This is a genomic window from Zavarzinia compransoris (genome assembly GCF_003173055.1).
In the GTDB taxonomy this organism is placed as follows: Bacteria; Pseudomonadota; Alphaproteobacteria; order Zavarziniales; family Zavarziniaceae; genus Zavarzinia; species Zavarzinia compransoris.
Genome location: NZ_QGLF01000002.1, coordinates 890,381 through 948,051 on the forward strand (window position 1 = coordinate 890,381; position 57,671 = coordinate 948,051).

Annotated in this window: 46 protein-coding genes (2 of these 46 running past the window's edge); 21 read left to right on the forward strand and 25 right to left on the reverse strand. The window is 70.3% G+C overall.

Going from position 1 to position 57,671, the window contains the following annotated elements; all coding sequences use genetic code 11:
• Both pbpC and DKG75_RS23485 read left to right on the forward strand, forming a co-directional pair.
• Nucleotides 1–349 carry the 3' portion of a penicillin-binding protein 1C gene (gene pbpC, locus DKG75_RS10045; RefSeq protein ID WP_243746466.1) on the forward strand. The gene continues 1,781 nt to the left of window position 1, outside the view, so only the last 349 of its 2,130 coding nucleotides appear in the window; its start codon lies off the left edge, out of view; the stop codon is at nt 347–349.
• 77 nt (nt 350–426) lie between these two features.
• A complete protein-coding gene (locus tag DKG75_RS23485; RefSeq protein WP_243746465.1) occupies nt 427–714 on the forward strand; it encodes a lipid-A-disaccharide synthase N-terminal domain-containing protein in 288 nt (95 codons plus the stop codon).
• Here the strand turns inward: DKG75_RS23485 and DKG75_RS10055 are convergent.
• Entirely contained in the window at nt 686–1,906 is a 1,221-nt protein-coding gene (locus DKG75_RS10055; protein WP_109920933.1) for a class I SAM-dependent methyltransferase, read from the reverse strand. The genes DKG75_RS23485 and DKG75_RS10055 overlap by 29 nt on opposite strands.
• A gap of 180 nt (nt 1,907–2,086) precedes the next feature.
• On the opposite strand from DKG75_RS10055, the gene DKG75_RS10060 reads away from it, so the two are divergent.
• The 3 genes from DKG75_RS10060 (at nt 2,087) to DKG75_RS10070 (ending at nt 6,420) form a co-directional block, all read left to right on the forward strand.
• Nucleotides 2,087–3,106, forward strand: coding sequence for an OmpA family protein (locus DKG75_RS10060; RefSeq protein ID WP_166646371.1), 1,020 nt, complete (start codon nt 2,087–2,089; stop codon nt 3,104–3,106).
• A gap of 21 nt (nt 3,107–3,127) precedes the next feature.
• A complete protein-coding gene (locus DKG75_RS10065) occupies nt 3,128–4,933 on the forward strand; it encodes an ABC transporter ATP-binding protein (protein ID WP_109920935.1) in 1,806 nt (601 codons plus the stop codon).
• Between the two features lie 80 nt (nt 4,934–5,013).
• Nucleotides 5,014–6,420: a WS/DGAT/MGAT family O-acyltransferase gene (locus tag DKG75_RS10070; protein ID WP_109920936.1), complete on the forward strand. Its 1,407-nt coding sequence runs from the start codon at nt 5,014–5,016 to the stop codon at nt 6,418–6,420.
• A gap of 8 nt (nt 6,421–6,428) precedes the next feature.
• Here the strand turns inward: DKG75_RS10070 and DKG75_RS10075 are convergent, their stop codons facing one another.
• Entirely contained in the window at nt 6,429–8,204 is a 1,776-nt protein-coding gene (locus DKG75_RS10075; protein WP_109920937.1) for a gamma-glutamyltransferase family protein, read from the reverse strand.
• 574 nt (nt 8,205–8,778) lie between these two features.
• On the opposite strand from DKG75_RS10075, the gene DKG75_RS10080 reads away from it, so the two are divergent.
• Nucleotides 8,779–9,477, forward strand: a complete 699-nt coding sequence (locus tag DKG75_RS10080) for a septal ring lytic transglycosylase RlpA family protein (protein WP_109920938.1) — start codon at nt 8,779–8,781, stop codon at nt 9,475–9,477.
• Between the two features lie 37 nt (nt 9,478–9,514).
• On the forward strand, nt 9,515–10,756 hold the full coding sequence (locus tag DKG75_RS10085; RefSeq protein WP_133636815.1) for an aminotransferase class V-fold PLP-dependent enzyme: 1,242 nt from the start codon (nt 9,515–9,517) through the stop codon (nt 10,754–10,756).
• Here the strand turns inward: DKG75_RS10085 and DKG75_RS10090 are convergent.
• Nucleotides 10,749–12,143 carry a flavin monoamine oxidase family protein gene (locus DKG75_RS10090; RefSeq protein WP_109920940.1) on the reverse strand — a complete coding sequence of 465 codons (1,395 nt, stop codon included), beginning with the start codon at nt 12,141–12,143 and terminating at the stop codon, nt 10,749–10,751. The two genes, DKG75_RS10085 and DKG75_RS10090, sit on opposite strands and share 8 nt — an antisense overlap.
• A 187-nt stretch (nt 12,144–12,330) precedes the next feature.
• Between DKG75_RS10090 and DKG75_RS10095 the strand changes: the two genes are divergently transcribed.
• The 3 genes from DKG75_RS10095 (at nt 12,331) to DKG75_RS10105 (ending at nt 15,012) form a co-directional block, all read left to right on the forward strand.
• The gene (locus DKG75_RS10095) at nt 12,331–13,368 is read left to right on the forward strand and encodes an ABC transporter substrate-binding protein (protein ID WP_109920941.1); all 1,038 of its coding nucleotides are present in this window, start codon (nt 12,331–12,333) and stop codon (nt 13,366–13,368) included.
• A 109-nt stretch (nt 13,369–13,477) separates the two neighbouring features.
• Complete coding sequence (locus DKG75_RS10100; RefSeq protein ID WP_109920942.1) at nt 13,478–14,254, forward strand: ABC transporter permease; 777 nt, start codon at nt 13,478–13,480, stop codon at nt 14,252–14,254.
• Nucleotides 14,242–15,012: an ABC transporter ATP-binding protein gene (locus tag DKG75_RS10105; RefSeq protein ID WP_109920943.1), complete on the forward strand. Its 771-nt coding sequence runs from the start codon at nt 14,242–14,244 to the stop codon at nt 15,010–15,012. The genes DKG75_RS10100 and DKG75_RS10105 overlap by 13 nt, the downstream gene beginning before the upstream one ends.
• Here DKG75_RS10105 and DKG75_RS10110 read toward each other — a convergent pair whose 3' ends face one another.
• The 7 genes from DKG75_RS10110 to DKG75_RS10140 form a co-directional block, all read right to left on the reverse strand.
• On the reverse strand, nt 15,013–16,104 hold the full coding sequence (locus DKG75_RS10110) for a hypothetical protein (protein WP_109920944.1): 1,092 nt from the start codon (nt 16,102–16,104) through the stop codon (nt 15,013–15,015). It lies immediately after the preceding gene.
• Entirely contained in the window at nt 16,101–16,751 is a 651-nt protein-coding gene (locus tag DKG75_RS10115) for a 5-bromo-4-chloroindolyl phosphate hydrolysis family protein (RefSeq protein ID WP_109920945.1), read from the reverse strand. The genes DKG75_RS10110 and DKG75_RS10115 overlap by 4 nt, the downstream gene beginning before the upstream one ends.
• Before the next feature lie 9 nt (nt 16,752–16,760).
• Nucleotides 16,761–18,353 carry a VWA domain-containing protein gene (locus tag DKG75_RS10120; protein WP_109920946.1) on the reverse strand — a complete coding sequence of 531 codons (1,593 nt, stop codon included), beginning with the start codon at nt 18,351–18,353 and terminating at the stop codon, nt 16,761–16,763.
• Nucleotides 18,354–18,449: 96 nt separating this feature from the next.
• Nucleotides 18,450–18,713 carry an usg protein gene (locus DKG75_RS10125; RefSeq protein ID WP_109920947.1) on the reverse strand — a complete coding sequence of 88 codons (264 nt, stop codon included), beginning with the start codon at nt 18,711–18,713 and terminating at the stop codon, nt 18,450–18,452.
• A gap of 345 nt (nt 18,714–19,058) precedes the next feature.
• Nucleotides 19,059–19,382 carry a type II toxin-antitoxin system PemK/MazF family toxin gene (locus tag DKG75_RS10130; RefSeq protein ID WP_109920948.1) on the reverse strand — a complete coding sequence of 108 codons (324 nt, stop codon included), beginning with the start codon at nt 19,380–19,382 and terminating at the stop codon, nt 19,059–19,061.
• Nucleotides 19,379–19,603, reverse strand: coding sequence for an antitoxin MazE family protein (locus tag DKG75_RS10135; RefSeq protein WP_109920949.1), 225 nt, complete (start codon nt 19,601–19,603; stop codon nt 19,379–19,381). The genes DKG75_RS10130 and DKG75_RS10135 overlap by 4 nt, the downstream gene beginning before the upstream one ends.
• A 178-nt stretch (nt 19,604–19,781) precedes the next feature.
• Nucleotides 19,782–20,801: a glycerophosphodiester phosphodiesterase family protein gene (locus tag DKG75_RS10140; protein WP_166646370.1), complete on the reverse strand. Its 1,020-nt coding sequence runs from the start codon at nt 20,799–20,801 to the stop codon at nt 19,782–19,784.
• A 251-nt stretch (nt 20,802–21,052) separates the two neighbouring features.
• On the opposite strand from DKG75_RS10140, the gene DKG75_RS10145 reads away from it, so the two are divergent.
• The 5 genes from DKG75_RS10145 (at nt 21,053) to DKG75_RS10165 (ending at nt 25,103) form a co-directional block, all read left to right on the forward strand.
• Nucleotides 21,053–22,909: an AMP-binding protein gene (locus DKG75_RS10145; protein WP_109920951.1), complete on the forward strand. Its 1,857-nt coding sequence runs from the start codon at nt 21,053–21,055 to the stop codon at nt 22,907–22,909.
• A gap of 20 nt (nt 22,910–22,929) precedes the next feature.
• Nucleotides 22,930–23,559: a LysE family translocator gene (locus DKG75_RS10150; protein ID WP_109920952.1), complete on the forward strand. Its 630-nt coding sequence runs from the start codon at nt 22,930–22,932 to the stop codon at nt 23,557–23,559.
• 28 nt (nt 23,560–23,587) lie between these two features.
• Nucleotides 23,588–24,163 carry a TetR/AcrR family transcriptional regulator gene (locus tag DKG75_RS10155; protein WP_109920953.1) on the forward strand — a complete coding sequence of 192 codons (576 nt, stop codon included), beginning with the start codon at nt 23,588–23,590 and terminating at the stop codon, nt 24,161–24,163.
• Between the two features lie 62 nt (nt 24,164–24,225).
• On the forward strand, nt 24,226–24,684 hold the full coding sequence (locus DKG75_RS10160) for a PaaI family thioesterase (RefSeq protein ID WP_109920954.1): 459 nt from the start codon (nt 24,226–24,228) through the stop codon (nt 24,682–24,684).
• Complete coding sequence (locus DKG75_RS10165; RefSeq protein WP_208111971.1) at nt 24,681–25,103, forward strand: PaaI family thioesterase; 423 nt, start codon at nt 24,681–24,683, stop codon at nt 25,101–25,103. The genes DKG75_RS10160 and DKG75_RS10165 overlap by 4 nt, the downstream gene beginning before the upstream one ends.
• 1 nt (nt 25,104) lies before the next feature.
• Here the strand turns inward: DKG75_RS10165 and cysQ are convergent, their stop codons facing one another.
• Together cysQ and DKG75_RS10175 are read right to left on the reverse strand one after the other, a co-directional pair.
• Nucleotides 25,105–25,893, reverse strand: a complete 789-nt coding sequence (gene cysQ, locus DKG75_RS10170; protein WP_109920955.1) for a 3'(2'),5'-bisphosphate nucleotidase CysQ — start codon at nt 25,891–25,893, stop codon at nt 25,105–25,107.
• A 34-nt stretch (nt 25,894–25,927) separates the two neighbouring features.
• On the reverse strand, nt 25,928–26,131 hold the full coding sequence (locus DKG75_RS10175) for a DUF3553 domain-containing protein (RefSeq protein WP_109920956.1): 204 nt from the start codon (nt 26,129–26,131) through the stop codon (nt 25,928–25,930).
• A gap of 141 nt (nt 26,132–26,272) precedes the next feature.
• On the opposite strand from DKG75_RS10175, the gene DKG75_RS10180 reads away from it, so the two are divergent.
• The 6 genes from DKG75_RS10180 (at nt 26,273) to DKG75_RS10205 (ending at nt 33,124) form a co-directional block, all read left to right on the forward strand.
• Nucleotides 26,273–26,881 carry a histidine phosphotransferase family protein gene (locus tag DKG75_RS10180; RefSeq protein WP_133636813.1) on the forward strand — a complete coding sequence of 203 codons (609 nt, stop codon included), beginning with the start codon at nt 26,273–26,275 and terminating at the stop codon, nt 26,879–26,881.
• A gap of 125 nt (nt 26,882–27,006) precedes the next feature.
• Nucleotides 27,007–29,754 (forward strand): hybrid sensor histidine kinase/response regulator, encoded by a 2,748-nt coding sequence (locus DKG75_RS10185; protein WP_109920958.1) that lies wholly within the window; start codon nt 27,007–27,009, stop codon nt 29,752–29,754.
• Between the two features lie 26 nt (nt 29,755–29,780).
• On the forward strand, nt 29,781–30,152 hold the full coding sequence (locus DKG75_RS10190; protein WP_109920959.1) for a response regulator: 372 nt from the start codon (nt 29,781–29,783) through the stop codon (nt 30,150–30,152).
• Between the two features lies 1 nt (nt 30,153).
• Complete coding sequence (locus tag DKG75_RS10195; RefSeq protein ID WP_243746464.1) at nt 30,154–31,326, forward strand: protein-glutamate methylesterase/protein-glutamine glutaminase; 1,173 nt, start codon at nt 30,154–30,156, stop codon at nt 31,324–31,326.
• Entirely contained in the window at nt 31,326–32,141 is an 816-nt protein-coding gene (locus DKG75_RS10200; RefSeq protein ID WP_109920961.1) for a CheR family methyltransferase, read from the forward strand. Before DKG75_RS10195 ends, DKG75_RS10200 begins: the two co-directional genes overlap by 1 nt.
• 71 nt (nt 32,142–32,212) lie before the next feature.
• Entirely contained in the window at nt 32,213–33,124 is a 912-nt protein-coding gene (locus DKG75_RS10205) for an alpha/beta fold hydrolase (RefSeq protein ID WP_109920962.1), read from the forward strand.
• Here the strand turns inward: DKG75_RS10205 and DKG75_RS10210 are convergent.
• The 13 genes from DKG75_RS10210 to tssC (DKG75_RS10280) form a co-directional block, all read right to left on the reverse strand.
• Nucleotides 33,121–34,458, reverse strand: a complete 1,338-nt coding sequence (locus DKG75_RS10210; protein WP_109920963.1) for an NAD(P)/FAD-dependent oxidoreductase — start codon at nt 34,456–34,458, stop codon at nt 33,121–33,123. The genes DKG75_RS10205 and DKG75_RS10210 overlap by 4 nt on opposite strands.
• A gap of 9 nt (nt 34,459–34,467) precedes the next feature.
• On the reverse strand, nt 34,468–37,473 hold the full coding sequence (locus tag DKG75_RS10215; RefSeq protein ID WP_109920964.1) for a CHAT domain-containing protein: 3,006 nt from the start codon (nt 37,471–37,473) through the stop codon (nt 34,468–34,470).
• Nucleotides 37,470–44,927: a beta strand repeat-containing protein gene (locus tag DKG75_RS10220; protein WP_109920965.1), complete on the reverse strand. Its 7,458-nt coding sequence runs from the start codon at nt 44,925–44,927 to the stop codon at nt 37,470–37,472. Before DKG75_RS10220 ends, DKG75_RS10215 begins: the two co-directional genes overlap by 4 nt.
• Nucleotides 44,928–44,940: 13 nt before the next feature.
• Nucleotides 44,941–46,767, reverse strand: a complete 1,827-nt coding sequence (locus DKG75_RS10225; RefSeq protein WP_133636811.1) for a ShlB/FhaC/HecB family hemolysin secretion/activation protein — start codon at nt 46,765–46,767, stop codon at nt 44,941–44,943.
• Nucleotides 46,768–46,927: 160 nt separating this feature from the next.
• The gene (locus DKG75_RS22720; protein ID WP_133636809.1) at nt 46,928–48,256 is read right to left on the reverse strand and encodes a hypothetical protein; all 1,329 of its coding nucleotides are present in this window, start codon (nt 48,254–48,256) and stop codon (nt 46,928–46,930) included.
• Nucleotide 48,257: 1 nt separating this feature from the next.
• Nucleotides 48,258–50,186 carry a serine/threonine-protein kinase gene (locus tag DKG75_RS22990; protein ID WP_243746463.1) on the reverse strand — a complete coding sequence of 643 codons (1,929 nt, stop codon included), beginning with the start codon at nt 50,184–50,186 and terminating at the stop codon, nt 48,258–48,260.
• 188 nt (nt 50,187–50,374) lie between these two features.
• Nucleotides 50,375–51,892 carry a methyltransferase regulatory domain-containing protein gene (locus DKG75_RS10250; RefSeq protein ID WP_109920968.1) on the reverse strand — a complete coding sequence of 506 codons (1,518 nt, stop codon included), beginning with the start codon at nt 51,890–51,892 and terminating at the stop codon, nt 50,375–50,377.
• A gap of 15 nt (nt 51,893–51,907) precedes the next feature.
• On the reverse strand, nt 51,908–52,969 hold the full coding sequence (gene tssG / locus DKG75_RS10255) for a type VI secretion system baseplate subunit TssG (RefSeq protein WP_109920969.1): 1,062 nt from the start codon (nt 52,967–52,969) through the stop codon (nt 51,908–51,910).
• Nucleotides 52,933–54,759: a type VI secretion system baseplate subunit TssF gene (gene tssF, locus DKG75_RS10260; protein WP_109920970.1), complete on the reverse strand. Its 1,827-nt coding sequence runs from the start codon at nt 54,757–54,759 to the stop codon at nt 52,933–52,935. The genes tssG and tssF overlap by 37 nt, the downstream gene beginning before the upstream one ends.
• A complete protein-coding gene (tssE, locus tag DKG75_RS10265; protein ID WP_166646368.1) occupies nt 54,752–55,243 on the reverse strand; it encodes a type VI secretion system baseplate subunit TssE in 492 nt (163 codons plus the stop codon). The genes tssF and tssE overlap by 8 nt, the downstream gene beginning before the upstream one ends.
• Nucleotides 55,240–56,076, reverse strand: a complete 837-nt coding sequence (locus DKG75_RS10270; protein ID WP_109920972.1) for a type VI secretion system accessory protein TagJ — start codon at nt 56,074–56,076, stop codon at nt 55,240–55,242. Before DKG75_RS10270 ends, tssE begins: the two co-directional genes overlap by 4 nt.
• Before the next feature lie 25 nt (nt 56,077–56,101).
• Nucleotides 56,102–57,640 (reverse strand): type VI secretion system contractile sheath large subunit, encoded by a 1,539-nt coding sequence (gene tssC, locus DKG75_RS10275; protein ID WP_109920973.1) that lies wholly within the window; start codon nt 57,638–57,640, stop codon nt 56,102–56,104.
• A 22-nt stretch (nt 57,641–57,662) separates the two neighbouring features.
• Nucleotides 57,663–57,671: the final stretch of a type VI secretion system contractile sheath large subunit gene (gene tssC / locus DKG75_RS10280; RefSeq protein WP_109920974.1), read on the reverse strand. It continues 1,482 nt past the right edge of the window; only the last 9 of its 1,491 coding nucleotides appear in the window; its start codon lies off the right edge, out of view — the gene reads right to left on this strand; it ends in the stop codon at nt 57,663–57,665.

Sequence of the window (57,671 nt, forward strand, 5' to 3'; positions counted from 1 at the left end):
CCAGAACGAACTGCCCCCCGGCCTGAAGCGGCTGCGCCCGCGCCGCGACGAGGCCGGGCCCGAGATCGCCGCCCTCGAAGGCGGGCCGCGCCTGACGACGCCGCTGGCCGGCGCCACCATCGAGGTCGAACGGGCCGGCGACGGCAGCCTGCCGACCGTGCCCTTGCGCGTGCAGGGCGGCACCATGCCCCTGACCTTCCTGGTCAACGGCCGCCCGATCGCGACCAGCGCCTTCCGCCGCCAGGCCGAATGGCAACCGGACGGGCTCGGCGCCGCCAGCGTCACCGTGGTCGACGCCCGCGGCCGGGCGGTCAGCGCCGATTTCCGCCTGATCGCCGCCGGCGGCTGACAAGCGCGCGAAGCGGGACGACAGGGCACGGATTTCCGTCTATAAGGCGGCCGTCCGAGGCCCGCAGGAAGTCCGCCGTGCAAGACTCTCTCATCTGGATCATCATCGGCTTTGCCGGTCAGGCCCTGTTCACCATGCGCTTCGTGGTGCAGTGGATCGCCAGCGAAAAGGCAAAGCGCAGCCTGGTCCCGGTCGCTTTCTGGTTCTTTTCGGTCGGCGGCGGCGTCGTGCTGCTGGCCTATGCCATCCACCGCGAGGATCCGGTGTTCATCGCCGGCCAGGCCGGCGGCCTGATCATCTATGCCCGCAATCTCTGGCTGATCTACGGCCACAAGGCTAAGGCCGGGCAAGAAACAGCCGGCTGATCCCGTTCAGCACGGCGAAGGTCGCCGGCCAGGCTTTTTCGAAGCCGCCGACCTTGGCCCTGGCGGCGATTTCCCCGACCGTCGCCCGGCCATCGACATGGCGGAGAATCGCCGGTGCCGACTGCGGCAGGGGGAAACGGTAGGACAGGCCGTCCAGCACCAGTTTCAGTACCCGGTCCTGGCCCATGGCGGCGATCATCTGCTCAGGCCCGGTGCGCGACCAGACCGGGACCGCCGCCTCTTCCAGGGGATCGGGCGGCACCGCCTCGTGGTCCGGGTGGACGGCATAGGCGACGTGGCGGGCGATATTGCCGGCGAGGCGTTCCGCCAGCATCGCCCGGCCGCGCGGGTCGAGCGCCGTGGCGAGGCGGCGCAGCTGCGGATCGGCCAGATAGGTTTCGGGCTGGTAGCGCGCCGGCTCGATCAAGGCGGTGACGCCGAGGCCGCCGTCCTCGATCAGGCCGACGAAGCCTTCGATGTCATAGGCCCGGTCGCGGGAATGCAGCAGGAGATCGAAAATCCCCGCATCGCCGCCCACGGCATGGTCGGTCACCGCCTCGTTGCGGCGCAGGCGGTTGGTGGCGGGCAGGCCCGGCAGCAGGCGCTTCGCGACATTCAGCCGGGCGGCCGGGGCGTCTTCCTCGGGCGAGAGCAGGCGCAGCGCCTCCTGCACGTCATAGACGCCGCTGCGGCCGATCCGGCCGTAGACCATCAGCCCCATGCCGCCGCCCCGGGCGAGGACGGAGCGGAGCGCCGCCAGCCCCGCCGCCGGAGCGTCCAGATGGTGCAGCACGCCGCAGCAGTCGATGTAGTCGTAAGGGCCCGGCGCCAGGCGCTCGACGTCGAGCAGCGAACCGGCCACGAACTGGATGTCGAGGCCGCGCACGGCGGCGCGTTCGGCAGCGACCTTCTGCGCCGCCGCCGACATGTCGAGATGGGTGACCGTGGCCGCGATGCCGGCATCCTTCAACTGCTGCGCCAGCATGATGCAGCCGTCGCCGGTGCCGCCCCCGGCGAAGAGCACGCGCAGGCCCGCCGGCAGCGCGCCGCCGAAGATCCAGTGGCGGATTTCCGGCAGGGCGCTGGGACTGCCCTCGATCAGGCGCTTCGCCTCGTCCTTCGGGTTGCGGGCGGGATAGGGCAGGGTCTCGTAGTGCCGGGCGACCAGGCGGTCGGTATCAAGCGTGGACATGGCGGACCCGTGAGGCGGTGGAATCGATCGTCGAGACTAGCTCAACCCGGGTGTGCGATGCACCCACGGGCAAAAGTTAACCATGATCCGGGCGGAAACCGCCGCAGCGAACATTGAGGCGAAATCAAGTCGATGTTAGAAAAGGCAAATCCTGTGCCGGACCATTGCTTTGGGGGCTCCATGACCGTCGTTTCCCGTATCGCCCTTGCGGCGGCTTTCCTGGCGGCCGCGACCGCCGGCGCCCGGGCGGAGTCGAGCGAGGGGCCCTACCTCGGCGGCTACTTCTCCTATTCCTTCCCGGGCTCGGTGGATGCCAAGGGCAATCTCGGCGGCAATGCCGCGATCCCCGACAGCGGCGAACTGGAACTGGACAACGGTTTCGGCGGCGGCGCCCTCTTCGGCTACGACTACGGCGCCTTCAAGGCCGAGGCCGAGGTCGCCTACCGCAACTACGGCAACGACAAATACGGCAAGCTGACGCTGGACGGCTCGCCTTCCGCCGCCATCCGCGCCGAGGGCGACACCGGCCTGCTGGCCGTGCTCGGCAATGTCATCTACGAATACGAGAATTCGTCGACCTTCACCCCCTATGTCGGCCTCGGGCTCGGCGCCGGCTGGGTCTTCGCCGACGGCGGCAATGACGCCGGCTTCGCCTATCAGGGCATCGCGGGTGCCAAGGTCGGGCTCGGCGACGGGCTGGCCGCCTTCGTCGACTACCGCTATCTCGCCACCACCAATGTGAAGGCGGGCAATGTCGACGGCTCGCTGGCGACGCAGAATGTCCAGGCCGGCCTGCTCTATACGTTCAACGCCTATGAACCGCCGCCGCCGCCGGTGCCGACGGTCGCCCCGGTGCCGGCCCCGGCCGCCGCCCGCTCGTTCATGGTGTTCTTCGACTGGAATTCGGCCGCGATCACGCCGGATGCCGCCGCCATCATCCAGGATGCGGCGCAGTCGGCGGTGTCGCTGGGCGTCACCCGGATCGAACTGACCGGCCACGCCGACCGTTCGGGTTCCACCGCCTATAACCAGGGCCTGTCGCTGCGCCGGGCCGAAGCGGTGAAGGCCCAGCTGATCTCGCTCGGCCTGAACGAAGGCGAGATCGTCACCGTCGGCAAGGGCGAGGAAGCGCCCCTGGTGCCGACGCCGGACGGCGTGCGCGAGCCGCAGAACCGCCGCGTCGAGATCGTGCTGCCCTGATTCAATGACCCTTCGCGCTAAGTGATCTTTCGCGATACGCCTGCGCCGCCGCCGCCTGCCGCCACCCTGGTCGGGCTGCGCGGGCGGCCGGGGGCCTTCCTTCTCTATTACTTCCGCCGGCACGGCTGGGGTTTCCTGCTGCTCGGGCTGGCAGTCGTCGGCGCCGTGCTGTGCGGGGTCGGCACCCAATTGGCCATGAAGCACCTGGTCGACCGGCTGGCGGCGGGGCCGGCGGCGGCCGGTGCCGCGGCCTGGGGCGATTTCACCGTGATCGCCGGCTTCATCGTTGCCGACAATGCGCTGTGGCGGGTCGGGGGCTGGGCCTCGGCGCGGATCTTCGTCGCCATCACCGGCGAGGTGCGCCACGATCTCTTCGCCCATCTGGCGGGCCATGCCCCGGGCTTTTTCGCCGACCGCATGCCCGGCACCTTGGCCAGCCGGGTCTCCGCGGTCGCCAATACGGCGGTCAACCTGTCCTCGCTGGTGACCTGGGGCGTGCTGCCGCCGGTGCTCTCGCTGATCGGCTCGATCGCGGCGGTGGTGACCGTCGATCTCGGGATGGCGCTGGGGCTGGGGGCGGTCGCGGTGCTGCTGGCGGTCCTTCTCTATTATCTGGCCGGACGCGGCGCCCACCTGCACCGCGACCATGCGCGGGAGGCGGCGGAACTCGACGGCCAATTGGTCGATGTCGTCTCCAACCTCGGCCTGGTCAGGGCGTTCGGCGCCACCTGGCGCGAACGGGTGCGGATCGGCGGCATGATCGGGCGCGAGATGCGCACGCGCTATCGCAGCACCATGTATCTCGAAAACCTGCGGCTGGTGCATGCCGTCGCCGTCGCCCTCTGCGCGACCGGGCTGCTGGCCTGGGCGCTGGCGCTGTGGCAGGCGGGGGCGGCCACGGTCGGCGACGTGGTGCTGGTCAGCACGCTCGGCTTCGGCATCCTGCACGGCAGTCAGGCGCTGGCCATGTCGCTGGTCGGGCTGGCCCAGCATACCGCCCGCCTGGACGAGGCCCTGGATGCCCTGCTCATCGCCCATGACATCGTCGATGCGCCGGCGGCCGGCACCCTGGCCCCGGCGGGCGGGCGGGTCCAGTTCGAGGGCGTGCGCTTCGCCTATCCGGGGCGGACGGCGGCGCTCGACGGTCTCGACCTGCACATCCGGGCGGGGGAACGGGTCGGGCTGGTCGGGCGTTCGGGCGCAGGCAAAAGCACCGTGGCCGCCCTGCTGCAACGGTTCTGGGAACCGGCGGCCGGCCGCATCCTGATCGATGGCCAGGATATCGCGGCCATGACCCAGGACAGTCTCCGCGCCGCGATCGCCGTGGTCCCGCAGGACGTGGCCCTGTTCCACCGCACGGTGTTCGACAATCTGGCCTATGCCAGGCCCGAGGCTCCGCGCGCAGCCGTGCTGGCCGCCGCCGAGGCGGCGCAATGCACCGGCTTCATCGAGGACCTGCCCGACGGCTTCGACACGCTGGTCGGCGACCGCGGGGTGAAACTCTCCGGCGGCCAGCGCCAGCGCCTGGCGATCGCCCGCGCCCTGCTGAAGGATGCGCCGATCCTAGTGCTGGACGAAGCGACCTCCGCCCTCGACAGCGCTTCGGAGGAAGCGATCAAGGCCGCCCTCGACCGGCTGATGGAGGGGCGCACCGTGATCGCCATCGCCCACCGCCTGTCGACCTTGCGCGATTTCGACCGTATCGTGGTCATGGCCGAGGGCCGCGTGGTCGATGAGGGCAGCCCGGCCGAGCTTGCCGGCCGGCCCGGGCCGTTCCAGGACCTGCTGCGCGCCCAGCTGGCGCCGGGGGACGAAGCGCCGCTTTGACGGCAATTCCCCGCACCGGCCCTTGACGCCATGGCCAAGCCCCTGTGCCATGGCAAAAGAAAATACCGGGGGGAGAGACAATGGCGACTCGGGTGCTGAAGCCGACCGATGCCGCGTGGATCTATATCGAGAAGCGCGAGAAACCGGTTCATGTCGCCTCGCTCGCGACCTTTTCCCTGCCGCCGGGGGCGCCGCCGGGCTTTTTGCAGGATCTGGTCGCCGCCTGGCGGGCGCGGCCCTATTACGCGCCGCCCTTCAACCTGCGCCTCCGGCCCGGGCTGCTGGCCAATGTCCTGCCGGCGTGGCAGGAATTGAAGCCGGAAGAGATCGACCTCGACTATCACCTGCGCCATTCCGCCCTGCCGAAGCCGGGGGGCGAGCGTGAGCTGGGCGTTCTGGTCTCGCGCCTGCATTCCCATGCCCTCGACCGCAGCCGGCCGCTGTGGGAAATCCACATCATCGAGGGGCTGGAGAACAACCGCTTCGCCGTCTACACCAAGGTCCATCATTCGCAGATCGACGGCATGGGCGGCATGCGCCTGCTGTCCCGCTTCCTCGCGACCGATCCGACCCGCCGCGGCCTGCCGCCGCCCTGGGAAGTGGGCCTGTTCGGCGGCGCCAAGAAGCGCGAGACCGACGAGGGGGCCGATCAGGGCAGCCTGATCGAAAAGCTGATCACCCTCGGCCGCGACCAGTTCCGCTCCGGCTTCGATGCCGCCAGGGCGCTGGGCAAGCTGGCGCTGGAGGCGCGGAAGGGCGGCACGGACGGCCCGGCCTTTCCCTATGGCGCCCCGGAAACCATCCTGAACGGCAAGATCCGCGGCAAGCGCCGCTTCGCCACCCAGCACTACGACCTCGCCCGCATCAAGGCGGTGTCCAAGGCGGCGGGGGTCACGGTGAACGACGTCTTCCTCGGGCTGTGCGCGACCTCGCTGCGCCGCTACCTCGACGGTCTCGGCGAATTGCCGCAGAAGCCGCTGACCGCCTCGGTGCCGGTCTCGGTCCGGCCGTCCGACGATGCCACCGTGGGCAACGCCATCTCGACCATCTTCGTCAACCTGCACACGGATATCGCCGATCCGATCGAGCGGCTGAAGGCGATCGCCGCCTCCTCGGCGCCGGCCAAGGAAAAACTGCAATCGATGTCGCGCGGCGCCATCGACAATTACACCCTGGTCCTGATGACGCCCTATATGGTCCAGCTCATGCTCGGCCTCGGCACCATGACCCGGCCGATGAACAACCTGGTGATTTCCAACGTGCCGGGACCGGCGGAAACGCTCTATTTCGACGGGGCGAAGCTCGAACAGATCTATCCGGTTTCCCTGCTGTTCGATGGCCAGGCGCTGAACATCACTGTCCTTTCCTATGCCGGGCAGTTCAACCTCGGCTTCACCGGCGACCGCGACAGCCTGCCCCATATGCAGCGCATCGCCGTCTATACCGGCGAGGCGCTGGCGGAACTGGAGGCGCGCCTCGGCCTCTAAGCCTCTGGCTACTGGCCGGCCACCGCGCCCTCGCGCCGGGGGTCGGCCGCGCCGCTGAGGCCGTCCGGGCCGATGGCGATGGCGGCAAGGCCGGAATTGAGGTCGGTGATCTCGGTCCGGTAGCCAAGGGCCTGAAGCCCGGGGGCGAGATCGCTGGCTGCGGTTCCCGCCTCCAGCTCGAAGGGGCCGAAGCGGTTGAGGAGATGGGGCGCGGCCAGGGCCGTCGCCGGATCCTGGCCCCAGACGAGATGGCCGATCAGGGCCTGGGCGACGAAGCCGATGATCCGGCTGCCCCCCGGGCTGCCGATGGCGAGCACCGGCCGGCCGTCGCGGAAGACGATGGTCGGCGCCATTGAGGAGCGCGGCCGCTTGCCCCCCTCGACCCGGTTGGCCACGGCCAGGCCCGCGGCATCCGCGGCGGCGAAGGAGAAATCGGTCAGTTCATTGTTCAGCAGGAAGCCGCGCACCATGAGGCGCGAGCCGAAACCATTCTCGATCGTACCGGTATAGGAAATGACGTCGCCCGCCGCATCCCGGATCACCACCTGGGTGGTCGAGGGGAAGTCCGGCCCCGCCCCGGCGCCGGGCAGGGGGGCGAGGTGGCCGCTGTCCTGCGCCGGCTGGCCGGCCGGCACCGGACCCGGCATCACCGGACCTTGGGCGGCCGTTCCGTCCAGCAGGCGGGCGCGCAGCGCCAGGTAACCGGGCGCGATCAGGCCGTTGGCGGGCACGCGGAAGAAGGCGGGATCGGCCAGCCAGCGCTCGCGGTCGGCGAAGGCAAGGCGCGAGGCTTCGCCGATCACCCGCCACGCGGCCGCCGAGCCCGGGGCAAGCGCGCCGAGGCCGCCCGCCTCCGCCAGGGACAGGATCTGGATGACCGCGATCCCGCCCGACGACGGCGGCCCCATGCCGCAGATGTCGTAACCGAAGGCGGGCGCGCACACCGGGTTGCGCTCGATAACCTTGTAATTCTCGAGATCGCTTTCGGCCAGCGCGCCCGGATTGAGGGCGTCACCGGTTACGCGGGCGACGATGTCGTCGGCGATCTCGCCGGAATAGAATGCGTCGACGCCGCCCTCCGCGATCCGGCGCAGGGTTTCGGCATAGGCGGGATTGCGCAGGACCGCGCCCGCCGCCAGCGGCCGGCCGTCGGCGGCGAAGAAGTAACGCGCGGCTTCGCCGTCGTGCTTCAGCCGCTCGCCCTCGGCCGCGATCAGGGCGGCCAGCCGGGGCGAGACCGGAAAGCCGGCGTCGGCAAGTGCGATCGCCGGCGCCAGCAGGCGCTCGAAGGGCAGCCGGCCGGCGCGGCGGTGGATTTCTTCGAGAAGGCGCAAGGTCGCCGGCGTGCCCACCGAACGGCCGCCGACGACCGCGGCGAAGAACGGCAAGGGCTTGCCGTCCGCGCCGAGAAAGAGGTCGGGGCCCGCGGCGGCGGGGGCGGTCTCGCGCCCGTCGAGGGTGATCAGGCGCCCCGCTTCCGCCGACCAGTGCAGCAGGAAGCCGCCGCCGCCGAGGCCCGAGGACTGGGGCTCGACCAGGCCAAGCACGAGTTGCACCGCGACCAGGGCATCGGCGGCGCTGCCGCCCTCGGCCAGGATCGCGCGGCCGGCCTCGGCGGCGAGGGGATGGGCGGCCACGACCATGAAGTCGCGCGCCTTTCCGGCCTGGACCGGGGCCGCGCCGCCGGTGCCGGCCTCCGGGGCATGGCGATCGCTGGCCTGCTGGCCATGGCTGCCGGTCGCAACCAGTGCGAGTGTCAGGCCGATGATGCTGGCGAGGCGCATTTCCCCCTCCGGCCATGAAAGAAAATCCGGGGCAGGTGGCTTCCGGACCATGAAATATGGGCTCGAAACACCCGTCCAGGCATGGTTCAGGGCATCTTAACCACGATTTCCAAGTAACTGAAAATAAAGAAAATCGGCATCATTGTGCGGTGCTTTCCGGGCCTTGCGGGCGGTGCTTCGGGACTGCCCGCGGACGGGCAGGGTTGCCAAGGAGGATTTTTTTCGTCAATGTCGCGTCGTGGCAACCCGTGCGGGAGACCGGAAACCTCCGTCCCGCATGTCCAGAAAAGCCCGGCATGGTTGTCGTCGGCCCAGAGGGTAAGGACGTTTGAGTCCTGAATTTTACATCGGGGTTCTTGGCTTCGCCATGGGTCTCGTTGGCTTGCGGTGGCGGCTGAGGGCAGTCGCAACCCGTCGCCCGACTCGTTGAGCCGGGCGTTTTCATAAACATCTGGTGCAGTCCGGGGCAACCGGACGCGTCGCAGTGTGTTGTTGGCCTTGGGATAGGGGTCTGTTCCAGTCCGCGCGCGGCACATCCTCCGTGCCCGCGCGCCGAAGAAGGAGAGGAGGATCGATGGCGGCAACCCGTTTGCTCGCGTTGAATTGGATCGTGGCTGCCGCGACTGCGGCTGCCGTAACCTTGGGCGCCACTTCGGCGGCCCGGGCGACCGACAACGCCGACGACCCGGTCAGTATTCGCGATTCCGCGGTTGCTGTATCGTCTGAAGTTACCACGCCCGAGGCGGCCGCGCCGGCGGGCGCCGCGCGCCCGGGCCCGGTCCGCGACGCCGCCGGCAAGGCGGGGGCGCCCGTCGCCGCCGCGGTCGGCGGCCCGATCAGCGACCGGGAGAAGATCGCCGGTTCGCAGTCCGAACGGGTGGTGCGGGAATTCGCCGGCAATGCCTCCTGGTACGGTCCCGGCTTCCATGGCCGGCGCACCGCCAACGGCGAGCGTTTCGACCAGCACGAGCTGACGGCGGCGCACAAGACCCTGCCCTTCGACACGCGGGTGCGGGTCACCGCCATCGCCACCGGGCGGTCGGTGATCGTCACCATCAACGACCGCGGGCCCTATATCCGGGGCCGCGTGATCGATCTGTCCGCGGCGGCGGCGACGGCCATCGGCCTGCGCGACCGCGGGGTCGGCAAGGTGAAGATCGAGGTGCTGGAAGGCGGTCCGGACGTCGATCGGGCGATCGGTTCGCGCGCCACGGCGGATCGGGAAGGCACGGCGGCGCCGCGCCGCGTGACAACCATCATCCCGACCAATTAAGCTGCACCCCCGGTTGGACCAACCGGGGGATGCTGCTTTGACTTCGGCTAACAGGGGCGGCGTCGATCTCGACGTCGGTTTCGCGCGGGCGCAGTTTCCGCCGCTCGCCAACGGCACGGCGTTTCTCGAGAATGCGGGCGGCACCTATGTGCCGCGCCAGGTGATCGACCGGGTCACCCGCTATATGACCGAACTGCAGGTGCAGCCGGCCTATGGCTTCGCCGCCTCGGCGGAAGCCGCGCGCCTGATCGCCGAGGGGCAGGCGGTCGCCGCCGCCTTCCTGAACGCCGGCACGGACGAGGTGCTGGTCGGTCCCTCGACCACGGTCAACGTCATGGTGCTGGCGGCGGCGCTGCGGCCCCTGCTGGCGCCGGGCGACGAGATCGTCGTCACCAACCAGGACCACGAGGCGAATTCGACCCCCTGGCGCCGGCTGGCGGAAACGGGGGCGAGCGTGCGCGAATGGCCGATCGATCCGGTCACGGCGGAACTCGACCTCGACGTGCTGCGCGGGCTGGTCGGGCCGCGCACCCGGCTCGTGGTCATGCCCCATTGCTCGAATATCGTCGGCACCTTCAACGATGTCGGGGCGGCGGCGGCGATCGCCCGGGCGGCGGGCGCCCTGATCGCGGTCGACGGTGTCGCCTATGCCCCCCACCGCCTGCCGGACGTGAAGGCGCTGGACGTCGATTTCTATTATTTCAGCCTCTACAAGACTTTCGGCCCCCATGTCGGCGCGGCCTATGTCCGGCGTGCGGTGGTGGCGCGGCTGGCCCCGCAGAATCACTTCTTCATCGAAGAGGCGCCGAAGATGCTGAACCCCGGCGGCCCGTCCCATGAATTCACCGCCGCGCTGCCCGGCATCGCCGATTATTTCGAGGCGCTGGACCAGCATCACTTCGCCCTGCCGGTCAACAGCCTGCGCGGGCGGATGGAACGGCTCTACGGCCTGTTCGCCGCCCATGAGGACCGCCTGGGCCAGCGGCTGCTGGCCGGGCTCGCCCTTCTGCCCGCTATCCGGCTGATCGGCCGGCCCACCGTGGACGGGCAGCGGGCGCCCACGGTTTCCTTCACCGTCGCCGGCCGCGACCAGGGCGAGATCGCCCGCATCCTCTGGGACCAGGGCATCGCTGTCGGTCAGGGGGATTTCTACGCCCGACGCGTGGTCACCGCCCTTGGCCTGCATCCGGGCGGGGTGATCCGGGTCAGCCTCGCCCATTACAACGACGAGGGGGATGTGGACCGCCTGCTGGCCGCCCTCGGCCGGGCGATCAGCTGACGGTATTCAGGGCGTCCTGATTCAGGGCGGCCAACACTTCGATGGCCGCCCGTTCGCCCGATTCGAGGGCGCCCTCGACATAGCCGGTGGCCTCGATCGCGGTTTCGGTGCCGGCGAAATGGATGCGGCCGGCCGCTTCACGGATCACCGGGCCGAAGCCGGTCAATGTCGCCGGCGCCATCAGCCCGGCATAGCAGCCGCCGGACCAGTCCTCGGCCAGCCAGTCGTTCTCGGCATAGTCGATCGGGTGGGCGGCCTCGGGCCCGAACAGGCGGGTGAGGGTGGCGATCACCGCCGCGCGTCGCGCCTCGGGCGTTCGGGCGGTGAAGCGGCGTGTCGCCTCGCCCTCCAGGAAGCCGGTCAGGATGCCTTCGCCGGCGCCTTCGGGGGTGCCGTCGAAGATGGGCGAGAACGGCCCCCGGTCCGACACCGCCTCGCCCGAGAGGCCGCGGGCGCGCCAGAACGGCGTGCGATAGGCGACATGGCATTTGATCACGCTGCCCATGGGGCTGCGCTGGGCCAGGCCCTGGCGCAGGCTGGGCCAGGGCGGCGAGACCTGGAGCCGCGGCAGCAGGGCGAGGGGGACGGTGACGATGGCCCGGCGGCAGCGCAGCGGCGCTTCGCCCCCGCCATGGACGGTGACCCCGGCCGCATCCTGTTCGAGCGCGGCGACCGGCCGGCCCAGGCGCAGGCGCTCGCGCCCGACCTCGTCCGCCAGGGCTTCGGACAGGGCGTGGAGGCCGCCGCGGAAGCGGTCCTGCTGCGCCCCGCCCCGGACCGAGATCAGCGGCTCCAGCCCGCCGGAGGCGCGGATATAGGCCAGGAAGAACAGCATGGAGATTTCCGCCGGCTCGGCGCTGAAGACCGCGCGCACCGCGATCGCCATCAGGGCGCGGGCGCCTGCCGTGCGGACATGGCGCGCCAGCCAGGCATCGACCGTGTCGCGGTCGAGATCGGCCGCCCCGGCGGCGGCCCAGGGGGCGCTGGCGCTGAGGGCGGCGGCCATGCGCTCGATCCGCTTCATCACCCGGTCGGTCTCGATCAGGGCCAGCAGGGGGATGGCGGGAATCAGGCCCTCGTAGCGTTTCACCGTGCCACCGAATTCGATCAGCTTGGCCCCGGTCTCGAACTGGGGTTCGGTGGCGATGCCGTGGCGCGCCGCCAGCGCCCGCAGGCGGCGGTGGTCGGGCCCGACCCATTGCCCGCCCAGATCGACCCGGTGGCCGGCGACCATGCCCGGCTTGGTCCGCCCACCCACCCGGTCGCGCGCCTCGATCACCCGCACCGCCCGCCCGGCGGCGACCAGGGCGCGGGCCGCGCTCAGCCCGGCAAAGCCCGCGCCGATGACACAGACGTCGACCGTGGCGTCGCTGATGTCGTGCTGCATGCCTGTCCTCCCCGCTGGCGCCGATGATCGGTGGCGGGGCGGGGAAGGCCAAGTCTATTAATAACTTTATTTTCTTGTAAATATAATATTTATGCGTCTGAAATTGACAAATAAGCGCAACCGTCGTTCACTCCCCGTCCAATCACCGCGCGAACAGCGGGGCAACGGGAAAGAGAAGGGTCGCATCATGGTCGCCATCGATCGTCGTTCGGTACTGGGACTGGGGGCGGGCGCCGCCGCTCTGGCGCTGTCGGGCCTGGGGCGCCGGGCCTCGGCGGCGGAGCCGGTCGAGGTGCGGGTGGGCTTCATTCCGGTGACCGGCGTCGCCCAGCTTTTCGTGCTCGACGGTCTCGGCTGGGCCAAGGAACAGGGCCTGAACCTGAAGCTGACCCAGTTCGCCTCCGGCCCCAACCTGATCCAGGCCGTGGCCTCGGGCGGGATCGACGCCTATTTCGCCGGTGTCGGCCCCCTGATCGTCGCCCGCCAGAAGGGTATCGGTGTCAAGGTCGTGGCCGCGACCGCGGTCGAGGAAGTGGCCGTGCTCGGCGGCAAGAAGGTCGCGGAGGCGGTCGCCAAGGGCGGCACTCTGGCCGAGGCTTTCGCCGCCGTCGCCAAGGACCTGGGCCGGCCGGTGAAGATCGCCACCCAGCCCAAGGGCTCGGTGCCGCAGACCGTGCTGCTCTACTGGATCCGCAAGGTCGCCAAGATCGACGAGGCGACGGTCGAGGTCGTGCCCCTCGGCATCGAGGAAACCCAGCAGGCCCTGCTCGCCGGCGGCGTCGAAGCCGCGACCATCCGCGAGCCGGCGATCACCGTCACCATCGAAAAGAACCCGGAGATCAAGATCCTGGTCGCCGGCGGCCAGATCCTGCCGAATCAGCCCGGCTCGGTCTTCGGCCTGACCGAGGCCTTCATCGAGAAGCAGCCGGCCGCCGCCCAGGCCCTGGTCGATCTCACCGTGCGCGCCACCGAATTCCTGCAGAAGGATCCGAAGGCGGCGGCACCGCTGGTCAATGCGGTGCTGGGCAAGGGCCTGCTCTCGGTCGAGACGATCGAGAAGGCCCTGGTCTCGCCCGGCTCGAAATTCGTCGCCGATCCGGAATCGATCGTCGAATCGACCAAGATCTTCCAGGACTTCCAGCTGGAGATCGGCGCGATCGAGAAGGCCGGCGACCTGAGCCAGCTGTTCGACGCCAGCTTCTACAAGAAGGCCGTCGCGAAGTAAGCGCGCCGCCCCGCCGGGGCGGCCGTTTCACATGGCCGATGATCGGGACGATCGACAAGTCGCCCGATCTCGGCCATTTCTTGCTTTTCACACCTTCGTTCGAGTGGACATGAGCAAAGGACAAAGGGGCGGCAGCCTCGCCGACCGGCCGATCCTGCTGGCCATCGCCGGCCTGCTGGGCTTCCTTGGCCTGTGGGAAGGGGTGACGCGCTTCGGCCTGATGTCGCCGATCTTCCTGCCGCCGCCGTCGAGCCTGCCCCAGGCCTTCTGGCGCGAGGTCAGCAGCGGCATCTGGCTCGACCGCATCGGCCAGAGCCTGGACCACTACCTGATGGGGCTGATTCTCGGCTCCCTGCTCGGCATCGGGCTCGGCATCGTCACCGGCATGTCGCGGACGGTGGAGGGGCTGACCGCCTGGGTCATCCGGGTGCTGCGCCCGATTCCGGGCCTCGCCTGGGTGCCTTTCGCCATCCTGTGGTTCCAGATCTCGCCCGCCGCCGCCACGTTCATCGTCGGCGTCGGCGTCTTCTGGATCAATTATTTCACCACCCTGGCGGCGGTGCAGGGGGTGGACGGCGACCTGATCGAACTGGCCGAATCCTTCGGCTATCGCTCGCGCTTGGTCAAACTGGTGAAAGTGGTGCTGCCGGCCTCGACCCCGGGGATTCTCGCCGGGGTGCGCACCGGCCTCGGCCAGGCCTGGATGTCGGTGGTCGCGGCGGAGCTTTTCGGTGTCGCCGGCCTCGGCCAGCGCATGAACGAGGCGGCGACCTTGCTCGCCTCCGATATCGTCGTCGTCTATATGCTGACCATGGCCTTGCTCTACGGCCTTGTGGATGCGGCTTTCGTCCTTCTCCGGAACTGGTTGTTGCGATGGCGCCCCTGATCGATAGTCCCGTGATCGATATTTCCGACCTTTCGATCGTGCTCGGCGGCAACACGATCCTCGAGGGCTTCAATCTCCGGGTCGAGAAGGGCGAATTCGTCGCCGTGGTCGGGGCCAGCGGCGTCGGCAAGTCGACCTTGCTGCGCATCATCGCCGATCTCATCCCGGCGGCGAAGGGCACGGCCAAGGTGACGACCGCGCCCGCCGCCGACCGCCGCCCCTATGCCATGGTGTTCCAGGATGCGCGGCTGCTGCCCTGGCGCCGGGTCTCGCGCAATGTCGAATTCGGTGCCGAAGGGCTTGCCATCGGCCGGGCCGAGCGCCACGCCCGGGCGGCCCAGGCGCTGGCCCTGGTCGGCCTCGGCGATCATGGCGCGCGCTATCCCCACCAGCTTTCCGGCGGGCAGCGCCAGCGGGTGGCGATCGCCCGCGCCCTGGCCGTCGCCCCGGAAATCCTGCTGATGGACGAACCCTTCGGCGCCCTCGACGCCATCACCAGGGCCGGGTTGCAGGACGAATTGGTGCGCCTGTGGCAGGAGACCGGCAAGACCATCATCTTCGTCACCCACGACATCGACGAAGCGGTCTATCTCGCCGACCGGGTGATCCTGCTGGGCGGCAAGCCCGGGCGCATCCAGTCCGAGCACCGGGTGCTGACGCCGCGCCCGCGCGCCCGCGACCATGTCGAGGCGCAGAGCCTGGCGGCGGAAATCCGCGACAACCTCCAGAACGCCGTCTACGACGGCGCCGGCATCTGATCAGGCCAGCCGGTCGAGCAGGGCGAGCATCACCCTGGCGTCCGGCATGGGCAGGATGGCGTCCACCCGGTCCGGGATCAGGCGGGCGAGATCGGCGAGCACCGCCGCCTCGCCGCGGGCGCCCAGGGGGCCGCGGAAGCCGTGGTCTTCCCAGGCGATCGCCTGAAGCGCCGGGCCGTTCAGGGCATCGATCAGCCCGTCCGCCTGAGGCTTCAGGCTGAGCAGCGGATGGGCGGAATAGACCGTGGGCACGGGGTAGAGCGGCACCGGCCGGTAGCGCCCGCCGGCGATCCGCGCCCAGCGCTCCCGGTCCGCCAGGATCCATTCGATCAACTGGTTCTCGTAGCCGACGATCATGGGGTGCACGCCCGGGCCCCCGGCCAGGTAATCGTCGAACAGGCTGCCGGACGAATTGGACTTGTAGCCCATGCGGCGGAAAATCGTCTCGACCTCGCCGCCGACCCGGTCGAGGGCGGCGCCGGTGGCGACGTCGCCGGCCAGCAGGTTGGCGGCCAGACCGGCGAACATGAAGCCCGAATTCGAAAGGTTGGGGTCGGTGGTGACCAGCCGCGCCTTGCCGAACAATTCCGGCACCGCGAGGTCGGCCCAGGCTTTCTCTGCCAGGATCGCCTTCAGGAAGGCGGCGAGGTCGAAGGCGAGATGGCCGTCGGCCTCTGTCCGGGCGAGGCCGGCGGCGGTCAGGCCGTCGACCACGTTGGACCAGGAATAGACCACGATCGGCGAATTCAGGACGACCTGGGACCGGCGCACCGGGATCTGGTTGTCCTTGGCGATCTCGACCATCACCGAGGACGAGGGCCAGAGGAAATCCGGCCCCTGGGCCCGCAGTTCGGGGGCGCGCACCATCTCGACCGAGCCGGCCTGCCGCGCCTCCAGCGCGAAGCCGGCACCGGCGAGCGCGGCCCGGGTGCGGGGATTGGCCAGGAAGCCCTTCTTCTCGCCGCCGACGAAGCCGGTCAGGGCCAGCGGCTCGCGCAGCAGGCTGCTGTCCCGCAGCGCCATATAGCCGCCGGTCGCGGCGATGCCGGCGCCGAGCAGGCCGAGGCCGAAAGCGCGTCGCGACAGGCTCATGCCCTGGTCTCCAGATCGTTCTTCAGCGAAAGGTCGAGCATCTGGAGGTCGACGTCCAGTTCGGTCAGGTCGCTTTCGAAAAGCGCATCGCGCGACAGGGCGAAGGCCCGCTCCAGCCGGGCCAGCATCTCGGTCGCCTTGCGCATCCGCTCGCGGTCGGGGCTGCGCTGCCCTTCAAGCAGGACGACCCCGGCGCAGAGATCGGCGGCCGAGGGCAGGAAATGGGTCAGCAGGCGGCGGGCATTGCGCAGGCGCACCGGCTCGCGCTCGACGATGTCGGTGACTTCGCGGGCGAGGGCGGCCAAGTGCAGGGCGGCCTTGCCGCCGGCCGGATCCTTGATCCGCGCCGCCTCGGTTTCCAGGCGCCGGACCTCGGGCAGGGCGGCGGCCAGCAATTCCCGGGCGAAGGCCAGCCCCTCGTCCGAGAGGGATTTCGTGTCGGCGCCCTCGAACAGGCGCCGCGGCCCGAGGGCGAAGGCAAGGCCGAGGCAGACGAGGACGCCGCTGCCGGCCGCGACCAGGAACGGAATGTCGAGGCCGAGCGCCAGGGCCGGCACGGCCGCCGCCCCGGCCAGCCCGCCGGCCAGCCAGTTGTTGCCGCTGCCGCCCGGGGCGGATGCGGGCCTGCGCCCTCTGTCCCCGCTCACCGCCGCTCCCTAATTATAGCCGCGGAGCGACCGGAAGGCGCCGGTCAGGTCCTTGGTGCCGTCGAAGACCCGGGCGCCGGTGCCCTTGGCCAGGATGTCCAGCGCATCCCGCCGGGCATTGCCGAAGGTGACGCCGAACACCGGGACCGCGCCGCCGCCGCCGGGCCGGCCGGCCAGGAAGGCATCGGCGCTGCCCTCGCTGACGCCGTCGGTCATCACCGCGATCGCCGGCAGGTAATCGTTGTCGCTGCCGCGCAAGCGCTCGATCTGGCGATAGGCTTCGTCGATGCAGGCATAGATGTCGGTGCCGCCGCCGACCGGCCAGGCCAGGGCCTCGGCCAGCAGGCGGGCCTGGCCCTCGGCGGTGCCGGCCGCATCCCAGACGGCGCCGACGCGGCCGCTGAAGGGGATGACCACGATGCGGTCGGCGGCCGACCATTGCACCAGCAGTTCCGCCGCCCGCTCGGGCGTGAAGAGGAATTGCAGGGCCTGGCGCAGGGCATAGATGCCCTCGCCCTCCATGCTGCCCGAGAAGTCGAGGCAGAGCACGGTCAGCGAAGGCCGGCGCAGCGCCTCCTGGTAAAGGGCGAGGGCGCGGCGGATGACGCCCGGTTCCGGCGTCGGGATGGCGGTCACCAGCCGTTCGGGATCGAAGTTCCAGTCCGCCTCGGCCTTGGCCTGGCCGCCGCCGAGCGCAACGCGGCGGCCGGTCGCCGCGATCTGAGCCTGGATCTCGGGGGAGAGCAGATGGGCCTGGAGGGCGACGAAGAACTCCTCCACCGCCTTGTCGCGGCCGCGCTCGACGAAGCCGAGCGGGGAATCGGCGACCGCCACCCCTTCCGCCGGATAGACCGCCCAGAGCACGTCCTTGCCCTTGGCGCGCAGGGCGTCGTTGGTTTCCTTGATGACGGCTTCATAGTTCCACATGGCGTCGAGAACGGCGCCGCGGGCGGTTTCCTGGAGATAGAGATCGGCCAGCCAGCCGCTGGAACCCGACGACCGCTCGACCCCGCGCAGCAGGGCGCGGACCTGGCGCAGCGTGTCGGGATCGTCGAGGTCGGCCGCTTCCAGCAGGGGCTTGCCGCGCGCCGCCGCCAGCATGGCGAGATAGGCGGCGCTGCCCGAATTGGACTGGGTGGCGGAGGTCATGAAGAAGCGCAGGCGCCCGGCCTCCACCGCTTCGAGAATGGCCTTGGTGGTCACCGGGCCCTTGGTCCAGCCCAATTCCTCGGCCTTGGCCTTGCGGACGCCTAGCACCACCGGGTTCTGCGAGATCGAGCGGCGGTGGGTGACGGCGCGGGCACTATCGAACAGGTCGATCCACAGGCTGGCCGCGGGCCAGACCGCATCCACCGTCCTGTCCTGGCCGGGGCGGAGCGAGAGGCCGATGTCGAGGGAACCCTGGTAGGCCAGGGTGCAGGTGACGCCCTTCGTGCGGCAGAAATCCTGCACGATCGGCTCCAGCGCCTGGTTTTCCGAGCCGGCGACGATGGTGAAGTCGAAGGCGGGCTGGCTGTCGCAGGCCGCCAGCGCCAGAACGACCCCCAGCCCGAGCGCGGTGGCAAGCGCACGCAGGCGCGAGAACGGCTGTGGCCACGCCATGGCTGCCCCCAAAACATTGTCCTGAGCGTTCTTATACCGCCGATCAACCGGCCCGAATGTTATGAAATTGTGACAATCGGGCCGGGCGGGAAACCATCAATGCAGGGCGAAATAATTCCGGGTGTGGCGGAATTCGCCGGGCGTGATCAGCTTGTTGCTGACCACCTTCACCGAATGAAGCCGGCCGTCGAGATTGGCTTCCCAGAAGTCGAGAAACTTCCGCAGCTCGGGATAGCGCGGCGCCAGATCCAGTTTCTGCCAAGTATAGCTTTGCAGAAGTGCCGGATGATCCGGCATGTGGTACAGAATTTCCGCCGTTGTCAGGCGATAGTCGGACAGCATGCGGGCAAGATCGCTCATGCGGCACTCCTCATCTGTTGACCAATTCATCGCGACTAATGACCGGGGATCGGGCTGGCACTCTCCTTCACCGACTGCTAACGACTGATTTCGATGGATCCATTGAAGCAGTACTTCGTAAAGGAAGCGTAACACGACTTTTGCCGCCGTAAACACTTGCTTTTCTGCAGTGCAAAAGAAAAAGGCCTTGGCGCAGGGGCCAAGCCATTCGGCAAGCGTGTTGAAATCCAGCGCGTGAAGCACCGGGTTGGCTCCAGGTTCAAAGACTTAGGGCCTGTCTGCCTTGCCGGAAAAATCTTTTTTAAGGGCGGAGAGGGCGACGTCAGGCGTCTGCCGGCATGCAGCTTAAGCGAAGCCCAGGAACAGGGCGAGAGCGCGATTGACGGCAACCATGGTTTCGTCGTCGAGCCTGCCGAATGGTGACGCCAGCCTGTCCCGCTTCACGGTCATGGCCTTGTCCACCATGATCTGGGACCGCTTGCGCAAGCCATTCTCCGGGCGTGGCTCCACGCTCAGACGGACCAAGGGGGCATCGACCAGGGTCCCCGACAGCAGCAACACCGTCACGGTGGCCGCGTCCATGAACTGATCGGACTGGATGACCAGGGCCGGGCGCGGCTTGCCGAAGTCTCCGGGCATGGCCACGGTCACGAGGTCTCCGCGCCTCACGCTTCGTTCTCGCCGTCCGTGTCCAGGAGGATGGCATCAAGGAAGCCCAGCATCTCCCGGTCGGCCATGTCCGCCTGGGCCACGGCCTGGGCTTGGCGGCGGCATTCCTCGGCGAAGCCGGGGCGACGGGTGTCGGGAACCCAGATCTGGATCGGGCGCAGCCCGGCGGCTCGCAAGGCAGCCCGGCGCTTCTGAACCCGTTCGGAAACTGATGTCGGCATGACCGCTTGTCATCGTCAATATTGTTACATGTAACGTAGGGCGCGAATGCCCTACCGTCAAGCACCATCACCGGAAACCGCCTTTGCCCGACGCCCCGCCGATGTTGGCGGGGCGCGGTGAACACACCAATCTCGTCGCGAACGGCTTGGGCGCATGGCGGGCGCGCTGGCGCCGGGGTCAGCCGCCGGGGCGGCGGGCGGCGACGGCGCGCACCGGTTCGTCGGTGACGATGCCGTCGATGCCGAGGGCGATGATGCGGTGATACATTTCGATGGCGGCGCGGCGCGGCTTTATCGGGTCCTCGGCATCGGCGAAGCCGCCGACGAAGAGGCGGAGGCCGGCGGTGCGGGCATCGCCGGCCAGGGTGGTGGCGGGCATGGCGCCGCCATCGGCATAGGTGCCTTGGACATCCTGGACATCGACCAGGATGGCGTCGGCGAAGCCGCGGATGGCGCGCAGCCCGTCCGGCGCCTGATAGTCGCCATAGGTGCGGCCATCGCCGGTGCGGGCCGCATCCGCCGGCCGCTCGGTCGAGCCGCCGAGGACGAAGACGCGCGGATTGCCGCCGGTGGCCCCGAGGCGGCTGAAGCTCGACGGGTCGCCGGTGCCGATCAGCACGTCGGGCGAGCCGGCCAGGCCGTATTTCTGCAGGGTGGCGAGCAGGCGGGGCTCCATCGGCCGGCCGCGGGCGGCGTGGATCTCCGAATCATGCAGGACGAGCAGAAGACCGATGGTGCGGCGGCGCTCGATCTTGCGGCGTTCGACCAGGACCAGCAGGTCTTCGAGGATCGGGGTGGGGAACATGCCGTCGAAGCCGGTGTCGCGGCCGGCGACCGGCTGGCGCGCGGTCAGGCGGGCATAGTCGCCGTAGAGCGTATAATCGACCGGATAGCCGGCCGGCGGCGGCTCGCCCTTCAGGGGGCCGGGGCGGGGCATCAGGCTGGCGATATCGGTGGTCGCGGCCAGATCGCGGGCGGTGCGGATCACCTGCACGCCGTCGAAGGTCTGGTAGACGTCGACGCGCAGCATGTCCGCGCCCTGCAGGATGGCGAGGTCGAAGGCGGCCAGCGTGCCTTCGGGGAAGGTGACGGCGCTGCCGTCGCGCGCGATCACCTGCACCCCGTCCGCCGCCCGGGCCGCCGGGCCGAGGAAGGAGCCGGCAGCAAGAAGGCCGGCAAGCATCAGACGCCGAAACATGAGCGCATCCCCCGTGGGTACAGACCAGGCAGACCTTAGCCGACCCGGCGCCCGCATTGAAGCCCGCGCTTCGCCGCTCCCCCTCCCGGCCCCGGGACGCAGCGGAATCCGGTTCATGATTTTTTGTCACTTTACGCCGGGGCGGGCGCGAATGTCGGTTGCAATAAGACAGCTTCTTTGCAGACTCGCCGGACACGCCGAAAACGCCCCTGCGCAGGGCCGGCGACAAAATAACCGGGGGAGAGCGCGCGATGCCGCCTGCATTCCGCAAAGTCAGCTATCTGTCGAACGAGTTGGATGTCGAGCGCCGGGACAACGGCGAGATCGTGCTGCGCCTGCGCCACCCGCTCGGCGACTACGACCGCAACATGATCGTGCCCTTGCGGAAATGGGCGGCGGCGGAGCCGGACACCCTGTGGCTAGCCCAGCGCGGCCCCGACCGGGCGTGGCGCAAGATCGGCTACGGCCAGGGGCTCGGCTATGTGAACGCCATCGCGGCGGCCCTGCTCGCCCGCGGCCTGGGGCCCGACGACGCGGTGATGGTGCTGTCCGGCAATTCGATCGAGCACGCCCTGGTCATGTATGGCGCGATCGCCGCGGGCGTGCCCGTGACCTCGATCAGCCAGGCCTATTCGCTGATGTCGATGGACCATGCCAAGCTGGTCTATGTCTTCGATCTGGTCCGGCCGAAGCTGATCTTCGTCCAGAACGGCCGTTTCTTCGAGGCGGCGCTGTCCAAGCTGAACCTCGACGGGGTCGAGGTCGTGCATGTGAGCGATGCGCCGGGCAGCCTGCCCTCGACCGATTTCATGGACCTGGTGAAGACCCCCGTCGGCCCCGAGGTCGATGCCGCCTTCGAGCGACTGGGCCCGGATACGGTCTGCAAATATCTCTTCACCTCGGGTTCGACCGGCATGCCCAAGGCGGTGATCAACACCCACCGCATGCTTTGCGCCAATGCCGCCATGGCCCGCTCGGTCGTTCTCGACCACGAGAAATGGCGGGCGGAGGAGGGGCCCTCGGTCGCGGTCGACTGGCTGCCGTGGAGCCATACCTTCGGCGGCAATGCCAATCTGCACGGGGCCCTGGTCGCCGGCGCCAGCCTCTATATCGACGACGGCCGGCCGCTGCCCGGCCTGTTCGACGAGACGATCGCCAACCTCCAGGAAATCTCGCCGACCACCTATATGAATGTCCCCGTCGCCTATTCCATGCTGCTGTCGGCCATGGAAAAGGACGAGGCGATGGCGAAGACTTTCTTCAAGCGCCTGAAGTTCTGCGCCTATGGCGGCGCCGCCCTCAGCCAGGACCTGTGGGAACGCTTCCAGCAACTGGCGATCCGGACCACGGGCGAGCGGGTGGTCTTCACCACCGGCTGGGGCTCGACCGAGACCGCGCCGGTCGCGACCAGCGTGTTCCGCGAGGCGGAACGGGTGGGCATGATCGGCCTGCCCCTGCCCGGGGTCGAACTGAAGCTGGTGCCGGTCGGCCATACCTACGAGGTCCGGGTGCGCGGCGCCCTGATCACCCCCGGCTACTACAAGGAACCGAAGAAGACGGCGGAAGCCTTCGATGCGGAAGGCTTCTACTGCATCGGCGACGCCGCCAAATTCCTCGACCCCGAGGATCCGGACCAGGGCCTCGTCTTCGACGGCCGCGTGGCGGAGGATTTCAAGCTCGACACCGGCACCTGGGTGCAGGCGGGCAAGCTCCGGGTCGATCTGGTCGGCGCCGCCGCCCCGGTGATCCAGGATGCGGTGATCTGCGGCCACGACCGCAAATATGTCGCAGCCCTGGCCTGGCCGAACTGGGTCGGCCTGCCCAAGGTGGTGACCGACGAGGCGGCGCTCGGCTCGCTCGACACCATGTTGAACGCCAACCAGCTGGTCGAACACGTGCGGGAACGGGTGCGCGCCCACAACCGGGCCAATCCCGGCTCCTCCACCGCGATCAAGCGCGTGCTGTTCATGGCCGAGCCGGCCAGCCTCGACGGCGGCGAAATCACCGATAAAGGGTATATCAACCAGAAAGCGGCCTTGACCCGGCGGGCCCATCTCGTCGAAAAGCTGTATGCCGATCCGCCGGGGAACGACGTGATCGTGATCTGAGGTGCTGCGTCCGGGGTCAAATGGATATCGAATTGTTCGTCCGCGCGCTTATCGTCGGCTATGTCGTTGCGGCGCCGGTCGGGCCGGTCAATCTCGTTTGCATTCACCGGACGCTGCACATCGGCCGGATCAGCGGCTTCATGGCCGGGGTCGGCGGCGCTGTCGCCGACGGCCTGTTTGCGGTAGTGGCGGCCTTCGGCCTGACCGCCGTTTCCCAATGGGTGGTCGATCACGAGGGCTGGATGTATCTGGTCGGCGGGCTGTTCATGGCCATCCTCGGGGTGAAGACATTCTTCACCACGCCGAAGGACCGCGACCTGAAGGCGGACGAAGGCTCGGTGCCCCAGGCCATGGTCGGCACTTTCCTTTTGACCATCACCAACCCGGTCACCATCCTCGGCTTCGCCACCGCCTTTGCCGCGGCCGGCCTCACCGGCGACGGCACCCTGGGGCAGGCGACCTTCAATGTGGTCGGCGTCTTCGCCGGGTCCGTGCTGTGGTGGCTGACGCTCGCCTTCCTGGTCGGCCTGCTGCGCGGCAAGCTGGAGGCCCGGGGCCTGCGCTTGATCAACCAGATCTCGGGCGCGGCGATCGCCGCCTGCGGCCTCTGGGCCCTGATCAATGTCCTGGAGCATCCGCCCCTGATCTGAGGCGGCGGCCGCGCATCGGGAGGGTAAGATGGCGGCAGCGAAACATCGCGAGGAAATCATCCGTGCCGCCTCGCGGCTGCTGCGCAAGCGCGGCTATGCCGCCACCGGCCTGAACGACATCCTGGCCGAAAGCGGCGCGCCCAAGGGCTCGCTCTACCATTATTTTCCCGAAGGCAAGGAACAACTGGCGGAAGAGGCGATCCGCCAGTCCGGCGCCGTGGTCACGGCGACGCTGGAACATTTGCGGGCGCGCCACGGCGGCAAGGCGGCGGCGGTGCTGGTCGAATACGGCCGCCTGCTGGCGGGCTGGATGGCGGATTCGGGCTTCCGCGACGGCTGCCCGCTGGCCACCACCATCCTCGAGACCGTGCCCGACTCGCCGCGCCTGACCCAGGCGGCTCGGGCAGCACTGGCCGATTGGGCCCGGGTCTTCGCCGACATGCTGGCGGCCGAAGGCTGGCCGCCCGACCGGGCGGGGAGCCTGGGCGGCGTCGCCATCGCCGCCATCGAGGGCAGCCTGATCCAATGCCGGGTCAGCGGCGATCCCCGTCCCATCGTCGATGCCGCCGCCGCGGTCGCCGCCCTGATGGCCGCCGGGCCTTGACGTTTTTCCGGCTTCTGAATTATATAGACTGGTCTAAATAAATAAATCGCGGGGTGAGCGCCATGACCGATACTCTTCCGCCGCTCGAACAGGGGCCCGGCGACGATCCGCCGCCCGATTATCGGCTGCATACGCGGGAAAGCCCGGTGACCGCGCCCTGGGCGCCGATCTACACCCGGGCGGTGGCGGGGGCGCCCAGCCTGGCCCTGCGCGTTCGCGCCGCCCATGCCAATGGCCGGGGCCTGTTGCACGGCGGCGTGCTGTCCACCCTGGCGGACAATGCCATGGGGCTGGCCGTGGCGGCGGCGGAGCGCGGCTTGACCGGGCTGGTGACGGTCAGCCTGTCGCTCGATTTCATCGGTGCCGTCCGCCTCGGCCAATGGCTGGAAGTGGTGCCGGTGCTGGTCCGCGCCACCCGCGGCCTCGCCTTCACCGAGGCGCGGGCGACCGCCGACGGCGAGGCCTGCGCCAGGGCGAGCGCGGTATTCCGCGTGCTGCGCGAGGCGGGGGGCACGCCATGACCGCCGATCACGAAACCCTGGCCGGGCGCCTGCAGGCGATTTCCGACCTTGCCGGCTTCAATCGATGGCTGGATCTGCGGATCGCGGCGGCAGCGCCCGGCACGGTCGAGCTGCATCTGTCCTGGCGGCCCGAATTCGGCCAATACAGCGGCTTCCTGCATGCCGCCCTGGTCGGCGGCCTGATCGAGGCGGCCTGCGGCTTCGCGGCGGCGGGCCAGGCGGGGAATGTCCTCGTCTCGCAATTCGCGGTGCGCTGCTTCCGGCCGGCGGTGGCCGCGACCTTCGTCGCCCGCGGCCGGGTGGAACGGCTGGGGCGGCAGCAGATCTTCGCCGCCGCGACCCTGGGCGCCCTGGGCGAGGACCCGGAGCGCCTGTTCGCGGCGGGGGAGGCGGTGCTGGTGCCGGTGGCGCCCGGCTGATTCAGCCGCCGCGGACGAGGAATTTCGGGTTGCGGAACTCGGGCTTGCCGTAGGACAGGGCGGCGCCTTCGAGGGTGGTGACAGTGCCGCCGGCCGACAGGACCACGGCATGGCCCGCCGCCGTATCCCATTCCATGGTCGGGCCGAGGCGGGGATAGAAATCCGCCTGCCCCTCGGCGACGAGGCAGAATTTGAGAGAGGAACCGGCCGGCGTCATCTGCGCCACCGGATATTCGGCCAGGAAATCGTCGGTCGCCTTGTCGCGGTGGCTGCGGCTGGCGACCACGGTCAGGCCGCCCGGCGGCACCGGGCGCACCTTGATCGACTGGGGCGGCAGGCCCTGCTTCTGCACCTTGGCCGTGCCGGTGCCATGGCCGGTATGGGTCCAGCCCTTGGCCGGGGTATGGACCACGCCGAGGACCGGAATGCCTTCCTCGATCAGGGCGATGTTGACGGTGAATTCGCCGTTCCGCTTGATGAATTCCTTGGTCCCGTCCAGGGGATCGACCAGCCAGAAGGCCGGCCAGGCGGCGGGATTGCCCGGGGGCAATTGGCCGGCGGCGGCCAGTTCCTCGGCGACGATCGGGATATCGGGGGTCAGTTGCTTCAGGCCCGCGACGATGATCGCCTCGGCGGCGACATCCGCCTCGGTGACCGGGTCGTTTTCGCCCTTGGACTTCACGGCGAAATCGCTCCCGTAGATCTTCATGATGGCGGCGCCGGCTTCGACGGCGAGATCGGCGAGGGCGACGATCAGTTCGGCGCGGGCGGCGGCTTCGAGGCGGGGCATGGCAATCCGGTCGGGAGACGTACAGAACCGGGACTTAATAGCGGCTCGCAGCTTCGGCGTCGACAAGATCGAGGTCGATCACGGCGGCATTGATCACCCGCTTGCCCGCATGCTCGAAATTCACCGTCACCCGCGCCCCGACCACGCTTTGCACCTGGCCGAGGCCCCAGTCGGGCTCTCCCGGGTGGCGGACCAGGGCGCCCGGGGTGAGCAGGCTCGCGGCGGTGTGACGAGTCATGGTTAACTTTCCCGTTTCAGGCTCTGGCGCCCGGGCGGAGGGTGGTTTAGGCTGCGCCCGGCCAATTTACGCCAGTTTGGCGCCATCCGCACCTGGTCCCAACGCTTATCCCCTTGCTCCTTCGCTCCCGTGTCCCTGCCGATGACCGATCCGCTTACCCTCGCCGGCCTGCTGTGTTCCCGCCTGTGCCATGATCTGGTCGGTCCGGTCGGCGCGGTCGTCAACGGCGTCGAACTGCTCGCCGATGCCGACGAGGACGACGACGAATTGCGCGACCAGTCGATCGCCCTGATCGGCGAAAGTGCCGCCGAGCTTTCGGCCCGCCTTCGGTTCTTCCGCCTCGCCTTCGGGGCCGTGCATGACGACGGCGCGATCACGGTCGACGAACTGGCCGGCCTGGTCGCGCCGGTGATGCAGGGCCGGCGCATCGCCCTGGCGATCGAGGGGGGGCGCGACGGCGTGCCGCGGGCCCGGGCCCGGCTGGCCGCCCTGATGGCCCTGGCCGCGGCCGACTGCCTGCCCCGCGGCGGCCGGATGGTGCTGGTCTTCGAGGGCGACCTGCCCCGGATCCGGGTCAGCGGCGACCGCTTCGCCCTGCCGGCCAGCCATGCCGCCGCCCTGGCGGATGCGGGCGCCGAGCCCGAGGCCCGCACCGCGCCGCTGGCCCTGGTCCTGCATCTGGCGGCGCCCCTCGGCCGCAGGCTGGTCGCGGCGGCGGACGAGGCCGGGGTCGACTTTCGTCTGGTTTGAAGGCGCCGGCGACCGGCCCGTCATTCATCGAATTTTTACGACCCCGGGCCGACCATAGCGGCAACTGATCGCTATCAGCCCGCATCCCCGTTGGCGCCGGATGCGGCACATGCCGAGGCTGCCCCGTGGACGACCTGCTCCAAGAATTCCTGACCGAGACGGCGGAAAACCTCGACGTGGTCGACGTCGAGATCGTGAAGCTGGAACAGGACCCCAACAACCGCGAGGTCCTGTCCAATATTTTCCGCCTCGTCCATACCATCAAGGGCACCTGCGGCTTTCTCGGCCTGCCCCGGCTGGAGGCGATCGCCCATGCCGCGGAAAACGTGCTGGGCAAGTTCCGCACCGGCGAGATGACGGTGACCGGCGATGCGGTCAGCCTGATTCTCGAATCCCTCGACGGCATCAAGGCGATTCTCGCCGTCCTCGAATCGACGGAACAGGAACCGCCGGGGACCGACGCCGCCCTGATCGCCCGCCTGGACGATCTGGCGGAAGGGCGCCAGGCGGCGAAGCCCGTCCCGGCCGCCGCTCCTGTTCCCGCCCCCATCGCCGTCCCTGTTCCTGCCCCTGTCGCCGCCCCGGCCCCCGCGCCCGAGGCCCTGGGCACCCTGGAGCGCGCCTTGAAGCCGGGCGAAGTGTCGCTCGACGAACTCGAAGCCGCCTTCCGCATGGCCCCGGGGCCCGACGCGATCGCCGCCGGCGCCGAGCCGATCCTGAGCGAGGACGAGGCGGCCGCCACCGCCGTCGTCCCGCGTGAGGCCGCGGCCGTGCCGGCCGTCCCGGCGGAACAGGCCGATCATGCCGAGGTTCGCGCCGAAGGGCCGATCGGCAACCAGACCCTGCGCGTCTCGGTCGACCTGCTCGAGAACCTGATGACCATGGTCTCGGAACTGGTGCTGACCCGGAACCAGTTGCTGCAGATGGTGCGGCGCATGGGCGATACGGAATTTTCCGGCCCCTTGCAGCGCCTGTCGCTGTGCACCAGCGAGTTGCAGGAAAGCGTGATGAAGACGCGGATGCAGCCGATCGGCAATGCCTGGTCGAAGCTGCCGCGCATCGTCCGCGACCTGTCGCACGAACTGAAGAAGAAGATCGATCTCCAGATGCATGGCGCCGAGACCGAACTCGACCGCCAGGTGCTGGAACTGATCAAGGACCCCCTGACCCACATGGTCCGCAATTCCGCCGACCATGGCCTGGAGACGCCCGAGGCCCGCCGCGCCGCCGGCAAATCCGAGACCGGCCGCATCATCCTGAACGCCTATCACGAGGGCGGCCACATCATCATCCAGATCGCGGATGACGGCAAAGGCCTGGACATCGCCCGCATCAAGGCCAAGGTCGCGGCCAACGGCCTGGCCAGCGAGGCCGATCTCGCCGCCATGTCGGACGCCCAGGTCGGGCGCTTCATCTTCCATCCCGGCCTGTCGACGGCGGAAAAGGTCACCAGCGTCTCCGGCCGCGGCGTCGGCATGGACGTGGTGAAGACCAATATCGAGAAGATCGGCGGCACCATCGACCTGAAGACTGCGCCCGGCAAGGGCACGACCTTCCAGATCAAGATCCCGCTCACCCTGGCCATCGTCTCGGCCCTGATCGTCGAATGCGGCGGCGAGCGTTTCGCCGTGCCGCAGATCGGCGTGGTCGAACTGGTGCGCGCGACCCCGGATTCCGAACACCGGATCGAGGAAATCAACCGCACGCCGGTGGTGCGCCTGCGCAACCGCCTGCTGCCGCTGATCTTCCTGGCCGAGACCCTGAACCTGGTGCCGCCCGGCACGCCCCGGCCCGAGGAAGCCTTCATCATCGTCGCCCAGGTCGGCCAGCAGACCTTCGGCATCGCCGTCGACCGGGTGTTCGACACCGAGGAAATCGTGGTGAAGCCGGTCGCCAGCATCCTGCGCGAGAATGCCCTGTTCTCCGGCAATACCATTCTGGGCGACGGCAGCGTGATCATGATCCTGGACCCCAACGGCCTCGCCCTGCAGACCGGCGAGGCGCTGCGCGAGAACCAGGATGCGGCCGCCGATACCGGCGCTGCTTCTGGCGCCGGCGATGCCACCACCTCGCTGCTGGTCTTCCGCGCGGGCGGCACCGAACTGAAGGCGGTGCCCCTGGCGCTGGTCGCCCGCCTCGAAGAGGTCGAGGTGAAGCGGATCGAAATGTCCAACGGCCGGCCGGTGGTACAATATCGCGGCCGCCTGATGCCGATCATCTGCGCCGATGCCGACCACCGGCTGAGGACCGAGGGCGGCCAGCCGGTCGTCGTCTTCGCCGACGGCGAGCGCGCCATGGGCCTTGCGGTCGACGAGATCATCGACATCGTCGAGGACCGCCTCGACGTCGAACTGAAGTCGGGCCGGCCGGGCCTGATCGGCTCGGCGGTGGTGGCGGGGCAGGCGACCGGGATCCTCGATGTCGCCCATTACCTGACCCTTGCCTATGACGACTGGTTCCGCCGCTCCGCCCAGGAGGTGGTGCAGGGGCCGCGTCACCATTCGGTCCTGCTCGTCGACGACAGCCCCTTCTTCCGCAACATGATCCAGCCCGTGCTGTCGGTCGCCGGCTATCGCGTGACGGCGGTCGAGGATGCCCAGCAGGCGCTGAAGCTGCGCGAACAGGGCGAGAGCTTCGACCTGATCGTCTCCGATATCGAGATGCCCGGCCTCGACGGTTTCGAATTCACCGAAACCATCCGCCGCGAGGGCCGCTGGCGCGATACCCCGGTGATCGCCCTGTCGTCGCGCACCGGCACCGCCGATTTCGAGCGCGGCCGCCAGGTCGGCTTCACCGATTACGTTGCCAAGGGCGACCGCGAAGGGCTGCTCGAAGCCCTGCGCCAAACCCTGGAAAGCCGCCACGCGGCCTGACACAACAGAAGTCCGGAACAGGAACCATGGTCCATAAGTCCTGCTTGGTCGTTGACGACTCCCGCGTGATCCGCAAGGTGGCACGCCGCATGCTGGAAGAAATCGGCTTCGCCGTCGACGAGGCCGGCGACGGCAAGGAGGCGCTCGACCGCTGCGCCCAGGCGATGCCCCAGTTCATCCTGCTCGACTGGAACATGCCGGTGATGAACGGCCTCGAATTCCTCAAGGCGCTGCGCCAGCGCCCGGGCGGCGAGGCACCGGTGGTCGTGTTCTGCACCACCGAGAACGATATCGAGCATATCCAGGCCGCCCTCGAAGCCGGGGCCAGCGAATACATCATGAAGCCCTTCGACCGCGAGATCCTGGAGGCCAAGCTCGCTTCGGTCGGCGTGCTCTGAAATGGAGACTCCGAGAGCAACAGGCGGGCCGGACGGCGGCCCGATCCGGGTGATGGTGGTGGATGATTCCGCCGTGATCCGGGGCCTCGTCTCGCGCTGGCTCGATGCCGAGCCGGACCTGAAGGTGGTCTCGACCGCGCCCAACGGCGCCCAGGCCCTTCGCCTCGTCGCCAAGGCCGAGCCGGAGGTGATCATCCTCGATGTCGAGATGCCGGAGATGGACGGCATCACCGCCCTGCCGGAATTGCTGAAACTGGTGCGCGGCGTGCGCGTGCTAATGTCCTCGACGCTGACCCAGAGCGGGGCGGAGATCAGCATGAAGGCGCTGACGCTCGGCGCCGCCGACTATCTGACCAAGCCGAGTTCGACGCGCGAGGCCAATGCGGTCGAAGCCTTCCGCCAGGAACTGGTCGCCAAGGCCCGGGCCCTGGGCGAGGCGGCGCGGCGGCGCAGCAGCTTTCTGCGCAGCACGCCGGCGGCTGCAAGTTCCGCCCCGGCCGCGGCCGCGGCGGCACCCTTGCGCAAGCCTTCCAGCCTTTACGGCGGGGCGGCGGTCACCACGCGGCCGGCCGGCGCGCTGCGCCCGCAGGTGCTGGCCATCGGCAGTTCGACCGGCGGGCCCCAGGCCCTGTCCACCTTGCTCGGGCCGATCGCGGCGCGTCTCGACGTGCCGATCCTGATCACCCAGCACATGCCGGCGACCTTCACCGCCATCCTGGCCGAACATATCGCCAAGGCGACCGGGGTTGCCGCGGCCGAGGCCAAGGACGGCGAGACCATCCAGTCCCGGCGCATCTATGTCGCACCGGGCAATCATCACATGATCGTGGAACGCCAGGGGACCAGCCGGATCCTGCGCCTGACCAGCGACCCGCCGGAGAATTTCTGCCGGCCGGCCGTCGATCCCATGCTGCGCTCCGTCGCCGGGGTCTACGGCGGCTCGACCCTGGTCGTGATCCTGACCGGCATGGGACAGGACGGGTTGCAGGGCAGCCGGGCGGTGACCGAGGTCGGCGGCACCGTCCTTGCCCAGGACGAGGCGAGCAGCGTCGTCTGGGGCATGCCGGGGGCCGTGGCCACGGCCGGGCTGTGCACCTCGGTGCTGCCGCTCGGCGAATTGGGGACCGCGATCGAACGGCTGGTCAAGGGACCGGCCATGGCGGGAGTGCGTTGATGAATCCGCTCGATTTTCAGTTTCTGTCCGATCTCCTCAAGGCGAAGTCGGGCCTGGTGCTGACGGGCGACAAGGGTTACCTGGTCGAGTCCCGTCTGTTGCCGATCGCGCGGAAGCGCGGGCTGAACACCCTCGAGGGCCTGGTCGCCGGACTCCGCCGCAAGGACGAGGCCCTGATCCGCGACGTGGTCGAAGCGATGACCACGAACGAGAGTTTCTTCTTCCGCGACAATACGCCTTTCGACACCTTCAAGGCCCATGTCATGCCGCATCTCCTGTCGGCGCGGGCGGACAGCAAGCGGATCCGCATCTGGTCCGCCGCCGCCTCGACCGGGCAGGAGCCCTATTCGCTGGCCATGCTGCTGTCCGAGCAGAAGGCGGCGCTCGCCGGCTGGCGGGTGGAGATTCTCGGCACCGATATTTCGGCCGACGTGCTGACCCGGGCCCGGGCCGGCCTCTATACCCAGTTCGAGGTACAGCGCGGCCTGCCGATCCAGCTGCTGGTCAAATACTTCAAGAAGGAAGGCGACCAGTGGCGCATCGCGCCCGAGATCCGCAGCATGGTGCAGTATCGCGAGTATAATCTTCTCGACAGTTTTGCCGGGCTCGGCAAATTCGACGTCGTCTATTGCCGCAACGTGCTGATCTATTTCGACCAGCCGACCAAGGCCAAGGTGCTGGACCGGATCGCCGACATCATGACCGACGACGGCATGCTGTTCCTCGGCGCCGCCGAAACCGTGCTCGGCCTGTCCACCCGCTTCCGCCCGGTGAAGGACCGCCGCGGCCTTTACGAAGTGGTGCCGGGCCGGTAATACCCCCCGGACGGGCGGGGTTGCCACCCGCCCGTCCGCCCGTCAAACTGCCCGAAAAGGGGAGGGTGTCGATGGCGGGCGGTTGCATCGAGTCTCGGGTGGTGTCCATTCCGGTCGGGGAACTGAGCTTCACCGCCCTGGAAACCCCGCCGGCGGGCGGCGGCAGCGGCCCGATCGCCCTGTGCCTGCACGGCTTTCCCGACAATCACCATTCCTTCGACGATCTCGCCCCGGTGTTGGCCGCGGCCGGGTTCCATGTCGTCGCGCCGCTGCTGCCGGGCTATGAACCCTCGTCGCAGCCGGCGGACGGGGATTATTCGGCGGCCGCTGTCGCCGATCACCTGGGCGCCCTGGTGCGCGAACTGGCGAAACAGGGGCCGGTGCATCTGATCGGCCACGACTGGGGCGCGGTCATCGGCCATATCGTCGCCGCCGACCGGCCGGAAGGGCTGGCAAGCTGGACCGCCATCGCCATTCCGCCGACCGGGCGGCTGATGGCGGTCGCCGCCGGCGCGCCCTGGCTGATGCTGCCCTTCTGGTATATCGGCGTCTTCCAGGCCCGCGGCCTGGCCGACTGGCTGGTCTCCCGCGCGGATTGGAAATTCATCGATCTCCTGTGGCGGCGCTGGTCGCCGGGCTGGACCCCGCCGGCGGGCGTCCTCGACAGCGTGAAGCGGACCCTGGCCGCCCCGGGGGTGAAAAAGGCGGCGCTGGCCTATTACCGGGCCCTGGTGCCGATCGGCACCCGGCGCTACCGCGAGGGGCTGAGCCGGGCCTCGCGCCGGATCAAGGTCCCGAGCCTCGTCCTCGCCGGCACGACGGACGGCTGCTTCAAGCTGGACGCTTTCCGCCGGGCGATCCGGGACGAGGATTACCCCGCCGGCGTTACCCTTCGGGTGATCGAGGGTGCCGGCCATTTCCTGCACCGGGAAAAGCCGGATCAGGTGAACGCCCTGATCCTGGATCATTTGCGGAAGGCTTAACGCCCGAGCCGGTCGCGCAGGCCGAAGCCGGCATAGGCCGCCCGCAGATAGGATTGGCGCAGGGCCGGGAAGGGAAAGTGCGGCAGGGGCTGGCGGATCGGCGCCGGCAGGGCCACCGTTTCGCCCGCCAGCGCCCGGCCGAGCAGTGCCCCGCCATAGGATCCCATGGCGACACCGTTGCCGTGGAAGGCCAGCAGGTAGTGCACGCTGCCGTCCTCGACCGTGCCCCGGTGGGGCAGCAGGTCATAGGCGAGGTCGGTCAGCCCGCGCCAGAAATGGGTGATCGCCGCCCCGGCGAAATGCGGGAACATGCGGGCGAGATCGGCCTGCAACCGCGCCCGCATCGCCGGTTCGGCGGTGGGCGCGGCCGAGACGCCGCCGCGCGCCCCGAACATCAGCCGCCCGTCGGGCAGCAGGCGGAAATAATGCAGCAGGTGGCGGGTATCGGCGCACATGGTCAGGCTGTCGAACCCCTGCGCCGCCCGTTCCGCCGCGCTCAGCGGCCGGGTGACGACGATGTTGGACAGGACCGGCAGCAGGCGCCCGGCCAGGCCGGGGTGCAGGTCGTCGCGGGTGAAGCCGGCGGTCGCGACCACGACCCGGTCGGCCAGCACGCTGCCCCCCGGGGTCAGCAGGCGATGCCGCCGGCCTTCCCGGGTCCAGGCGATGACCGGGCTGTGGCCGTGCAGGGCGATGCCCCGGGCCTGCACCGCCCGGGCCAGGCCGCGCAGGTATTTCAACGGGTGCAGCGGAAAGCCGTGGGGCACCCAGAGGCCGGCCTCGGCCTCCGCCGTCGAAAGGCCGCGGGCGGCGAGATCGGCCTTGGATAGCAGGGTGCATTCGGTCGCGAAGACTCGGCGATAGAGGTCGCGCTCCGCCTTCAGGTCGGCGATGGCGCGGGGGTGGTGGGACAGCACCGCCTCCCCCGCCGGGCCCGTCTCGGCCTCGATGCCGTGGCGGGCCAGCAGGTCGCGGACATGGCCGATGGCGTCGACCTGGAGGCGGAAGAAGCGCTGCGCCTCGGCCAGGCCGAAGCGGGCGATGATGCGTTCCCAGGATAGTTTCGCCGAGCCGAGGCAGCAGAAGCCGCCGTTCCGCCCCGAGGCACCCCAGCCGATCGGGCCGGCTTCGAGCACCAGGGGGGCGACGCCGCCCTCGGCCAGGGCGAGTGCGGCATTGAGGCCGGTGAAACCGCCGCCGATGATGGCGACATCGGCCCGGGCCGGCGCCAGCAGCGGGGGTGCTGCCACCGGATCCCCGGCGGAGGCTTCCCACCAGCTGGCGACCGTCTGGTCGTAGGCGTGGATCGAGGGATCATGCAGGAAGGGCTTCATCCCTTGATGTTAGCGCGCCGCCACCCCCGTGCCATCGCCGATGGTGCTGAACCCGGCCCAGAACAGGGGATGCGACCATTCGACCGGCGTCGTGCCCGGCCCCCGGCCGTCGATCAGGCCGAGCTGGGCGTCGCGCAGCGCCCCGGCGCCGCCCACGCCCTGGCCGCCGAAGATCGCGGTCATCAGGGCGGCGGTCGAGGCGTCGGGCACCGGCCAGTGGGAGGCGATCAGGCGCCGCGCCCCGGCATAGAAGAAGGCGCGGGTCAGGCCGGACAGGGCTTCGCCGCCGCTCTTGCCGTCGGTGCCGCCGGTGTTGCAGGCGGACAGGACGACGAGATCGGCATCCAGCTTCAGGTTCAGGATGTCGCTGAGCTTGAGCAGCGCGCTGTCCGCCCCCGCCGCCGGCCCTGGCGAGACCAGGAGGGCGGGTTCGGCGAAGCAGCGGATCTCGCTCGCCAGCACCGCATGGGTGGCGAAATAGACGATCCGGTAGTCCGACAGGGGCCGGCCGGTCACCGCCGTCTTGGTGAAGGCATCGCCGAGCACCAGGGCATCCGGCCCGGCGCCGAGCTGGGCCGCGACCCGTTCCAGCTCGACCGCAGTGCCGGGCAGGGGGCCGAGGGCGCCCAGCACCTTGCGATCGCGCACGCAATTGGCCGGCAGCGACGAGAACAGGGCATTCATGTCACGCGGCGGCTGGTAGTCGCCGAAACCGACCAGGGCCTGGGTTCCGCCCGAGGCCGTGCCCACCCGCCGCAGGTCGGCGAAGGCCCGCACCGAGGGGACCTGGGCCAGGGCGTAGTGGCGCACCAGCCAGTCGACCTCGCGGTAGCTGCCGCCCCGCGCCTCGCCCGGGCCGGCGACGAGGATGCCGAAGGGAATGCTGGCCAGCGCGCCGTTGGCGCTGGTGACGAGGCTGGTCACGCCGTCGAGATCGCCCGCGACCGGATCGAACAGGGTGCGGTACAGGCCGCGCGATTGTTCGACCGGGAAGCGGGGCAGGCCGCTCCGCGTCGGGGTGACGCCCTTGCGCAGCGCGATCACGACATCGCCGATCGCCTGGTCGCCGGCGTCGATGCGCCAGATGCGCAGGCGGTCGGCGCGGACCAGGAAGCCGTAGGTCGCGGTTTCGGCGCTGGCGAAGGCGACCACCGCCTCGCCCGGCTTCAGCAGGGCTTGCAGTTCGGACGCGCCGACCGGGGTCGCCAGCAATTGGCGATAGCCGGAGGAGGCGGCCTGCAAGGTCTCGTCCAGGCGCCGGCCCTCGGCCTCGGTCTCGATCAGGCGGCTGCGCAGGCCGTCGATCGCCTTGGTGTCGCGCACCTCGGCGGGCACGGCCAGGGCCCGGTTCAGGGCCGCGACCAGGGCATAGCGCTTGCGGTCGTTCTCCTGCTGGGCGCGGATGACGCCGCCGACCTGCTGGTCGCCGGCGGCCAGGCGCGCCGTCGCCAGGCTGACCGTGCGGCTGGTGACGCCCGAGCGCATGAGCTGCATGGCCTCGAACATCTCGACCTCGAGACGGCCGGCCTCGCCCGGGGTCGCGGCCGCGGCGGCGCTGGCGACATCGAGGAAGCCGATCAATTCGCGCGGGCGGATTTCCGCATTGCGCGCCTTCAAGGTCGCCAGGCCCTGGCGGTAGGTGGCGATGGCGGCATCGCTGCGCCCGGTCGCATGCTGGTAGCGGCCGAGCGCAAGGCGGGCCAGCCCCTCGGGCACGGAATCCGGCAGCGTATTGGCCCAGATGGTGACCGCATCGCCCTGCAGGGCGGCAGCGCTGCGGCTGTCGCCCCCGGCGGCGGCGACGGTCGCCCGGGTTTCCAGGAACTGCGGCAGCCACCAGGGCGGCGCGGCGCGGCTGGCCCGGGTGATGGCGATCGCCTCGTCGGCCTTCTGCGCCGCCTCGTCCAGCCGGTTCAGGCGCAGCAGCAGGGCGGCCTCGGTATGCAGGCTCTGGGCCAGGTCGATGCCGATCACCGTGCCCGAAGCGCCGCCATAGGAAATGAGATCGCCGCCGCCCGCGAAACCGGTGAAGCCGTTGCCGACTTCGTTGCCGTTGCGCGCGGCGAACTCGCGGCGGAGCGCCGTCGCCTTGGCGGCGAAGCCGAGGGCATCGTCGAGCCGGTTCTGGTTGGCGGCATCGATCGCGCGATAGGACAGGAGGCGCGGCAGGTCGCTGGGGTTGATGCTGGCGGCGGCCAGGCGCTGGGCCTCGTCGAACAGGGGCGCGGCTTCGTCGTAGCGGCCCTGGTTGGACAGTTCGAGGGCGACATGCATCAAGGGATCGGCGCTGCTCGGATCGTCGCTGCCGATGGCCTCGGCCTGGACCAGCAGGGCCTTGCGGTAATTCTCTTCCGAGGCGGCGAAATCCTGCACCGTGTCCTGATATTGCGCGGTGGCGAGCGCGGTGTAATAGGCATCGAGCGCGCCCGCCCCGGCCAGCGGCCGGCCGGTGGCGGCGCGGACGAAGGCGATGGCGCGGGATTCGGCCGTCTCGGCGCCCAGCGTGCCGCGGCCGAGCGCGGCCAGCACGGCCCGCTCCACCACCGGCAGGGCGGCGGGGATGCCGTCGGCGAGGAAGATCCTGCCCTCCGCCGCCAGGGCCAGCGCGACCATGGGGAAGCCGCCGTTCAGCAGCCGGCACTGCATGACCGCACCGTCCAGCCCGCCGGCGAAAGCGGTCGCGGCAGGGGCGTCGCAGCGCATGCGGCTGTCGAGCTCGGCGCGCCAGGGGCCGGCGGCCAGCGCCGCCGCCGGGCTGTCGCCGGTTTGGGGTTGGGTGGCCCCGCGTTCGGCGATCCGGGCCGAGGGCTGCTGCCAGCTGCCGCAGTGGACCGTGGTCTGCCGCTCGCCGCCGGCGCCCAGGGTGGCGGGGCCGGCGGTGACCGTGCAGGCCTCGCCGACCAGATTGGTGCCGGCCTCGCGCGGGGTGCCGGTCTCGCCCCCGGTGACGGCGCAGGCGCCGAGTGCGAGGGCCAGGGCGAGCAGGGGCAGGCGGAAAGCGTACCGGGCGCTCATCGGCCGTTCTCCTCGGTCGCGGCGGGGAAGCTGAGGTCGAGGCGCCACAGGGCGTCCTTGCCGGTGTTGGAGAAGACGAAGCGGGACGCATCGCCGAGCGGATCGTCGATCCGGGCGACGATCAGGTCCGGGATCTCGATCAAGGGCGGGGCCAGGGGCACGATCGCCGGCAGGCTGATCTGGGTCGCGCCCTCCAGTTCCTGGATGCCGCAGAAGGTCGCCATGACGCAGTCGTTGAACAGATAGGCCCGGTTGACCGACGAGCGGGTGATGTGGCGGGCGGCCGGCGGCCCGGTGAACGTGCCGAGCGTGCCGGCCATCGACGCGCTGCCGCCCTCGCCGAAGACCGAGAGCCCGCTGAAGGCGACATGCAGCGCCTCGATCATGCCGTTGCCGGTGCGCAGGGTCACGAATTGGCCGGTGGCCGTGCCGTTCATGATGAGGTCGCCGCCGGCGGCGAGGGTGGGACTGGTTATGGGGGTGAAGACGCCGGTGTTGATGGTGACGGCCGGCGCGGTCAGGCGCAGGGCGCCGTTGGTGGTGAAGGCGCCGCCGTTGGTGCGATATTCGGTGCCGGCGAGAATGATCAGGGGCGCGGTATAGGTCTGCGGCCCGAAGGTGATCACCGACAGCGGATCGATCATCGTGCCGGCCTGAAGGTTCAGGGCCGCCAGCGGCGTATCGAGGCCGATGGCGCCGGGGATGATCAGATTGTTGCCGGCGATCAGCGTGGCCGAGCCGAAATAGACGCCCTCGTCGGTGACGCCGTCGATGGCGCCGGTGACGTTGAGATCGGTCGCGGCCTGGAAGACGACGGCGCCGGTGAAGATCACCGGGCCGTCCAGCGTGACCGCGCCGCCCGAACTGCGGTAGCTGCCCTCGGCGAAGGACAGGCCCGCCGCCGAGCGATAGAGCAGGGTGCCGCTGGTCAGGGCGTCGGCAAAGACTTCGATCGTGCCGGCGGCGCTGGCGTTCAGGCTGGCAAGGCCGGCCGCGCCGAGGAAGGCGATGCCGCCGCCCGCGCTCACGGTCAGGCCGACCGGGCTCGAAGCGCTCGCGCTGCCGATCGCGCCGGCGAAGCCGACGCCGCCGCCGGCGGTGACGGCGGTATTCGCCGCGAGGCTGAGCGGCCCGTCCAGGATGATGTTGCCGCCGGCATTATAGGCGGGGCCGGTGAATTGGATGCTGCCGGCATTGACGGACAGGCCGCCGGCGATGGCCGTTTGGCCCAGGCTCGCCGTGGTCGCGGCCTCGACCGTCAGGTCGCCGAGCCCGGTGATTGGCCCGTTGGCGGCGACGAAACCGGTCTCCGCCGTCAGGCCGAGGGCGGGCGACCCGCTTTCCGCCCCGATCGGCCCGGTGACGGTGACATTGCGCCGGCCGGTGATCGTGGCATCGCCCAGCAGCGCCAGGGCCCCGGTCGCCAGCACGTCGTTGCCGGCGACGAGGGCGCCGCCGGTCAGTTGGATGGTCGTGCCCGTCAAGGCCAGGTCGCCGCGCGAGGTGACGGCGCCGACGGCCAGCGTCGCGCTGGCGCTGAGCGTGACCGCGCCGGCCTCGACGGCGCCGTTCACCGCGAGGTCGCCGCCCGCGGCACTTGCCCGCAGGGTGCCGCCGCCCGATGCCTCGGTCACCGGGCCGGACAATTGGATCGCGGTCGCGGCGGTCAGCACGACATCGCCGGCAAGGCTCAGCGGGCCGTCGATGTCGAGGGCGCCGGCGCTGCTGGCATAGGTGCCGCCAAGGGCGAGGCCGGTGCCCGAAGTCAGCGACAGGGCCCCGGTGGTGCGCGCCCCGAGCAGGGTGACGGGGCCGCCCGCCGAAAGGTCGAGGGCGGCAAGGGCATTGGTGCCGCCGATCGGGCCGCCGGCGGTCAGGCCGCCGCCGGCCTGTGCGGTCAGCCTGGCGGTGCTGCCCGCGGCCGCATCGATCGTGCTCGAGAAGGCGATGCCGCCGCCCGCGTCGATCACGGTGGTGCCGGCCAGCAGGGTCGGGCCGGTGACGGTGACGGCGCCGCCGGCCACGAGGGCCTGGCTGACGGCGGGGGTGTTGGGGCCGCCCGGAGCGGTGCCGCCGGCCAGTTCGACGGCAGCACCGCCGAGGGCGATATCGCCGGTCACCCGCACGCTGTTCAGCACCGCGCGGCCGGCGGCATCGACCGTCAGGCTGCCCAGCGCCTGGGTCGCGCCGATCGCCCCGCCCAGGCGGACGTCGCCGCCGGTCGAGACCAGGGCGACGGCGGCGTCGAGCGGCGCCGAGCCCAGGCGGTCGATGGTGCCGCTGACGGTCAGGGCCTGCCCCGCGGTCACCGCGGCGGCCCCGCCGAAGGCGAGATTGCCGGTGGCGGCAAAGGTGGTGCCGGCCTGATAGACGGCGCCGGTCAGGGTGATCGCGGGCGCGGTCAGGGCGATCGCACCGGTGGCGCGGAGGTCGGCGGCGACGATCGCACTCGCCCCTTGCAGGGTGATCGAGGCGGGGGCGCCGCTGCCGCCCACCGGTCCGGTCAGGCGGATCTCGCCCGCCTGGGCGGTCATGGCCAGGGCAAGCCCGGTGGTGGCCATGTCGATCCGGCCGAAGCGGATGTTCTGGCCGGCCGTGAAGGTCGTGCTCGCGGTCAGCGTGGCCTGGCCGACATTGAGGCCGGTGATGCTGCCCGCGGTCGCGCGATAGGTGCCGCCGGCGAAACTGCCGGTCGCCGCGGCATAGGACTGGTCGCCGCTGGTGACGACGCCGTTCAGGGCGAGGCCGGCGCCGGCGGTCAGGGTGACGCTGTCGAGGGCGGTACCCGGGCTGCCGATGGCGCCCGCCACCGCGATAGTGCCGGTCGGGCCGCCGCCGCCCGCCAGCGCGGTCAGGCTGGCGGTCGCGGCGCCGGCGGCCCGCTCGATGCCGGCGGAGAAGGTAATGCCGCCGGTGGCATCGATCGCCACCGCATTGGCGATCAGGCCGGTGCCGGTAACGCCGACCGTGCCGCCCGCCCGATAGGTGGTGCCGGTCAGGGTGACGGTCGGCGCGGCCAGGGTCTGGTTGCCGGTGGTGACGACACTGCCGAGCGAGAGGGCGGTCGCCGCATTGGCGGTCAGGAAGGCCAGGGCCCCGGTCCCGCCGGCGGCGCCGGTCACGGTCACGGCGCCGGCGGTCGAGGTCAGGGTCAGGCCGTTGGCCGGGCTGCCCTGGCTGTCGATCGTGCCGGTCACGGTCAGGGCCCCGGCGGCGGTGACGGTGGCGCCGGCCAGCAGGCCGAGCGCGCCCGTCGCGCTGAAGCCGGTGCCGGCGCCATAGGCGGTGCCGGTCAGGCTGATGGCAGGGGCGGTCAGGTCGATCGTGCCGGTCGAGGTCAGGTTGGCCGCGGTCAGGGTGGTCGCCGCCGTCGCGGTCAGGGCGGTCGGGGCGGAAAGGGCGCCCACCGCGCCGCCGAACAGGATGCTGCCGGTCCGGGCCCGGACGTTCAGCGTGCCGCCGGTCGAGGACATGTCGAGCGCGCCGAAGCCGGCATTGCCCGCGGCATCGAACAGGGTGCCGGCGGTCAGCGTCCCCTGGGTCACGCCGGCGGCATCGATCGAGCCCGCGGACGAGACATAGGTGGTGCCGTTGAAAAGCGCGGCAAGGGTGCTGTAGGTCTGGTTGCCGGAGGTGCGGACATTGTTCACCGAAATGCTGCTGCCCGCGGTCAGGCTGACCGCATCGAGCACGGAGGCGGCGGTGCCCGCCTCGCCGCCGATGAAGATCGTCCCGCCCGAGCCGCCGCCGGCATTGACGGTGAGGCCGGCGGCCGCCGCCCCCGCCGCCCGGGTGACGGTAGCGGACAGGGAGGTGCTGCCGCCGGTGGTGATGCCGACCGCCGCATTCAGCAGGGTTGCCCCGGTGACCTGGAAGTCGCCGCCGGCGCCATAGGCCGTGCCGTTCAGGGTGACGGCGGGCGCGGTATAGGCCTGCGCGCCGGTGGTGGCGACATTGCCGAGCGCGATCGCGACCGCCGCATCGGCGGTGACGAAGGCCGGGGCCGAGCCGCCGCCGATCGCCCCGGTCACGGCGATGCCGGCCGCGGTCGAGCGAAGCGTGAGGCCGGTGCCCGCCGGGGCGCCGCTGTCGAGGTCGACCGTGCCGGTGATCGTCAGGTCCTGGCCGGCGGTGATGGCGGCATTGGCGGCCAGGGCGACGGCGCCGGTCGCGGCGAAGCCGGTCGCCGCCGTATAGGTGGTGCCGGCCAGGCGGACGGTGGCGCCGGTCAGCGCCACCGGCCCGGCCGAGAAGAGATTGGCGACATTGAGCGTTGCCGCCGCCTGGAGCCGCAGGTCCACGGGCGCCGTGGTGGCGCCCAGCGGGCCGGCGACGGTGACGTTGCCGGTCCGCGCGATCACTTCCAGCGTGCCGCCGGCCGCATTCATGTTCAAGGTGGCGAAGCCGGCGCTGCCGTTCGCATCGAACAGGGCCCCGCCCATGACGGTGCCCTGCACGGTGCCGCCCGCATCGATGCTGCCCGCGCTCGAGACATAGCGGGTGCCGGCGAAACTGCCGGCCGGGGCGCTGTAGCTCTGATTGCCCGAGGTCCAGGCACTGTGGACGGTGAAGCTGCTGCCGCCGGTGACGCTGAGCGCATCGAGGGGGGCCGCCGCGCTGGCGACCGTATCGCCGATGAAGACCGTGCCGGTCGAAGTGCCGGCGCCCGCGCTGGCGGTCAGGCTGGCGGTGGCGGCACCGGACGCCCGGGCCACCGTGCCCGAGAAACGGATGTTGCCGGCGGTGGTGACGGCCGCCGCATTGGCGACCAGGGCCGCGCCTTCCAGGTCGAAACCGCCGCCCGCCTGATAGGTGGTCCCGGTCAGGATGACCGTCGGCGCGACATAGGATTGGTCCAGGGTGGTGGCGACATCGGCGACCGAAATCCCGGTCGTGGCGAAGGCGGTCAGGCTTTCCAGGATGAACAGGGCGCCGGTCGCCCCCGTCACCGTCACCGATCCCGTCTCGGAGGTGAGGAAGATCTGGGGCTGAATCGGGCTGGGGCTGCCTTCGGTGCCGTCAAGCGTGCCGGCGATCAGAATGTCGCCGCCGGCCATCAGGCCCAGCGAATTCTCCGCCCCGACGGCGCCGGTCAGGCGCAGGGCGCCGCCGCTCGATTGCAGGTCGGCGCCGAGGAAGATGTTCGGCGCCGTCGCGGTCAGGTCGCCGTCCAGGGTGAGGCCGCCGGGCAGGCGGATCTCATTGTCCGCCTCGAGGGTGATATTGGCGGTCGAGGTGACGGCCAGCGACGTGTCGACGGCGATCGAGCCGCCGCCGTTGGCGTCCACGATCAGGTCCTGGGCGAGATTGAGCGTGGCCCCGGCGAAGGCGCCGTCGAAGGTGATCCCGGCGGTGCCGCCCGTGCCGGCGGCGGCGAAGGTCGAGACCCCGGCGCCGGTGCGCAGCGTGATCGAGGCGAAGCCGGCCAGCTGCTCCAGGTCCCGGTTGTCGATCCCGCTGTTCAGCGTATCGACCGTCTCGCGCTGGGTATAGGCGAGGTCGGTATCGGCGAAGGCCGGCACGAAGGTCGCCGTCGCGCCCGCGGTGGGCGCGAAGGTGTTGGCGGCGAAGGTGAAGGCCTGGGCGCCGCTGCCCTGAAGGGTCAGGGACCGGCCGACGTTGATGGTGGTGTCGATGTCGGAGAAAATGCCGCCGAGACCGCCCCTGAGACTGACGTCCTGCCCGGTCAGCGTCACCGTCGGGACGAAGCCGCTGGTCCCGGCGACGAAGGGATCGAACACGATGCCGATCGGCGGCACCGCCACGGAGACGGGGGGCGCGCCGCAGCTGGAAGAGGTCAGGCAGCCCCGCAGGTCGATGGTCTGGGCCGACAGGCTGCCCAGGGTGAAGGTGATGCGCTCGCCCGCATTGGCGCGCAGGGTGAAATCCCCGGTCGCGGCCAGCGTGCCCGACCAGGTGATGGCGCCGACCGCATTGAGGGTCAGGGTGGCGGAACCGTCGCCGCCGATCGCGAAGGCGGCCGGCGTCGCGCTATAGGAAATGGTGCCCGAGCCGGTGAGGCCGTCGCCGGCCGAGCCCGTGTTGATGGTGACGTCGGTCCCGGTCTGCAGGACGGCGATGATCGAATCGATATTGATCAGGGACGACGACGTGCCCGGGTTGAAGGGGTTCGAGGGCAGCACGGTGCCGGCATCGACGATGCCGACATCCGCCGGATCGATCAGCCATTCGCCGCCCTGGCCGAGCGGGGCGGAAGCATCGATCAGCGCGGCGCCGAGGCTGAGCACGCCCTTGCTGGAGGTTTCGATCAGGCCGCCGTTGCCGCCGGCGGCACCGCCGCGGGCAAAGGCATTGCCGGCGAATTCGGTCGCGCGGTCGGACCAGACGATGATCGTGCCGCCGTGGCCCGAGCCGGTCGCCGAGGCGTCGATCGTGCTGCCGGCCGCAACCACCGTGGTCGCGGCCCGGGGCGTCGCGCCCTGGCCCTTCAGGCCGCCGCCGATGCGGGCCGTGCCGCCGCCTTCGGTGCCCGAAACGTCGATGGTCGCGCCGCTCTCGATGCGGACCTGGGCGCCCGTGACTTCGACCGTGCCGCCGGTTGTGCCGCCAGTCGTGCCGGAGCCGTCGATCAGGCCGGAGACGCTGGCCGTGCCCTCGCCGCCGGAGAGGACGATCACGCCGTTGTCGACGCCGACCGAGCGGGCCGTAATCACCCCGGTCATGTCGATCGCCTTGTCGACCACCGAGGCCGCCTGGCCGGCGGTGAGCAGGACGGTGCCGCCGTCGGCGGCGATGGTGCCGCTGTTGGCGACCTGGGGCGCGCCGCCCGCGCGGGCGACCGGCTGGCCGGTGTCGAAGGAGATCAGGCCGTCGCCGGCAAGGTCGACGGTGAAGGTCTCGGCGCTGCCGAGCGCGACGGTGCCGAGGCGGGCGGCGATCGTGCCGTTGTTGGCCACGGTCGGGCCCACCAGGGCGGCAAGGCCGTGGTCGGCCACGGTGATGGTGCCGTCGTTGATCACGCCGGCGCCGGCGATGCCGCCCGGCCGGTCGAACAGGCCGCCGCCGGCCATGAAGGCGCCGTCGTCGATATCGCTGGTGGTCGCGACCAGGCCGCCGACGTCGACGGTGGCGCCGGCCCCGACCAGGATGCCGCTGCGGTTGATCAGGAAGACGTTGCCGTTCGCGGTCAGCGTGCCGAGGATGGCCGACGGATTGTCGCCGGTGACCCGGTTCAAGGCCACGGAGCCGCTGCCCGGTTGCAGGAAGCGGGTGGTCTCACCCTCGCCGATCGAGAAGTCGCGCCATTCGATCACCGCGCGGTCGGTGGTCTGCTCGACGGTCACCGTGCCCGGGGCGGTGCTGATGGTGGCGCCGCCCTGGGTGACGGTGCCCCCGGTCGGATTGGCAAGGGCGCCGGTGGCGGCGACGAGGCCGAGGGCGGTGGTGGCCAGCAGCGCGGCGTGGCGCGTGGACGGCAGGAAGATACCGGTCATGTTCCGTCTCCGCTCAGAAGCTGGTGACCAGGCGGAAGAAGAGGCCGGGGCGGCGCTCGTCGTCGCTGCGGTCGTTGCGGTCACGGGTCAGGGGCTTAGCCAATTCCACTTCCGCCCGGGCGGTTTCGGCCACGAACAGGCGGACGCCGGCGCCGGCCGCCGTCAGCGATTCGGATCCCGGTTCGTCCACCCCCCGGTCCCAGACCCGGCCGGCGTCATAGAAGGCATAGAGCTGATAGGGCAGGTGGAAGCGCCCGCCCTCCACCGCCTCGTCGAGGGTCGAGGTAAATTGCAGCTCGGCGCTGGCCGCGAGCGCCCGGTCGCCGCTGATCTCGCCCGGGGTATAGCCGCGGCCGAAGCGATAGCCGCCCAGACGGAATTCCTCGTCCGCCAGCAGGGGCCCCTCGCTGTATTGGCCGGCGGCCAGCAGCAGCAGGTCGACGGCGCCGTCGCCGAGCGGGAACAGGCGTTGCAGGCGGCTGATTTCCACCGTGCCCTTGACGAAGGTGCCGTCGGCCCCGGTGCGCGAGGGGTTCGGCTCCTGCCCGCTGGAGGCGTCGAACAGGTCGAGGCCGAGGTGCAGCCCGGCCTCGATCCGGGTGACGCCGGCGAGACTGTCGCGATGGTCGGCATCGGCGGTGAAGCGCAGCACGCGCAGGCGGTCGTGCAGCACGGCGCCGCCGAAGGCATCGCCGTCCTCGTCCAGCCAGTCGAAGGCGAGGCCGGCGTTGAGGTTGGTCTGGCGCCCGCGCAGCACGGGATAGGCGAGCGCGAAGCCGAAGCGCGTGGCCTCGGTCTGAAGGTCGAGCTGGGACAGGCGTCCGCCCGGCTCCCCCGGGGCATAGGAGGCATAGGTCTTCAGGGTCAGGCCGTCCTCGTTCAGGGTGAAAGCGCCGCTCAATTGGTAGAGCCGCTGCCGCTCGCTGAAGAGGGAAGAGAAGCCGACCACTTCCACCCGCTCGGCAAGGGCGGTGAAACTGTTGGCGCCGACGCCGGCCGAGGCGCTCCACGGCCCGAGGTAGCGGGACGAGCGGTTGTCGAAGGTGACGAAGCCGTCGACCGCCTTCCGCGTCACCTCGACCGTCAGCTGGCTGGCGCCGCGCTCGCCGGCGACCGGGCTCAGGGTGCCGCGGGCGCTCAGGCCGGGCAGGTCGTTGATCAGCAGCAATTGGCGTTCCAGGGCGTCCAGCCGGGCCGGGCCGCCGCCTTCGGCGATGCGGCCGGCCATGGCCTCGACCAGGTCCTGGGCGCCGCCGGCGTCGCCGACGACCGCGACCGACTTGATATAGCCCTCGACCACGGCAAGCTGGATGCGGCCGCCTTCGATCCGCTGGGCCGGCACCACCACCCGGGTCAGGAAATAGCCGTCGGCGCGGTAATAGGCCTCGATCGCGGCGGCGATGGCGAAGACGTCGGCCAGCGACACGGTCTTGCCGATACGGTCGGCATAGAAGCCGGCAAGCTCGTCGGCGCCATAGGCGGTCACGCCGTCGAGGGCGACGCCGCTCAGGGTGAAGGTGACGGTTTCCGCACCGGCGGGGGGGCTGCCGGCGGGGGCGGGCGCAACCTCGAAGGCGGGGGCGGCCGCGGGCGGCAGGGGGGTGATGGCTTCGGGGGCGATGCTCGGCCGGGCCGCGTCGGGCACGCTCTGGGCCAGGGCGGGACCGGTTCCCGCGGCCAAAATCAGGACGGGAAGGGCCAGGGCGGGAAGGGCCAGGGCGGGAAGGGCCAGGGCGGGAAGGGCCAGGGCGGGAAGGTTAAGGGCCCGCGCCGGGGCGGACGGCAGGCGAGGGGTGAACAGGCCGGTGGTGCTGCGGTGTGCGCGAACTCGTCTCGTCATCATCCCCCCTTGGCGACGCTACGGCTGGCGAACCTGCCGGCCACCGGGATCTCGAACGGGCCGGCCCGTCGAATCGGCCGGCGTCCCAAAACAGTGCCGCGCTACCCCCCGGCAGGCGGAATGAGCGGCCACGTTAACACATCGCCGGCGCGGTTGGGCGTCAGAAATCGGGCAGTGTCGTGACATAGCGCGCGAAACGAAGGCGCAGGCCCGCCATCTCGTCCTCGGTGATGCCGAGCTTGGCCGCCCCGAACAGGCGCGGCGACGGCGTGAAGCCGAGAAAAGCCTGCATCTCGTTGACCATCAGGACATCGTCGGTCACGTCGTAGTCGAGCTTCTGGAAGAAGCGCACGAACAGGCGGCGCTCGGCCTCGGTCATGACTTCGCGCCAGAAGCGATGGCACTGGGCGCGATACATGACATGGGTGAAGAATTCGCCGTGCGCCATCTCGTGGCGCAGCACGTCGCGGCGGAACGGGACATTGTCGCTGCGCCCCGCCCCGATCGAGGCGAGGGTGATCACCGCCTGGGCGGGGTCGCCGGGCTTGAAGCCCTTGTCCGCGACCCGCAGCACTTTGAGCTTCAGCAGGATTTCGAGGACGTCGCCCTCGGGCTTGGTGATGCCGACCGCTTCCGCCAGGGTGAAGAAACGGGCCAGGGCGGCGGCGCTGTAGTCATGGCCGGCGTAGAACGTGTCCCAGTTCTTGCCGTCCGCCGCGATGCGCTGGCGCAATTCGCCGTCGCTGAGCACCCGGTCGCGCGGCATGCCCGTCTTCTCGATCAGCGCCGCGACCCGGTTCAGGGCCTGGGCCTGGGCATTCAGGCTGGGGAAATCCAGGATGACGACCAGGGGATTATGGGCGGCGCGATAGGCGGTCAGGGCCGCCGGCGGCTTGCTGGCGATTTCTTCCAGCGTCGCCGCCCGGGCCTGGCCGGGCATGGTCAGGGGCGGCGGCGCCCTGTCGCCGCCCGGGGGGGCCGGGTCGGGCAGGGCGGCCGGGATCGGCGCAGCTGGGGCCGGCGCAGTTGGGGCCGGCGCAGTTGGGGCTGGCGCAGTTGGGGCCGGCAGGGCGGCGGGGGCCGGCGGGGTCGCCGGGCGGGCCGGTATCGTCGGGACCGGTGTCGAGGGCGCGGGAACGGCGGCCTCGGGCAGCAGCAGGGGTTCGTCGGGCGGCACCAGGCCGCCGCCGCCGATGGTGGCGGCGGGGGCCGGTTCGGGGGCCGCCGGGGCCGGGGCGGCTGGCGCCAGCGTGGGGGGGGCCGGCGTGGGAGTCGCCGGTGCGGGTGTCGCCGGTGTGGGCGGCGCCGACAGGCCGGCGACGCTGATCCCCGGCCCCGGCCCCGGGTCGTCGCCGAAATAATAGAGACCGCCGACCAGCAGGCCGGCGACGCCGGCCCCCAGCACGCTCCAGATCACCGCCTGTGCTGCGCCGCCGCCGCTCGATCTATGCGGGCCGGGCCGGGGGCGGCGGGGACGGGCGGGGGCCATGTCAGTTGCCCAGCCGCTGCAAGGCCTTGCGCGAATTCTCGTGGCCCTTGGCCGCGGCCCGGCGGTAGAGCTCCTTGGCGCCCTCGATGTCGCGGGGGCCGCCATTGGTGGTTTCGAGCAATTGGCCGAGGGCGAACATCGCCGCCTCGGCGCCGGCATCGGCCGCGCGGCGGTACCAGGCCCGGGCCTGGGCGAAGTCCTGGGTGCCCGGATTGTCCAGCCGGTAGGCGAAGGCGACATTCATCATGGCCGACACCACCCCGGCTTCCGCCGCCGGCAACCCGACCTTGATCGCCCGGGCGATATCGGGCGTGATGCCCTTGAGGCGCCGGGCGAGAAGATAGGATGCGTCGCCCCGGGCGACATTGTGGCCGAGATCGGCGGCCAGCAGCATCTGTTCCAGCGCCCGGGCATAGTCCTCGGCTGCGACATAGGCCCGGCCCAGCTGGAAATGGAAGCGGGCGACATCGGGATTGCTCTCGACCGCCGTCTGGCATTGGGCGACGGCATCGCGGGAAATGCGGCCGATCTCGACACCGGCCACCGGACGGCCGTTCTCGATCGCCCGCGTCATATCCTCGGGATCCGCGGCCAGGCGATCGCAAAGCGTGACCGGCACGACGCGCTCGACCGATGCCGGCGGCGGCGGAGGAGGAGGAGGCGGTGGCGGCGGCGAGGGTAGCTCGACCGGCGGCGGGGGCGGTGGCGAGGGCAGTTCGACCGGCGGCGGGGGCGGTGGCGAGGGTAGCTCGACCGGCGGCGGAGGCGGCGGCGAGGGCAGTTCGACCGGCGGCGGAGGCGGCGGCGGCGGCAGTTCGACCGGCGGCGGAGGCGGCGGCGGCGGCAGTTCGACCGGCGGCGGAGGCGGCGGCGACGGCAGCTCGATCGGCGGCGGCGGTGGCGGCGACGGCTGGTCGGGCAGGGTGCTGCCGGTGGTGGTGCCGTCGGCGATCTGGGTGGGTTTGCCGAACAGAAGCTCCGGCTTCACCACGGCGACGACGCCGATGCCGCCGGCGGCGATGGCGATCAGGCCGAGGCCGATCCACAGGGCCAGCCGGCTGGCGCCTTTCCGGGTCTCGCCGGTGCCGGCGGGGGCTTTGCCGCGCTTGCCGGGCACGCCCACGGGCTTGGTGCCGGGCCGCGTGATCTCCGCCTCGACAAGGTCGCGCATCGATTGCGGCCGGCCGGCCGGATCGGGGGCCAGCATGGCGCCGATCTCGGGGCGCAGTTCCGCCGGCAGGCGCGCGAGGTCGGGCACTTCGCCGCGCTTCGCGACCGCGGTCTGCAACGAATAGCCCATGTCCAGCTTTTCGCCGATGGCGGCGGCGGCCAGCACCAGGGCCAGGCTGTAGATATCGGCGCGCCCGTCCACCTGGCCGCCGTAGAGGCCGAACTGCTCGGGCGAGACATAGGAATATTTGCCGGCGAACTGGTCGCCGACCACGGTCTTCTCGGACGGATCGGCCAGTTTGGCGATGCCGAAGTCGATGATCTTCGGCTGGTCGATCTGGCCGTTCTCGAAAATGATGTTGTCGGGCGACAGGTCGCGGTGGAAGACGCCCGCCTCATGGGCGACGGCCAGGGCCTCGGCCGCCCGGCGCCGGACCATGCGCACCTCGTCCACCGTCAGTGGCCGCTCGCGCATGACATGGCCGAGCGAGGGCCCGTCGACGAATTCCATCACCAGGTAGGTCCGGCCCTGTTCGTCGCGGAACAGGCCGTCGTAGGAAACGATGCCGCGGTGGTGGATCCGGCGCAGCGTCATCGCCTCGCGCCGGAACAATTCGATCACCTCGGGCACGCCCGCCAGTTCGGGGCGGATGATCTTGATCGCGTGTTCGGTGCCGAGCGTATCGTGGGTGGCGCGGTAGACCTCGCCCATGCCGCCCCGGGCCAGGAAGGCGGTGATGCGATAGGTATGGCCGAGCACCGTCCCCGGCGCCAGCGTCGAACCGGGCCCTGTCGAACCGGGCCCTGTCGAACCAGGCCCTGTCGAACCAGGCCCTGGGGGCGGAGGCGGGGGCCCCGGCGGCGCACTGTCGTGGCCGGCCACCGCCGTCGGTTCTTCGTCGCCTGCAGGTGTCATCCGTCGCTTCCCGTCCTGTCCCTGCGTCCTTCCTAGTCGATAAGGCCCAGGTAGCGCCAGATCCCGCGTCGGCCGGCGACGACGGCGCGCAGCCTGTCGCGCTCCTCCGCCGGCGGCGGCGGGGCGTCGTCCGGGGCGGCGAAGGCGAGGATGCGGGCGGCCAGGGCCTCGTCCCCGATCCCCGGCTGCTGGTTGATCAGATAGGTGGCGACGACGTCGATCTGTTCCAGGTGGCGGGCATTGCGCAGGGCCGGCGCCGCCAGGGGAACGCCGCTGCGGGTCTGCAACTGCGCCATCCGGTGGGCGACATAGCGGTTGATCTGGCGGCAATGCGCCGTCAGGGCCGGGTCTTCCACCGGCACGGCGGCGCTCACCGCCCGGCTGGCCATCAGCATGCCCACGACCTCGGTCACCGAGGTCGGCCGCCGGCCCTTGTAGGCGGGATCGGTCAGGAGTTCGCCGATGGTGGTCGGCCCCCGTTCCGCCAGGGCTTCGACCAGCGGCCGGTAGGTTTCCTCCGCCAGGGTGGCGACGCCGGTCGGCGTTTCCAGCTGATAGGCGAAATCCAGGGGGCTTTTGCACAGGGTCAAGGGCACCGCGGCCAGCCGGGCATCCCGTTCCGCGCCGGACATCCGCCGGGCGCCCTTCACATGGATATCGGCCCTGAAGGTGCGCGGGCGGCAATAGTCGCGCAGGGTTTCGGCCAGGATCGGATCCGGGAAACGCGCGATCAGGGCCTGCTGCTCGTCCGAGATCATGAACTGGTCGAACAGTTCGAGCGGCCGGGCCGGGCCCGCGTATTCGAGCTTGGCCTCCGCGAAGTCCCGGGCGACATCGGCGAAGAACAGCGGCTTCCAGTATTGGTTCATGTATTCATGGGCAAGATAGGTCGGGTTGCGTCCCTCGACCTCCAGCAATTCCTTGACCAGCTGGTTGCTGGTCAGATGGATGGCGCCGCTCTTCAGCAGTTTTTCCATCAGGTCGAAGCCGGCGCCCACCCGCTCGGCCGGGTTGCCCGCCCGATGGCTGCCGACATCGAACAGGAGGCGCTGCACCGGGATGCCCTCGCTCCAGCCGGGCAGGGCGTTGTAACTGGTATAGACCAGGCCGCCGGGTTCCAGCCGGTCGGCCAGGAACTTCACGATGGCGCGCTGGTTCTCGCGGCTGACCCAGCTGTAGACGCCGTGCATGGTGACGTAGTGGAAGCGCGGCAGGGCCGGCCCCCGCCCCTCGGCCATGTCGATGAAGCTGGCCTCGTGGAACTGCACGTTGCCGATCTCGAGCTGGTCGGCCAGGGCCTGGGCCCGGGCCACCTGGGCCGGCATGAAATCGATGGCGTGGACGTCGATCTCCGGGTTGGTGGCCGCGATCAGGATCGCGGTCAGGCCCTGGCCCGCGCCCAATTCGCAATATTGCGCCCGGCCGCGGGCGTTGGGCGCCTCGACCCCGGCCAGCAGGGCCATCAGGTCGAGATGGATCGGCGCCTGCTCGGGATAGCAGGCGGTGACATATTCGACATCCGTCACATAGCCGCCGGACCAGTCTGACATGCTGAGCGTTCCTGGTTACACCGCGTCGAGATCGAAGATCGCGTCGTCGGGATCGTGGTCGAAGGGCCGGTCGGACATCCACAGGTTCCAACCGAGGTGGCTTTGGGTCGTGCCGTCGCCGCCGAGGCGGGGCGCCGGCACCTGGTCGCGCCGCAGCGAGAGTTGCAGCTCGAAGCCGAAATCGGGGCCGACGGCGATCCGGGTCAGGTCCGCCAGGGCCTTCACCTTCGGCTGGTCGGGCAGCCAGCTGCGGAAGCCGGCATAGTCGAGCGGGCCGATGCGGATGCGGAAGCGGCCCTGGACGTCGACCACCCGCGCGCCGGCGACCGCATCGACGCCCAGCCGGCAGAAGCGCCCGTCCGGAAAGGCGGTATCGGGCAGGCGGCTCTGTTCCGCGGGCGGAATGGGGATGATGTTGCGGATGAAGGGAATGATCTCGATCTCGGTCCCGAAGACATTGCCGAGCATGGCCGCCAGGGCGACCAGGGGCATCTGCCGGCGCGACAGCAGGCCGGCGTGATGCAGCAGGACATCGTCCGGCACCGCCAGGCGATCGTCGAGATAGGGCGTGCCGAGGCCGATCAGCCCGGCCAGCGCGGCGCTGAACTGGTCGTCCGCCGCCGCCTCAAAGGCCAGCGGCAGGCGGTATTTCCGCGACGCCTGCACGAAATGCGAGACGAAGCGGTGCAGGAACATGTCGAGGAAGGCGTGATAGCCGTGCTGGCGGCCGCGCTCGGTCTGGATCGCGATTTCGGCATAGGCGGGCGGCAGGGCGCCGGCCACGCCGTCGAGGGTCATGGCTTCGACGGACAGGCGGGGCGGCAGGCCGTCGGCATAGGCGGCGAGATCGCCCGAGGGGAAGGCGACGCCGACCGCGCCCTTGAAGCGCACCGGTTCGAGGCGCGGGTCGCCGTCCTGGCCGATCGGGGTGGGATCGGCCAGGCGCGGGTCTTCCGCCTTCGCCCGGCGGGCGGCGCGTTCGAGGACGCGCACCGCCTGCACCAGCGAAAACTCTTCCGGCGACGCTTTCAGCGCCGCGATCAGAGCAGCGGTTTCAGTCCCGCGCGCGGTGGCCATTGCTTCAGAATCCGGTCTTGGCCCCTGGCCGCGATGGTCAGGCGCGTGAAGGCATTGATCGAGGCATAGAGCCCGAAGAAACGGTCGAGCACCGCCCCGAGCAGGAAGCCGCCGCCGCCGCCGAGGGCGGTTTCGGCGAATTCGACCCTGATGTCGACCCCGCGGCAGAAGGCGGCGACGCCGCCGCCGTCGGGCGCGCGGGCGGTGCCGCGGGCCGAGCGGATGCCGGCGATCGCATCGATCAGGGCCGCGGTCTCGCGGTTGTCCCGCAAATCGTAGAGTTTCAGGATCTCGCGCAGCGCATCCGCGCCCTCGACGGTGTCGGTCAGGGACAGGTGGTTGAGCAGCAGGTGCGAGACCAGCCGCCAGCGCCCCAGCTTGCCGAGCTTGGGGCGCAGGGTCGGCGTCGGTGCCGTCACCAGGGCGATGGCGGCGATGCCGGGGGTGCCCTTGGTCTGCTGCAGGCGCGGCCGGCCGGTGCCGAAGGGCAATTGCGCCGGCAGGTCGCGGTTGAAGGCGAGAATGTCGAGCGAGGCGGTCCAGTCCATCGGCACATTGACGTCGAAGGTGCCGGAGACGAGGCCGAGGAACATGTCGGTGCCGTTCAGCCCCTCGGCCGCGGGGCGGCGGGTGACATGCCAATAGGAACCGGTCTGGTTCTGCGGCCTATTGTGCTGGATCGAATAGAAGGGCTCGGCCTCGACCTCGTCGCCCATCTGGCTGGCCAGGGTGACCTTGTCGATCGAGAAGATCTCCACCCCGCGCGGGCGGCGCGCGTCGGGCTCGATCCGGTATTCGAAGTGCCGCTCGGTCAGGCGGATCGGCTCGGCCCGCATGGGGAACAGGTTGACGATCGGCGTGCAGCCGAGGGCGAAACTGTCGGTCGAGATGGTCCGCTCGAGGTCGCTCAGCCCGCGCGAGAGATAGATGAAGATCTCGATCTTGTCGCCGGCCCCGAGCAACAGCTTGCGTTCCAGCCGGGCCAGGTCGAAGAACAGGAATTTCTCCGGCATGGCGAAGAATTCCGACAGCAGCCGGTAACCGATGAAGGAGCGCTTGGGATAGGGCAGCAGGCCCTCGTCCGGCTCGAAGCCGACCGGGCGGATCGCATCCGGTTCCACGATCACCGGGTTCGGGTCGTTCACGCCGTCGGCGAAGGCGATCGACAGGGTCGAGGTGAAGAGCAGTTCATAGAGCGCATTGGCGACCTGCGGCGTGCCGCGCAGGAAGAAGCGCAGGCGGGACAGGTCTAGCTTGTCGAAGCTGAGGTCCGGCGTCAGGGTGCGCAGCGTCAGGCGCAGCACCGAGGCGGCGCCGACCGCGCGCGGATTGGCCGGGGCGCTGATCGGGCGGCCGGTCAGGCTCGCCGCCTCGATCCGGATCGGCCAGACGTCGACCGGATAGGCGGTCCGGAAGCGGCATTCGCCGTCGCGGAGGCTCTCCGCCGTTTCCAGTTCCGTGCCGGCGGGCAGGTGCACCTGTTTCGCCAGGTCGTCGGCGGCGCGGAACTGGACGATGGCCGAGGCCGGCATGGGCGCGATCAGGTGGGGATAGAGCACGCCGAGCAGGCTGTCGGTCAATTCCGGGAATTCGTCGTCGACCTTCAGGCGCACCCGCGCCGAGAGATAGGCGAAGGCCTGGATCAGGCGCTCGACATGGGGATCGGCGACCGCATCGGCGGACAGGCGCAGGCGCCCCGCTTCCTTCGGGTAGCTTTCCGCGAATTCGCCGGCCAGGCGGCGGATGTGCTGGAGTTCGCGGTTGAAATAGGGCAGCAGGTCGTCAGTCATGCGCGTTCTCGACCACCTCGAACGTGCGGGTGGAGGATTCGAGCAGGCTGTCGAGCACGATCTGTTCCGGCTCCGGCTCCGCGTGCATCATGGCGCTGATGCGGATGTGGAAGCTGCGGTCGACCGCCTCCTGGTCGGTGATCTCGACATAGACGCTTTCGAAGCGCGGTTCGAAGCGGCGGATCGAGATCTCGATCGCCCGGCGCAGGCTTTCCAGCCGGTGGTGGGATTCGAACGAGCCGGCGGTGAAATCGGGAATGCCGAAATTGACCAGGGACGTGTCGAGTTCCGTCAGGTCGCTGCTCCACGACCGGCAGCGCTGGCGCGCGTTCAGCAGGGTCTCGAGGTCGCGGCGGATCGCCTGCTTCAGGTCGCGCAGCGAGGCGCCGCGCGACCGGGGCTGGCCGTCGCCGCCGCCGGCATCGACCAGCCGGTCGAGCAGCGAGGTCGACAGCGGCTGATCGCCATAGATGTTGACGCTCAAGACGCCGCCTCTTCGACCGCCGGCTGGGCGGCCAGGGCGATGCTGCCGAGGTCGAGCAGGCCGAGCGCGTCGTCGCCGATCAGGAAGGTGCGCTGGCCGATGCCGCGCACCGGCACGCCGTCGCCGCCCGTCCAGTCGCTGGCCCGGGCGAGGCGGAGATCCGGCGAAAGCTCGGCGCCGGCCGGCGGGACATAGAGGGTGGGGATGAAGACCTCGCCCTCGGGCCCGTCCTTGACCGAGAGCAGGGCACGGCGGAACAGCAGGTCGCGGGCCCGTTCGGGGGCATGAAAATCGATCTGGATCACCCGCTCGATCGGCACCCAGAAATGCTTGCCGGTCGAGGTCAGCACTTCGAGCGTGCCGCCCAGCACATCGTCGAGGTCGCGCCAGTCGGCGAAGCCGGCGCCGTCATGCTCGCCCGTGACCTGGGGCGTTTCTGCCTCGGCCTCGGCCAGGCTGGCGGCGGCGGCGGCATTGTCGCCGGCGCGGAGTTCGGCCAGCGCCCGCAGCCGGGCCGACAGATGGGCGGGCGGCGGGCCCAGGAATTCCGGCACGCGCCCGGCGGTCCATACTTCCTGGCGCGCGGTTTCGGCGCGGATGATCTGGCGGAACAGGGCCAGCGGCAGGGCGGCCTTCGGGTCCTGGGTGGTCAGCACGTCCAGCTGCTTGTCGGCGCGGGCGAAATCGCCGGCAAAGCACAGCAGCTCGGCCAGGAAGGCGCGCTCGCCCAGTTCCGCCGGCTTCGCTTTCACGATCGCCAGCTGGGCGGCGACCGCCGCCTCGATGTTGCCCTCCTCGAAGGCGGCCTGGGCCTCGGTCCTGGTGCTGGCCATGATGCTGTCTCCCGGTTCTTGCCGCTCAGGCCGCCTGGCCCGAGGTGATGGTGGTGACCAGCCGGAAGGCGGAATTGACTTCGTCCAGCTGGAAATGGGGGCGGAGGTGAATGGTGCAGTGATACTCGCCCGGTTTCGACGGGCGCTCGGTGACCTCGACCCGGCTTTCGCGCAAAGGGTAGCGCGCCCGCGTGTCCGGGGGCAGGTCGGTGGTCGCGGTGGTGTAGCGGCTGAGCCAATGGGTGAGATAGGTCTCGCATTCGCCCGCGGTCATGAAGCCGCCCACCTTGTCGCGGCAGATCACCTTCAGGTAGTGGGCGAAGCGGCCGGTGCACAGCATCGACTGGATCATGGCCGAAAGCCGGGCATTGGTGGCGTTCACCACGTCGCGATAGACCTTGGGCTTCTGCGCCGACTGGTTGGACTGGAACACCGAGAACGGCGTATAGACCGCGCGCTTCAGCGGAATGAAGCCGAGTTCGGCCAGTTCGCGTTCCATGATGTCGCCGATCGCGACATCCATCGACGGCTTGGGCACCAGGCCCTTGCGGTCGGTGGCGAAACTCTCGATCCTGAGGTCGGTGAGCAGGCCGCCGACGTCGCCGTCGCGGTCGGCGCCCCTGATGTCGCCGAACCAGTTGTAATTGGCATAGGCACGGATCACCACCGCCGCGAAGGCGAAGCCGGCCCCGCCCCAGAGATGGCCGCTGCCGTCCAGCTGGCGGGTGCTTTCGGCGTAACGGAAGCCGTCATTACGCGAGCCGTCGTCGGCATAGGGCGCGCGCATCAGGATGCGCGGCACGGCGATGCCGAGGAAGCGGGCGTCCTCGGTCTCGCGCAGCGACCGCCAGCGGGTATATTCCGGCTGGTTGAAGCCGGTGGCGAGGTCGGTCGCCATGCCCAGCTCGCGGAAACTGTCGACGCCGAAAAGGGTCGGCGAGGCGGAAAAGATGAAAGGGCAGAACGAGGCGGCGGCGACCGCCGACAGGCTGCGCAAGGTCGAGATGTCGTCGGTCGACTGGCCCGGCTGGGGGCGGTGGGAAATCGGGTGGTCGACCACCATCAGGCCGAAAGGCTCGCCCCCCGGGGTGCCGAATTCCTCGGTATAGACCCGGTCGAACAGCCGGCTCTGGTCGAAGTCGAGGGCCTGGTCGGCGTCGCGGGTGATCTCGCTCCAGCGGACGTTCAGGATGCGGATCTTCACTTCCTTGGCCCGGGCCGCATTGTCGACGACATAGGCCGTGCCGCACCACAGCGCTTCCAGCTTCTGGAACGCCGGGTGATGCAGGATTTCATCGACCATCAGGCCGATGAGGCGGTCGATCGCGGCGATGTCGCGGTCCAGCGCCGCGCGCAGGCGCCGGCCGCCGCCGGCAAGCAATCCGGCCAGGGCATCGAGCCCCAGCCAGTCGGCGAGAAGGCCGCCGGCCTCGCCCGCCACCAGCCAGTCGGCGAGGCGGCGGGCATCGTGCCCGCCGCCCTGCCCGAACCATGGTCCGGCCGCAGCCCCGGCGCCGGCGCCCAGCACGATGTCGCGCAGGCTGGAATCCGGCGGCTGAGACATGACCGGTGCCGCTCCCCGTCGATCAGTTGCC

Bases quoted from the DNA above. Each gene is read 5' to 3' on its own strand.
- DKG75_RS10055 (WP_109920933.1), bottom strand. From the start codon at position 1,906: ATGTCCACGCTTGATACCGACCGCCTGGTCGCCCGGCACTACGAGACC.
- DKG75_RS10060 (WP_166646371.1), top strand. From the start codon at position 2,087: ATGACCGTCGTTTCCCGTATCGCCCTTGCGGCGGCTTTCCTGGCGGCC.
- DKG75_RS10070 (WP_109920936.1), top strand. From the start codon at position 5,014: ATGGCGACTCGGGTGCTGAAGCCGACCGATGCCGCGTGGATCTATATC.
- DKG75_RS10075 (WP_109920937.1), bottom strand. From the start codon at position 8,204: ATGCGCCTCGCCAGCATCATCGGCCTGACACTCGCACTGGTTGCGACC.
- DKG75_RS10080 (WP_109920938.1), top strand. From the start codon at position 8,779: ATGGCGGCAACCCGTTTGCTCGCGTTGAATTGGATCGTGGCTGCCGCG.
- DKG75_RS10090 (WP_109920940.1), bottom strand. From the start codon at position 12,143: ATGCAGCACGACATCAGCGACGCCACGGTCGACGTCTGTGTCATCGGC.
- DKG75_RS10095 (WP_109920941.1), top strand. From the start codon at position 12,331: ATGGTCGCCATCGATCGTCGTTCGGTACTGGGACTGGGGGCGGGCGCC.
- DKG75_RS10100 (WP_109920942.1), top strand. From the start codon at position 13,478: ATGAGCAAAGGACAAAGGGGCGGCAGCCTCGCCGACCGGCCGATCCTG.
- DKG75_RS10105 (WP_109920943.1), top strand. From the start codon at position 14,242: ATGGCGCCCCTGATCGATAGTCCCGTGATCGATATTTCCGACCTTTCG.
- DKG75_RS10110 (WP_109920944.1), bottom strand. From the start codon at position 16,104: ATGAGCCTGTCGCGACGCGCTTTCGGCCTCGGCCTGCTCGGCGCCGGC.
- DKG75_RS10120 (WP_109920946.1), bottom strand. From the start codon at position 18,353: ATGGCGTGGCCACAGCCGTTCTCGCGCCTGCGTGCGCTTGCCACCGCG.
- DKG75_RS10125 (WP_109920947.1), bottom strand. From the start codon at position 18,713: ATGAGCGATCTTGCCCGCATGCTGTCCGACTATCGCCTGACAACGGCG.
- DKG75_RS10135 (WP_109920949.1), bottom strand. From the start codon at position 19,603: ATGCCGACATCAGTTTCCGAACGGGTTCAGAAGCGCCGGGCTGCCTTG.
- DKG75_RS10140 (WP_166646370.1), bottom strand. From the start codon at position 20,801: ATGTTTCGGCGTCTGATGCTTGCCGGCCTTCTTGCTGCCGGCTCCTTC.
- DKG75_RS10145 (WP_109920951.1), top strand. From the start codon at position 21,053: ATGCCGCCTGCATTCCGCAAAGTCAGCTATCTGTCGAACGAGTTGGAT.
- DKG75_RS10150 (WP_109920952.1), top strand. From the start codon at position 22,930: ATGGATATCGAATTGTTCGTCCGCGCGCTTATCGTCGGCTATGTCGTT.
- DKG75_RS10155 (WP_109920953.1), top strand. From the start codon at position 23,588: ATGGCGGCAGCGAAACATCGCGAGGAAATCATCCGTGCCGCCTCGCGG.
- DKG75_RS10160 (WP_109920954.1), top strand. From the start codon at position 24,226: ATGACCGATACTCTTCCGCCGCTCGAACAGGGGCCCGGCGACGATCCG.
- DKG75_RS10165 (WP_208111971.1), top strand. From the start codon at position 24,681: ATGACCGCCGATCACGAAACCCTGGCCGGGCGCCTGCAGGCGATTTCC.
- cysQ (WP_109920955.1), bottom strand. From the start codon at position 25,893: ATGCCCCGCCTCGAAGCCGCCGCCCGCGCCGAACTGATCGTCGCCCTC.
- DKG75_RS10175 (WP_109920956.1), bottom strand. From the start codon at position 26,131: ATGACTCGTCACACCGCCGCGAGCCTGCTCACCCCGGGCGCCCTGGTC.
- DKG75_RS10180 (WP_133636813.1), top strand. From the start codon at position 26,273: ATGACCGATCCGCTTACCCTCGCCGGCCTGCTGTGTTCCCGCCTGTGC.
- DKG75_RS10190 (WP_109920959.1), top strand. From the start codon at position 29,781: ATGGTCCATAAGTCCTGCTTGGTCGTTGACGACTCCCGCGTGATCCGC.
- DKG75_RS10195 (WP_243746464.1), top strand. From the start codon at position 30,154: ATGGAGACTCCGAGAGCAACAGGCGGGCCGGACGGCGGCCCGATCCGG.
- DKG75_RS10200 (WP_109920961.1), top strand. From the start codon at position 31,326: ATGAATCCGCTCGATTTTCAGTTTCTGTCCGATCTCCTCAAGGCGAAG.
- DKG75_RS10205 (WP_109920962.1), top strand. From the start codon at position 32,213: ATGGCGGGCGGTTGCATCGAGTCTCGGGTGGTGTCCATTCCGGTCGGG.
- DKG75_RS10210 (WP_109920963.1), bottom strand. From the start codon at position 34,458: ATGAAGCCCTTCCTGCATGATCCCTCGATCCACGCCTACGACCAGACG.
- DKG75_RS10215 (WP_109920964.1), bottom strand. From the start codon at position 37,473: ATGAGCGCCCGGTACGCTTTCCGCCTGCCCCTGCTCGCCCTGGCCCTC.
- DKG75_RS10220 (WP_109920965.1), bottom strand. From the start codon at position 44,927: ATGACCGGTATCTTCCTGCCGTCCACGCGCCACGCCGCGCTGCTGGCC.
- DKG75_RS10225 (WP_133636811.1), bottom strand. From the start codon at position 46,767: ATGACGAGACGAGTTCGCGCACACCGCAGCACCACCGGCCTGTTCACC.
- DKG75_RS22720 (WP_133636809.1), bottom strand. From the start codon at position 48,256: ATGGCCCCCGCCCGTCCCCGCCGCCCCCGGCCCGGCCCGCATAGATCG.
- DKG75_RS10250 (WP_109920968.1), bottom strand. From the start codon at position 51,892: ATGTCAGACTGGTCCGGCGGCTATGTGACGGATGTCGAATATGTCACC.
- tssG (WP_109920969.1), bottom strand. From the start codon at position 52,969: ATGGCCACCGCGCGCGGGACTGAAACCGCTGCTCTGATCGCGGCGCTG.
- tssF (WP_109920970.1), bottom strand. From the start codon at position 54,759: ATGACTGACGACCTGCTGCCCTATTTCAACCGCGAACTCCAGCACATC.
- DKG75_RS10270 (WP_109920972.1), bottom strand. From the start codon at position 56,076: ATGGCCAGCACCAGGACCGAGGCCCAGGCCGCCTTCGAGGAGGGCAAC.
- tssC (WP_109920973.1), bottom strand. From the start codon at position 57,640: ATGTCTCAGCCGCCGGATTCCAGCCTGCGCGACATCGTGCTGGGCGCC.